The organism is Microcoleus sp. Pol12A5 (assembly GCF_036701435.1).
GTDB lineage: Bacteria > Cyanobacteriota > Cyanobacteriia > Cyanobacteriales > Microcoleaceae > Microcoleus.
The window spans coordinates 1-57,671 of record NZ_JAUBQU010000009.1 but is presented as its reverse complement, the minus strand read 5'-3'; the positions used below and the strand labels follow the sequence as shown (position 1 = coordinate 57,671).

At 45.9% G+C, this 57,671-nt stretch carries 53 protein-coding genes and 2 riboswitches (1 of these 55 running past the window's edge); of the genes, 34 read left to right on the top strand and 19 right to left on the bottom strand.

The genetic code is table 11. From position 1 onward, the window contains the following. Positions 1–58: the end of a hypothetical protein gene (locus QUA45_RS04350; protein WP_333095330.1), read on the top strand. Its footprint begins 551 nt before the window's first position; the window shows 58 of its 609 coding nt (coding positions 552–609); its start codon lies beyond the left edge, outside the window; the stop codon is at positions 56–58. 85 nt (positions 59–143) lie between these two features. Continuing rightward, complete coding sequence (locus QUA45_RS04345) at positions 144–884, top strand: peptidylprolyl isomerase (RefSeq protein WP_333219647.1); 741 nt, start codon at positions 144–146, stop codon at positions 882–884. An 834-nt stretch (positions 885–1,718) separates the two neighbouring features. On the opposite strand, the gene recQ is transcribed toward QUA45_RS04345, so the two are convergent. Continuing rightward, entirely contained in the window at positions 1,719–3,914 is a 2,196-nt protein-coding gene (gene recQ, locus QUA45_RS04340; protein ID WP_333219645.1) for a DNA helicase RecQ, read from the bottom strand. A gap of 97 nt (positions 3,915–4,011) precedes the next feature. Here recQ and QUA45_RS04335 point away from each other — a divergent pair, with 97 nt between their 5' ends. Further along, positions 4,012–4,296: a DUF427 domain-containing protein gene (locus tag QUA45_RS04335; protein WP_333037862.1), complete on the top strand. Its 285-nt coding sequence runs from the start codon at positions 4,012–4,014 to the stop codon at positions 4,294–4,296. 68 nt (positions 4,297–4,364) lie between these two features. On the opposite strand, the gene QUA45_RS04330 is transcribed toward QUA45_RS04335, so the two are convergent. Further along, positions 4,365–5,030, bottom strand: coding sequence for an L-threonylcarbamoyladenylate synthase (locus tag QUA45_RS04330; RefSeq protein ID WP_333095334.1), 666 nt, complete (start codon positions 5,028–5,030; stop codon positions 4,365–4,367). Positions 5,031–5,105: 75 nt separating this feature from the next. Here QUA45_RS04330 and larC point away from each other — a divergent pair, with 75 nt between their 5' ends. Beyond that, a complete protein-coding gene (larC, locus tag QUA45_RS04325; protein ID WP_333095335.1) occupies positions 5,106–6,515 on the top strand; it encodes a nickel pincer cofactor biosynthesis protein LarC in 1,410 nt (469 codons plus the stop codon). A 96-nt stretch (positions 6,516–6,611) separates the two neighbouring features. Here the strand turns inward: larC and QUA45_RS04320 are convergent, their stop codons facing one another. Beyond that, complete coding sequence (locus QUA45_RS04320; RefSeq protein ID WP_333095423.1) at positions 6,612–7,262, bottom strand: ATP-binding cassette domain-containing protein; 651 nt, start codon at positions 7,260–7,262, stop codon at positions 6,612–6,614. Between the two features lie 175 nt (positions 7,263–7,437). On the opposite strand from QUA45_RS04320, the gene QUA45_RS04315 reads away from it, so the two are divergent. Further along, the gene (locus tag QUA45_RS04315) at positions 7,438–8,859 is read left to right on the top strand and encodes a serine/threonine-protein kinase (protein WP_333095337.1); all 1,422 of its coding nucleotides are present in this window, start codon (positions 7,438–7,440) and stop codon (positions 8,857–8,859) included. Between the two features lie 54 nt (positions 8,860–8,913). After that, positions 8,914–10,314: a serine/threonine-protein kinase gene (locus QUA45_RS04310; protein ID WP_333095339.1), complete on the top strand. Its 1,401-nt coding sequence runs from the start codon at positions 8,914–8,916 to the stop codon at positions 10,312–10,314. Between the two features lie 304 nt (positions 10,315–10,618). Here the strand turns inward: QUA45_RS04310 and QUA45_RS04305 are convergent, their stop codons facing one another. Both QUA45_RS04305 and QUA45_RS04300 read right to left on the bottom strand, forming a co-directional pair. Beyond that, positions 10,619–12,970, bottom strand: a complete 2,352-nt coding sequence (locus QUA45_RS04305) for a PhoX family phosphatase (protein WP_333219643.1) — start codon at positions 12,968–12,970, stop codon at positions 10,619–10,621. Positions 12,971–13,168: 198 nt separating this feature from the next. Further along, positions 13,169–13,636 (bottom strand): hypothetical protein, encoded by a 468-nt coding sequence (locus tag QUA45_RS04300; RefSeq protein ID WP_333219641.1) that lies wholly within the window; start codon positions 13,634–13,636, stop codon positions 13,169–13,171. 260 nt (positions 13,637–13,896) lie between these two features. Between QUA45_RS04300 and folK the strand changes: the two genes are divergently transcribed. The 4 genes from folK (at position 13,897) to QUA45_RS04280 (ending at position 17,381) form a co-directional block, all read left to right on the top strand. Beyond that, a complete protein-coding gene (gene folK / locus QUA45_RS04295) occupies positions 13,897–14,385 on the top strand; it encodes a 2-amino-4-hydroxy-6-hydroxymethyldihydropteridine diphosphokinase (RefSeq protein ID WP_333095342.1) in 489 nt (162 codons plus the stop codon). Between the two features lie 179 nt (positions 14,386–14,564). Further along, positions 14,565–15,113 (top strand): NUDIX hydrolase, encoded by a 549-nt coding sequence (locus QUA45_RS04290; protein ID WP_333095344.1) that lies wholly within the window; start codon positions 14,565–14,567, stop codon positions 15,111–15,113. 140 nt (positions 15,114–15,253) lie between these two features. Beyond that, complete coding sequence (locus tag QUA45_RS04285) at positions 15,254–16,705, top strand: FAD-binding domain-containing protein (protein ID WP_333219639.1); 1,452 nt, start codon at positions 15,254–15,256, stop codon at positions 16,703–16,705. Positions 16,706–16,865: 160 nt separating this feature from the next. Then, positions 16,866–17,381, top strand: a complete 516-nt coding sequence (locus QUA45_RS04280) for a Uma2 family endonuclease (RefSeq protein ID WP_333219637.1) — start codon at positions 16,866–16,868, stop codon at positions 17,379–17,381. A gap of 186 nt (positions 17,382–17,567) precedes the next feature. Here QUA45_RS04280 and QUA45_RS04275 read toward each other — a convergent pair whose 3' ends face one another. Next, the gene (locus tag QUA45_RS04275; protein WP_333095347.1) at positions 17,568–18,017 is read right to left on the bottom strand and encodes a hypothetical protein; all 450 of its coding nucleotides are present in this window, start codon (positions 18,015–18,017) and stop codon (positions 17,568–17,570) included. Positions 18,018–18,114: 97 nt separating this feature from the next. Here QUA45_RS04275 and QUA45_RS04270 point away from each other — a divergent pair, with 97 nt between their 5' ends. Genes QUA45_RS04270 through QUA45_RS04260 form a run of 3 tightly spaced genes read left to right on the top strand, consistent with a single transcriptional unit; the run spans position 18,115 to position 20,967 of the window. Then, the gene (locus QUA45_RS04270; RefSeq protein ID WP_333095349.1) at positions 18,115–18,441 is read left to right on the top strand and encodes a hypothetical protein; all 327 of its coding nucleotides are present in this window, start codon (positions 18,115–18,117) and stop codon (positions 18,439–18,441) included. Positions 18,442–18,456: 15 nt separating this feature from the next. Further along, positions 18,457–20,589: a pentapeptide repeat-containing protein gene (locus tag QUA45_RS04265; RefSeq protein WP_333095350.1), complete on the top strand. Its 2,133-nt coding sequence runs from the start codon at positions 18,457–18,459 to the stop codon at positions 20,587–20,589. Positions 20,590–20,646: 57 nt separating this feature from the next. Continuing rightward, complete coding sequence (locus QUA45_RS04260; protein WP_333095351.1) at positions 20,647–20,967, top strand: DUF2834 domain-containing protein; 321 nt, start codon at positions 20,647–20,649, stop codon at positions 20,965–20,967. A 422-nt stretch (positions 20,968–21,389) separates the two neighbouring features. On the opposite strand, the gene QUA45_RS04255 is transcribed toward QUA45_RS04260, so the two are convergent. After that, positions 21,390–22,964, bottom strand: a complete 1,575-nt coding sequence (locus QUA45_RS04255; RefSeq protein WP_333219634.1) for an FAD-dependent oxidoreductase — start codon at positions 22,962–22,964, stop codon at positions 21,390–21,392. Between the two features lie 248 nt (positions 22,965–23,212). Then, complete coding sequence (locus tag QUA45_RS04250) at positions 23,213–23,953, bottom strand: Uma2 family endonuclease (protein ID WP_333219632.1); 741 nt, start codon at positions 23,951–23,953, stop codon at positions 23,213–23,215. A 174-nt stretch (positions 23,954–24,127) separates the two neighbouring features. Further along, a riboswitch (cobalamin riboswitch) is annotated at positions 24,128–24,274 on the top strand. A gap of 61 nt (positions 24,275–24,335) precedes the next feature. Here QUA45_RS04250 and QUA45_RS04245 point away from each other — a divergent pair. The 8 genes from QUA45_RS04245 to QUA45_RS04210 all read left to right on the top strand — a co-directional run bounded on the left by QUA45_RS04245 (position 24,336) and on the right by QUA45_RS04210 (position 31,302). Further along, entirely contained in the window at positions 24,336–25,055 is a 720-nt protein-coding gene (locus QUA45_RS04245; RefSeq protein WP_333219687.1) for an energy-coupling factor ABC transporter permease, read from the top strand. Positions 25,056–25,058: 3 nt separating this feature from the next. Next, entirely contained in the window at positions 25,059–25,391 is a 333-nt protein-coding gene (locus QUA45_RS04240; RefSeq protein ID WP_333219630.1) for an energy-coupling factor ABC transporter substrate-binding protein, read from the top strand. After that, positions 25,388–26,188: a cobalt ECF transporter T component CbiQ gene (gene cbiQ / locus QUA45_RS04235; protein ID WP_333219629.1), complete on the top strand. Its 801-nt coding sequence runs from the start codon at positions 25,388–25,390 to the stop codon at positions 26,186–26,188. The genes QUA45_RS04240 and cbiQ overlap by 4 nt, the downstream gene beginning before the upstream one ends. A gap of 298 nt (positions 26,189–26,486) precedes the next feature. Next, entirely contained in the window at positions 26,487–27,911 is a 1,425-nt protein-coding gene (locus tag QUA45_RS04230) for an ABC transporter substrate-binding protein (RefSeq protein WP_333219627.1), read from the top strand. Positions 27,912–28,128: 217 nt separating this feature from the next. Further along, positions 28,129–28,710, top strand: coding sequence for a Uma2 family endonuclease (locus tag QUA45_RS04225; RefSeq protein WP_333095361.1), 582 nt, complete (start codon positions 28,129–28,131; stop codon positions 28,708–28,710). A gap of 38 nt (positions 28,711–28,748) precedes the next feature. Then, positions 28,749–28,893, top strand: a riboswitch (cobalamin riboswitch). A 156-nt stretch (positions 28,894–29,049) separates the two neighbouring features. Beyond that, a complete protein-coding gene (locus QUA45_RS04220) occupies positions 29,050–29,490 on the top strand; it encodes a hypothetical protein (protein WP_333219625.1) in 441 nt (146 codons plus the stop codon). Between the two features lie 19 nt (positions 29,491–29,509). Then, positions 29,510–30,376 (top strand): methyltransferase domain-containing protein, encoded by an 867-nt coding sequence (locus tag QUA45_RS04215; RefSeq protein WP_333095365.1) that lies wholly within the window; start codon positions 29,510–29,512, stop codon positions 30,374–30,376. 284 nt (positions 30,377–30,660) lie between these two features. Then, the gene (locus tag QUA45_RS04210) at positions 30,661–31,302 is read left to right on the top strand and encodes a restriction endonuclease subunit R (protein WP_333219623.1); all 642 of its coding nucleotides are present in this window, start codon (positions 30,661–30,663) and stop codon (positions 31,300–31,302) included. Between the two features lie 122 nt (positions 31,303–31,424). Here QUA45_RS04210 and QUA45_RS04205 read toward each other — a convergent pair whose 3' ends face one another. The 3 genes from QUA45_RS04205 to QUA45_RS04195 all read right to left on the bottom strand — a co-directional run bounded on the left by QUA45_RS04205 (position 31,425) and on the right by QUA45_RS04195 (position 33,783). After that, entirely contained in the window at positions 31,425–31,760 is a 336-nt protein-coding gene (locus QUA45_RS04205) for a ribulose bisphosphate carboxylase small subunit (protein WP_333150393.1), read from the bottom strand. A gap of 45 nt (positions 31,761–31,805) precedes the next feature. After that, positions 31,806–32,216 (bottom strand): RuBisCO chaperone RbcX, encoded by a 411-nt coding sequence (gene rcbX, locus QUA45_RS04200; RefSeq protein WP_333150391.1) that lies wholly within the window; start codon positions 32,214–32,216, stop codon positions 31,806–31,808. A 136-nt stretch (positions 32,217–32,352) separates the two neighbouring features. Beyond that, the gene (locus tag QUA45_RS04195) at positions 32,353–33,783 is read right to left on the bottom strand and encodes a form I ribulose bisphosphate carboxylase large subunit (protein WP_333045238.1); all 1,431 of its coding nucleotides are present in this window, start codon (positions 33,781–33,783) and stop codon (positions 32,353–32,355) included. Positions 33,784–34,412: 629 nt separating this feature from the next. Between QUA45_RS04195 and QUA45_RS04190 the strand changes: the two genes are divergently transcribed. From QUA45_RS04190 to panB, 5 genes are all read left to right on the top strand, one after another. After that, entirely contained in the window at positions 34,413–36,170 is a 1,758-nt protein-coding gene (locus tag QUA45_RS04190) for a serine/threonine-protein kinase (protein WP_333150389.1), read from the top strand. Between the two features lie 64 nt (positions 36,171–36,234). After that, positions 36,235–36,669, top strand: a complete 435-nt coding sequence (locus QUA45_RS04185; RefSeq protein WP_333150387.1) for a hypothetical protein — start codon at positions 36,235–36,237, stop codon at positions 36,667–36,669. Positions 36,670–36,770: 101 nt separating this feature from the next. Beyond that, the gene (locus QUA45_RS04180; RefSeq protein WP_333219621.1) at positions 36,771–37,607 is read left to right on the top strand and encodes a hypothetical protein; all 837 of its coding nucleotides are present in this window, start codon (positions 36,771–36,773) and stop codon (positions 37,605–37,607) included. A 66-nt stretch (positions 37,608–37,673) separates the two neighbouring features. Continuing rightward, positions 37,674–38,090, top strand: a complete 417-nt coding sequence (locus tag QUA45_RS04175) for a hypothetical protein (protein ID WP_333219619.1) — start codon at positions 37,674–37,676, stop codon at positions 38,088–38,090. A 622-nt stretch (positions 38,091–38,712) separates the two neighbouring features. Further along, on the top strand, positions 38,713–39,489 hold the full coding sequence (gene panB, locus QUA45_RS04170) for a 3-methyl-2-oxobutanoate hydroxymethyltransferase (RefSeq protein ID WP_333096059.1): 777 nt from the start codon (positions 38,713–38,715) through the stop codon (positions 39,487–39,489). Positions 39,490–39,550: 61 nt separating this feature from the next. On the opposite strand, the gene tatA is transcribed toward panB, so the two are convergent. After that, positions 39,551–39,742, bottom strand: coding sequence for a twin-arginine translocase TatA/TatE family subunit (gene tatA / locus QUA45_RS04165; protein ID WP_333096060.1), 192 nt, complete (start codon positions 39,740–39,742; stop codon positions 39,551–39,553). A 128-nt stretch (positions 39,743–39,870) separates the two neighbouring features. Between tatA and QUA45_RS04160 the strand changes: the two genes are divergently transcribed. The 4 genes from QUA45_RS04160 to QUA45_RS04145 all read left to right on the top strand — a co-directional run bounded on the left by QUA45_RS04160 (position 39,871) and on the right by QUA45_RS04145 (position 44,472). Next, entirely contained in the window at positions 39,871–40,608 is a 738-nt protein-coding gene (locus QUA45_RS04160) for a phycocyanobilin:ferredoxin oxidoreductase (RefSeq protein ID WP_333096061.1), read from the top strand. Positions 40,609–40,679: 71 nt separating this feature from the next. Further along, on the top strand, positions 40,680–42,323 hold the full coding sequence (locus QUA45_RS04155) for an HlyD family efflux transporter periplasmic adaptor subunit (protein WP_333096062.1): 1,644 nt from the start codon (positions 40,680–40,682) through the stop codon (positions 42,321–42,323). A gap of 143 nt (positions 42,324–42,466) precedes the next feature. Beyond that, positions 42,467–43,627: an ABC transporter permease DevC gene (gene devC, locus QUA45_RS04150; protein WP_333096063.1), complete on the top strand. Its 1,161-nt coding sequence runs from the start codon at positions 42,467–42,469 to the stop codon at positions 43,625–43,627. Positions 43,628–43,749: 122 nt separating this feature from the next. Beyond that, a complete protein-coding gene (locus QUA45_RS04145) occupies positions 43,750–44,472 on the top strand; it encodes a DevA family ABC transporter ATP-binding protein (RefSeq protein ID WP_333096064.1) in 723 nt (240 codons plus the stop codon). A gap of 17 nt (positions 44,473–44,489) precedes the next feature. Here QUA45_RS04145 and QUA45_RS04140 read toward each other — a convergent pair whose 3' ends face one another. After that, positions 44,490–45,401 (bottom strand): hypothetical protein, encoded by a 912-nt coding sequence (locus tag QUA45_RS04140; protein WP_333096065.1) that lies wholly within the window; start codon positions 45,399–45,401, stop codon positions 44,490–44,492. 413 nt (positions 45,402–45,814) lie between these two features. After that, a complete protein-coding gene (locus tag QUA45_RS04135; protein ID WP_333219617.1) occupies positions 45,815–45,961 on the bottom strand; it encodes a hypothetical protein in 147 nt (48 codons plus the stop codon). Here QUA45_RS04135 and QUA45_RS04130 point away from each other — a divergent pair. Next, a complete protein-coding gene (locus tag QUA45_RS04130; protein ID WP_333219615.1) occupies positions 45,938–47,998 on the top strand; it encodes a DNA polymerase III subunit gamma/tau in 2,061 nt (686 codons plus the stop codon). The two genes, QUA45_RS04135 and QUA45_RS04130, sit on opposite strands and share 24 nt — an antisense overlap. Before the next feature lie 2 nt (positions 47,999–48,000). On the opposite strand, the gene QUA45_RS04125 is transcribed toward QUA45_RS04130, so the two are convergent. The 5 genes from QUA45_RS04125 to QUA45_RS04105 all read right to left on the bottom strand — a co-directional run bounded on the left by QUA45_RS04125 (position 48,001) and on the right by QUA45_RS04105 (position 53,033). After that, the gene (locus QUA45_RS04125) at positions 48,001–48,762 is read right to left on the bottom strand and encodes a GNAT family N-acetyltransferase (RefSeq protein WP_333219613.1); all 762 of its coding nucleotides are present in this window, start codon (positions 48,760–48,762) and stop codon (positions 48,001–48,003) included. 26 nt (positions 48,763–48,788) lie between these two features. Further along, on the bottom strand, positions 48,789–50,132 hold the full coding sequence (clpX, locus tag QUA45_RS04120) for an ATP-dependent protease ATP-binding subunit ClpX (RefSeq protein WP_333096069.1): 1,344 nt from the start codon (positions 50,130–50,132) through the stop codon (positions 48,789–48,791). 9 nt (positions 50,133–50,141) lie between these two features. Further along, the gene (clpP, locus tag QUA45_RS04115) at positions 50,142–50,831 is read right to left on the bottom strand and encodes an ATP-dependent Clp endopeptidase proteolytic subunit ClpP (protein WP_333066788.1); all 690 of its coding nucleotides are present in this window, start codon (positions 50,829–50,831) and stop codon (positions 50,142–50,144) included. 347 nt (positions 50,832–51,178) lie between these two features. Next, complete coding sequence (gene tig, locus QUA45_RS04110; RefSeq protein ID WP_333219611.1) at positions 51,179–52,594, bottom strand: trigger factor; 1,416 nt, start codon at positions 52,592–52,594, stop codon at positions 51,179–51,181. A gap of 181 nt (positions 52,595–52,775) precedes the next feature. After that, on the bottom strand, positions 52,776–53,033 hold the full coding sequence (locus QUA45_RS04105) for a hypothetical protein (RefSeq protein WP_333219609.1): 258 nt from the start codon (positions 53,031–53,033) through the stop codon (positions 52,776–52,778). 118 nt (positions 53,034–53,151) lie between these two features. On the opposite strand from QUA45_RS04105, the gene QUA45_RS04100 reads away from it, so the two are divergent. From QUA45_RS04100 to QUA45_RS04090, 3 genes are all read left to right on the top strand, one after another. Further along, positions 53,152–54,195, top strand: coding sequence for an aspartate-semialdehyde dehydrogenase (locus QUA45_RS04100; RefSeq protein ID WP_333219607.1), 1,044 nt, complete (start codon positions 53,152–53,154; stop codon positions 54,193–54,195). Between the two features lie 106 nt (positions 54,196–54,301). Continuing rightward, on the top strand, positions 54,302–55,225 hold the full coding sequence (dapA, locus tag QUA45_RS04095; protein WP_333219605.1) for a 4-hydroxy-tetrahydrodipicolinate synthase: 924 nt from the start codon (positions 54,302–54,304) through the stop codon (positions 55,223–55,225). A 260-nt stretch (positions 55,226–55,485) separates the two neighbouring features. Then, positions 55,486–57,369, top strand: coding sequence for a ribonuclease J (locus tag QUA45_RS04090; RefSeq protein WP_333096075.1), 1,884 nt, complete (start codon positions 55,486–55,488; stop codon positions 57,367–57,369). Positions 57,370–57,671 lie beyond the last annotated feature (302 nt).

Below are 57,671 nucleotides of genomic sequence, written 5' to 3'. Positions count from 1 at the left end.
GGGTGCAACAACTTTGAGCAATTCTAATTTTATCAGTTTGCCAAATGACATTGTGTAGCCAAGCGTTAACCGTTAACACAAACTACCCCGCAGGAATCGTCGGGGGATGAAGTTAATAAAGTTATATAGGTTGAGAGAGAAACATGAAGGACTTTTACGGACCATTGATTGAAGCAAGTGAAATCATCGCACTACTCAGGCAAGAGATGCAATTAAAAACATTTAGTCAAAAGGTTTTGCAGAAAAAAGTTATTGAGAAAGCAGCCCGGGAACGGGGGTTAACTGTGACTCCCGACGAAATTCAAGCTGTGGGCGACCAACTCCGCCGCGAGAAGCGTTTGGAGAAAGCGGCCGATACGATTGCTTGGCTGGTCGATCAGATGATTTCTGTAGAAGATTTAGAAGCCGGAATTCGCGATCGGCTCCTTGCCCAAAAACTAGCAGAACACTTGTTCAGCAAAGAAGTAGAAAAGATTTTTGTTCAAAACAAATTGCAATTCGATCAAATAATTCTTTATCAAATAGTTGTTGCCAACCCCCAGCTTGCTCAGGAACTATTTTATCAAATTCAAGAAGGAGAAATCAGCTTTTTTGATGCCGCTCACCTTTACGATATTGACGAAAATCGTCGGCATTTATGCGGTTGCGCAGGCAAGGTTTATCGGTGGGGTTTAAAACCAGACATAGCCGTCGCCGTATTTAGTGCTAAACCCGGAGAAGTGATTCGTCAAATTGAAACAGAGCTAGGATATCACTTGTTCCTAGTTGAAAAGTTTCTGCCTGCAGAATTAACCCCTGAACGGTATCAAGAAATATTGCAAAATCTGTTTAACGAATGGCTGGCTAACGAAGTCAATCATTTATTGTACACTTCTAAAGTGTAGAAACTTAATTTCTCACCATCAAAAACCGATATATAACAATTCTAAATGAGGCGTTGCTGAATACAGGTATGAATTCAAGTTTTCGGAATGGCTATAAGCCAAGTAGGGTGGGTTTTGTAACATCAAGCGAAAAGTTGATTCATACGATGAATCAGCAACGCCCAATTCTAAATGACTCGTAAATTTTTGACCCCACCCCAACCCTCCCCTTATCAAGGGGAGGGAGTAAGAAATTCACAAATAATTTAGGATTGCTATATATAATTTTGCCACAACCACATACAATGCTATAATTTAGGGGGCTTCTGGGTGAACAGAGAGACCTAATATCGTATCCAACTGCATCAATGTTATTCATTCCTTGGGGCGGGGCGTGGGTGTAAATAGTCTCATCCGTGTGGATTTAAATATTGCTCCCTCTCACGCACTCTACTACTTAGGTAAAAAGTGGCTTTACAAGGTACTTATAGCTCAATAAGGTTAAGTGAAAAAGGTAATTTATAGCCCTCGCCACTCACTAAAATTGAGACCTGAAGAAAGTCTCGGTGATGGTTTCCGGGTTTTTTAGTACCCTCGCGACTGCGCGAAGCATAGCAAATAATGAGACGATTAGCTAACCCAACCTTACTGACTTATAGCGCTCTTAAAATTACTTTTGAAATTGGAGTTTTGCCAAAGCCATATATGCCAGCTAGCCAAGCCAAATGGAACAAATATATCGCTTCAAAACGCCCCTCTAATATATTATCCCCACAAGCTACTTTTTTATTCTCATTTTTCCTTAGTCCCATCAATTATCTGCGTCCCTCATCGTTCATTTGCATATATCTGCGGTTAAAAACCTACATAATTTTGCCGCCACCAAGCCCGCACAAACTTTATCTCCTCAAACGTATAACGTTCTTCCAAAAAATCATAAATTGCTCTCAGTTTCTCATCCCCCATAACTTCAATTGCGTACACTATCGCCTGCTGGCGTTCCGGTTCCACCAACAAATTTATATCAACTTCCCTGCCCATTTCCATCAATTCTATCAGATGCCCAGAAATAGTATTAGGGCTCATGCCCCGCGCATTAGCTATTCCTTGAACTGTCAAACCTTGTCGGTATAATTCCCAGGTTTGCATCTGCGAATAAGAGGCAACGTTAGCAAGATAGGGAAGATTAGCGACATCAGAAGATGCAGCACCACTTGGCAATCCTTGTTCTTGGCAAAAAGTGCGTATTGCCTCTAAGAAAACTTTGCCGTACTTATCTCGCTTGTTACTACCAACGCCGTAAACTTCCTCGAATTCTCTGAGATTTTGCGGACGTTTTTCTGCCATGTCTCGCAAGCTTTTATCGGCAAAAACTACGTAAGGTGGCACAAATTGTTCGTCAGCAATTTTCTTGCGTAGCGTCCGCAGTACGGTAAATAAACCTTCTACTTCTACTGCCAAAGAACGAACTTTCCCCTGTACTTCCCGCTGGGGTTCAATGGCGATTTCAACTGTGCGCTGACGTTTCATAATTTCCCAACTTTTTTCATTCAGTTTCAAAATGGGAAATCCGTCTGTTTTTTCGTCTAAAAAACCTTGATTTAACAGCGAACGACTCAATTTTTTCCATTCCTCAGCACTTCTATCTTTGCCAATTCCGTAAGTAGAAAGTTGCTGGTGCTGGTATTGCAATATTTTTTGATTTTTTGAACCCCGCAGCACGTCAATAATGTGATTCATGCCGAATTTTTCTTGGCATCTGGCGACGCAAGAAAGAAATTTCATTGCCTCAATTGTCCAATCTTCTACGGGTTTTTGGTTGCAACAGTTATCGCACTGGCCGCAGTTGCCTGGGAATGAATCGCCAAAATAACTTAACTGGATTGTGCGACGGCAATCGGTAGATTCTGCATAGTTGATTACTCGCCGCAACTGTTGGCGGGCAATTCTTTGTTCTTGGGGGTCAGGTTTTTGCTCGATGATGTAGTCGATGGTTTTGACATCGCCGTAGCCGAAAAATAAGCTGCAATGGGCGGGTTCGTTGTCTCGGCCTGCGCGGCCGGATTCTTGATAGTATCCTTCGAGATTCTTGGGCAAGTCGTAGTGAATTACAAACCGCACGTCGGGTTTGTTAATGCCCATACCGAAGGCTACTGTGGCTACCATTACTTGCACGTCGTCGCGAATGAAGCGGGTTTGATTGGTGGCGCGATCGATATCGTTCATCCCGGCATGGTATGGTAAAGCTGCGATGCCGCTTTGTTGCAATTTATAGGCAACTTCGTCAACTTTTTTGCGGCTGAGGCAATAGATAATTCCCGAACCGCCTTTTTTTTGGATAATTTGCAAAACTTCGGCAAAACTGTGTTTGGTTTTGGGGCGAACTTCGTAGTATAAATTGGGGCGGTTGAAGCTGGCGACGTGGATGTATGGATTTCGCAGAGTTAGCTGCTGGATGATGTCTTGGCGGACGCGCTCGGTGGCGGTGGCTGTTAGTGCCATAATGGGAATGTCGGGATATCGATCGCGCACTCGCTGCATTTGCCTGTATTCTGGTCGAAAGTCGTGCCCCCATTCCGAAACGCAGTGGGCTTCGTCGATCGCAAATGCCGAAATTCCTAACTTATTTGCTACTATATCTAAAAATGGTAAAAATCTCTCACCGAGCAAGCGTTCGGGTGCAACATAAAGCAATTTAATCTTACCTTCGAGAATCGCTGTTTCGCGCGATCGGGTTTCCTGACTGCTCAAAGTGCTGTTTAGAAAAGTCGCCCCAATTCCATTATCCTGCAAAGCTTCCACCTGGTCTTGCATCAGAGCAATTAACGGCGAAACAACCACAGTCAATCCCGGTTTCAACAGTGCCGGTAATTGAAAACACAAAGACTTGCCACCGCCCGTCGGCATGACAATCATCATATCCCGTTTTTGTAAAGCAGCTTCGACAATTTCCTGCTGTCCCGGACGGAAAGAGTCATAGCCAAAAAAATGTTTGAGTGCTTGTTCCAGGGACAGCGGCACAGAAGATATTGGCGGATTCGACGCTGGCATTTGCAGTAGTTGGTTGTTGGCTTCTCAACTATTCTATGCCTTTTGAGCACAAATACAGTTACAATAATTGAGAATCTCAAGTTAAGCAGAAAAACTGATGCCGAAAGCAATTTGGAATGGTGCCGTTTTGGCCGAGAGCGACAAGTGCGAAATTGTAGACAACAACTATTATTTCCCGGCCGATGCCATCAACCGTGAGTATTTCAAAGACAGCAGCACTCACACTACTTGCGGTTGGAAAGGTGTTGCTAGTTACTACAATGTCGAAGTTGGCGGACAAGTTAATAAAGATGCTGCGTGGTACTATCCTACTCCCAAAGATGCTGCTAAAAATATTGCGGGATATATTGCTTTTTGGAAAGGAGTTAAGGTAGAGGCTTAAAGCAGTTTTGAAATAAAAAATGGGGCTGGTTGTGGGCGAATTGGGCGCTTAACCTGCCCCTTAAAAATTTAATCTTTTTCCCAAACGGCGACAGCTTCCGAACCCAAACCACGGCGAACAACAATCGGTTCGCTTTGTGTCAAATCGAGAATGGTAGAAACTTGATATCCCGGATCGGAACCGTCATCTACAATGACATCCACTAACTTTGAAAAACAGTCAAAAAGTTCAGCTTTGCCAAAGCTTTCTGCTTTAGATGCAGGGACTGGTGCTGCACCTTCATCATCCGCGGTAATGTGAGCAGATGTTGAAATAATTGGATTTCCCAAGGCTTCCAACAGTGTAAAACAAAGCCGCTGGTCGGGAACGCGAATTCCAGTGGTTTTCCGTTTTGGGTTCATTACCAACCGCGGCACTAACTTGGTAGCTGGCAGCAGAAATGTATAAGGCCCCGGTATTAACCGCTTGATAATTCTGTATGCTTCATCGCTGACAGCAGCATAGTCGGTAATATTTGACAGAGAAGAACACAGGAACGTTAAAGGCTTATCATTGGAGAGTTGCTTGATCTGCCTGACTCGTTCTACCGCAGACTTGGAGTTGAGATCGCAGCCGATCGCGTAAACTGTATCTGTCGGATAAAGCATCACTGCCCCATTTTTCAGAGCTTTTTGAATTTTATCGATCCGGTCTCTCTGGGGTGCAACTGGATGCACTTCGTAAAAAGTTGCCATGTTAATATATTGCAGGCTAAGTGGGCGATCGAAATATCGAGTGAAACAATCAATGCTAAAAATTAATTGTTAACAATGAATAAAATAGCTTATTTTGACTGTCCAACCGGCATTGCTGGCGATATGTGCATTGGAGCTCTCATCCACGCCGGCGTTCCTTTAGAATACCTAATCGAAAAACTCAATTTGCTCGGCATTTCGACAGAGTACCAGTTGCGGACGGAATTAGTCCACCGGAATACTCAACAAGCAACTAAATTTTATGTAGATTTAGCTCAGGATTTGTGCTTAAAACCCAAAAATTCCGCTACCCAACTCGATCCCTCGGAAACCGAATCCCCGACTTTTGACGCCCGCCACCACCATCATCACGGGGAAGAACATTCTCACAGTCAGGGGGAAGCAGATGCAGAAATTAGCCACAGTCATCACCGCAATTTGCCCGAAATTGAGCAAATCATCGTCTCTGCAAAATTGCCTCCGCGCGTGGAAGCTTGGAGTTTAGCCGTATTTCGCAAATTAGCAGAGGCAGAAGGTGCCGTACACGGTATCCCCCCAAGCGAGGTTCACTTTCACGAGGTGGGGGCGACTGATGCAATTATTGATATTGTCGGTACTTGTTTGGGTTTGGATTGGTTGGATATTCAAGAGTTTTACTTTTCGGCGATGCCCACTGGTGGCGGTACGGTGAAGGCGGCCCACGGTAAGTTAGCGGTGCCGACGCCGGCGGTGATGCGGTTGTGGGAAACGCACCGAGTGCCGGTTTATAGCAATGGGATCGATCGCGAATTGTGTACTCCTACGGGAACTGCGATCGCCTGTACTCTCGCCTCTGGTTTCGGGCCGCCACCGTCGATGCAAATTCAGGCGATCGGTTTGGGTGCAGGTTCTCGAATGCTGGCAATTCCTAATATTTTGCGCCTCTGGATTGGGGAGAAGTCAGAAGGAGAGAGGGGGAGAGTGGGAGAGTGGGAGAGTGGGAGAAAGACGGCTACTAATTCCCCATTCCCGATGCCCAATGCCCAATGCCCAATTCCCAATTCCATAGAAACTATTACGGTATTGGAAACGCAAATTGATGATTTGAGTCCGCAGGCGATCGGCTATGTTTTTGATGCTTTGTTTGCCGCCGGAGCTCTGGATGTTTTCACTGCCCCAATTGTGATGAAAAAGTCGCGGCTGGGGGTTTTGTTAACTGCGATTTGTCATCCAGAATTTGATGATGCTTGCGAAGCTGTGATCTTTCGCGAGACTACTACTCTGGGAATTAGGCGATCGACTCAACAGAGAACTATTTTACACCGAGAAATCCAGACAGTTAAAACAGAATACGGCGAAGTCAAGATAAAAGTTGCGAAGTCTGGAAAAACGATTGTTAATGTACAGCCGGAATACGAAGATTGCGCGGAAATTGCCAGACTTAAAAATATTAGCTGGCGGGAAGTTCACCGCTTGGCGCTGCAAAGTTGGTACGATCGAAGTTAGTAAATCACAGGAACTTACATCTTGCACCATTTTTATGAACAGGCAAGATGTCTGTTCCACAAGAATTTAATTCAACCAATAACAAATAACAAATAACTAAAGCCTGCGGCTTGGTAAAATTTGTTGTTGCAATTCCTCGAAAGCGGGCATTTTTGAGCGATCGTCTGTTGAAAACATCGCCCTTATTTGCTCCATAAGCTCGATCGCCAGCGGTACGCCAAGCTGCAATTGCTCCAAAACCTCCCGCTGAGCAAAAACGGTTTCCCGTGTTCCTTCTAAAATTAGTTGTCCTCGATCCATTACAAACACCCAATCAGCCCAGCGGTAGATGAAATCGAGGTCGTGACTTGCTAAAAGGATGGTGGTTCCAGCGCTGTGAATTTGTTGGAGTAAACCGATCAGTTGTCGGGTGTAACGCGGGTCGAGATAGGCGGTAGGTTCATCTAGCAGCAGCAGTTTCGGCTCCAGAACCATGATATCGGCGATGGAAACCCGCTTTTTCTGGCCCAAACTGAGATTGTGCATTGATTCGCGGGCGAGTTCGCTTAGATCGAATTGCTCGATCGCCTGCTGTACCTGTTGAGCAATTGCGGATTCTCTCAAGCCTAAATTGTACAACCCGTAGGAAATATCTTCTTCTACCGTCGAAGCTACTAATTGATGTTCGGGATTTTGAAAGACGAGTCCGATTTTTTGGCGCAGTTGCATCAAAGATTTGCGATCCGCCTTTTTTTGTAAGACTCTTATGTCAGCATTTTCTCAACAGCTTCGCCTACTTTAGCAACGCTTGTGCCATTGCTTGAGTTCATAATAATCATATCATAATAGTCATAATTAATGTTTGTAACAAATCAGCTTTTTTATAGCAACTTTCGTTAATACTGAAATATAGTAAAAGCTATCAATATTTATAGTAAAAAGTATGGTAGAGCGAGTGTTAAAAGAACGTTATGCCATTCAGCAATGCCTGGGCAAAAATGGGGGACGACAAACTTTGCTGGCGCGCGACTTACAAACTCAGGAGTTAGTCGTCATCAAAATCCTTACTTTTAGTGCAGATTTCCAGTGGGACGATTTAAAACTATTTGAACGAGAAGCCACAACCTTACAGTCACTTTCCCATCCGGCAATTCCTCGTTACTTAGACCATTTTGAATTCCAGACACCAAAGACTAAAGGGCTGGCACTGGTACAAAGCTATATTGAAGCGAAATCTTTGGCAGAATGGGTTGAATCGGGACGGAAATTTAACGAACAAGAAATAAAGCTAATCGCTAATAAGTTGCTGGAAATTTTGATATATTTGCAACACCAAAACCCGCCAGTAATTCATCGAGATATTAAACCGAGTAATATTCTGCTAGCCGATCGCTCGCCCCTCAAACAAAAACACTCCGCCCTTAATAAAGGTGGTGGTTTGGGTGAAGTTTACTTAGTAGATTTTGGTTCAGTTCAAACCTTAGCAGCGAGAGAAGGTAGCACCGTTACTGTAGTGGGAACTTACGGATATATGCCGCCAGAACAATTTGGCGGGCGTGCGGTTCCGGCTTCCGATTTGTATGGTTTGGGTGCAACGTTAATTTACTTAGTAATGGGAGTCCATCCAGCCGATTTGCCACAAGAGGATTGGCGCATTAATTTTGAGCCAACAATCGCTGTCAGTTGGGATTTTGTAGACTGGCTGCAATGGATGACTGAACCGGATTTAAACAGCCGCTTAACCACGGCTCATCGGGCGTTACAAGCACTGGAAAAACCGACACAGAGGGGGAGATCGCTCCTGCGAAACCCTAGGGCGAGTAATAATGTAAAACTGAATAAAGACAGAAAGAGTTTGGAAATTGTGATTTCTACTTTTTCTCCTCTCTTTTTAGTTAGTGTCTATTTAGTAATTCCGTTAATTGCATCGTACCACGTGCTTTTAGTAAGTATATCCTGGATTGTTATGGCCTTTACTAAAGGTTCTTTTATAGGTGGAGTATTCACAGCATTCGGAGTTACTTACTTGGGCAGTTTTTGTTTATTTTTACTTTTTCAACCCATAAATTTAGTATTTCTTAGACGTATCGCCACTCGACTACTAATCGATGAGGAACAAATTTATTTTACTTCCAACTTCTGGGGATTTTTGCGTTACAATATTCTGCCACCAAGTCCGAGGCAAGCTATCTCTACATTACGATTCATAAGAGATAAATATACATACTCCACCCTGGGGCGCAATATTCAAATTTGGGCCGGAACGCGGGAATATCAACTTATTACCAGCCATCTCAGCGATGACGAGATTGATTGGATAGCAGGGGTACTCAGCGAATGGTTAAATTTGCCTATTAGTGAATAAAGTAGAGATGGCAAATGAAATTAACAATAACTCTCCTCAAGAGGTTTGCAAAAAATGGCAAGTGAAGTTTTAAAAGAACGTTATGTAATCGAGCAACAGCTAAGTCAAACTGCGGGAAGGCGCACGTTTATGGCGCGCGACTTGCACACAGAAGAGTTAGTAGCGATTAAGTTACTGATTTTTGGAGAAGATGTTCGCTGGGATGACTTGAAACTCTTTGAAAGAGAAGCACAAACTTTACAACTGCTTTCTCATCCGGCAATTCCCCGCTATCTGGATTACTTTGAGGTGGATACACCAACGGGTAAAGGATGCGCCTTGGTACAAAGCTATATCCCAGCCAAATCCTTACAAGAATGGTTAAAAAGCGGGCGAACTTTTAGCAAAGCAGAAGTCAAGCAACTAGCTAAAGCATTACTAGAAATTTTGGACTACCTCCACGGGCAACAGCCACCAGTTATTCACCGAGATATCAAGCCGAGTAATATTTTACTGGCAAATAGAGCGCGCAATAGTGTCGGTGATGTTTATTTAGTTGATTTTGGTTGCGTACAGACACTAGCAGCTAGAAAAGGCGGTACGATTATTACTGTTGTCGGTACTTACGGATATATGCCGCCCGAACAATTTGGCGGGCGGAATGTTCCAGCTTCCGATATTTACAGTTTGGGTGCAACATTAATTTATTTAGTAACGGGCAGGTCTCCAGCCGAGTTATCTCAGGGTAATTTGCAAATTCAATTTGAGTCATTAGTTAATCTCAACCAAGATTTAATCGATTGGCTGAAGTGGATGACACAACCGAGTTTGAACCGCCGCCTTGCATCTGCAAAAGAGGCGCTGGAAGCGCTGGAAAATCCCCGCCCGAAAACAGATATCTCGGCGGCGAGACGAAAACTGATCGGGAGCAGGATTAAACTGAAGAAAGATGGGGAGAAGCTAGAGATTTTGATTCCCCCAAAAAAGTTGGGTTTTTGGAGAGGCTACTGGATACGGACAGGAATGTTGGTTGAGTTGGGGTTAGTTTTATTAATTTTTCTGTTCATAAAAATCATGCTTGAAACCGGGTATATAGTATTTATGTTAGTGGGTGCGCTGTTTTTACTCATCTTTTCAATTGTTTTGCTGTACTCACTTTTTATTACATTTTCGCACCACATTCAAACTTATTTCAAAACAACTAAAATAAAACTAGATAGAAAACACATATCCGTGACTAAGCGATACCCGTGGTGTAAATTTCGTGTAGCTCCATTTGTGCATGAAGATATTAGTCCCAAAATTATGTATATCCGGAAATCCAGGGATTTTAGGTGGCAATATAAATCTTATAAAACTATAAATTTTTCTGATTTAACTGCCCCGGAAATAGAAGTGCTAGCCAATGAAATAAGTGCAACATCACACGGAAAACTTGTTTTTATAGTCGGAGAAAATCAACTCTTAAACAGATAATAAGTAGAGAAAATTACTACTGCAAAATAGTCTATAGCCCTTTCTTTGTGATTCGGGCGATCGAGCCGCCTCCACTAATTTCCAAAAATCATCATGTTCTATTTTACCTATTGCCTATCGCTCCACAGTAATAAGTAAGGTTCGTACTGCTAACTTGAGTCCGCAGCCGGAAAGAGGACTCAAGTCCGCACTACCAAAGGTTTTTATTATAGTAATAGATCGCAAGTGATATAAATAGGATGAAAACTAGGGACAAGATTTCCGTGTCCCTACTGATATTGCGTACAATAAGAAGCCCATCGCTCTAGACAAACTGGCCCGTTGGAGTCGATCGCATCTGACGAATTCCAATCACCGACGGCATCGGCGATCTGCGCGAATCATTCGAGATATTACTCGGCCACAAACTGCCGCGAGAAACACTACGAGTCTGATTAAAAACAGCACCGTTCAAATCCAACATTTCAATTTGCCGACTCAGTACAGTACCATCATCGATCGGGCAATCTTCCCCCGGATGCTGCACCGAAAGCAATAGCGTATCTCCCACAAAAGTCGGCCCCGTCATTTCGCACCGATTCGGGCCGTAAGCAAACGGAATTACTGTTCCTGCATTCGGTCCAGAAGTCGGGATATAAAACAGCCAATTGTTGCCGAAAACTCCAGTAAAATCTGACACATTTCCAGTCTTGTTGTGGTCGATCGCCGTTGGCTTTCCAGCCGCACCGACATCAAAACCGTTATGCGTGCTAGTAGACATATCAGTGACGGCCCAAATGTTACCTTGAGTGTCAAAAGCCAAATTGTCTGCACTAGCAAATCCCGCCCCAGCTACCGAACCCGCTTCTCCACCTTGAGCCAAACGCTGCCAGCGGAACGTCAAACCTGCCCCATCGGGACTGTCTTCAATTATTTTGTAAAGTCCTCCCGACTGCTGAGTGCTATTGAGTTCGGCAGTGTATTTAGCAACAGTAAAAATGCGAGAATCCGGATAACCGTCGCTTCCCGGTGCGCCGTCAGTATAAGCAATAAAAACTTCCTTAGTAGTAGGATTGATTTCCAAATCTTCCGGTCGCGCTGTCGGAGTGCCACCAATCAAATTAGCAGCTAAGAAAGCATCAACTAAAACCGCCCCTTGGCTGCTGTAAAAATTAGCAAGAGTTTTATTGCTATAGCCAGGAAGTGCTATTTCTTCATTGGTTGTATCTACTACAAAAGAACCGCCGTCTTCGGTTTGACCAGCAATCCCGGCGCGTTTGGGCAAGCGAGTATTTGCATCTCTTTGAGCTTTGCCAAAACTTGCTAATTCCGCTTCGCCAACTTTAGAAGGACGCACCGGATTCGTCGGGGCATTAAATGTCAGTGGCAGCCATCTTCCAATACCGTTGCGGTTGTATTGGGCAACGTACAAAACGCCGTCTTCAAACAAGCGGCTGTTGTTTTTATCTGCAGGATTGGTGACAGTACCGTTGCTGACAAATTTCCATGTGTGTCCGCCGCGCCGATCGTCCCCCATGTACACTACTAATCTGCGGCCTGCTTCGGCGCGAATCGCGACGTTTTCGTGGCGGAAGCGGCCTAAAGCCGTGTGTTTGCGGGGGCGGAAACTCGGATCTTGAGGATCGACTTCTACCATCCAGCCGTATTTTTCGCCGACTAAGCCGAATTCCTCGCCCGTAGTGCCCTTGGCGTAGCCCGTTTGGCCGCCGTTGGGTTTAACGTTTTCCTGAACTCCCACGAAGAATAGTTCGCTACCTTGGAAGTTTTCTTCGGCGGAGAGGATTGTGCCCCAAGGGGTTGTGCCGCCGGAACAGTTGTAGGCTGTACCGATGATGCGGTTGCCGAGTCCGTCGCTGTTGACTTCCGCGAAGACTTGGGTGGCTGCAGGGCCCGTACCCGTGAGGTACTCGTTATCCCCTTGTCTGCTTCCCCAAGAGGTGACATCTTTGTATTTGTCGGCACGCTGGCTGTTGATTGCGAGGCCGGAAAGTCCGTGAATGCGTCGGTTGAGTGGATCGCGGGCGATCGCCCCAAAGCGTCCGTTGGCTTGTTTGGTGATGCGGACGATCGAACCGCCGAGATTGTACAGAAATTCGCCGAAGCTATCGCGATTTTTTACGGATAAGTCTTTACCGAGTACGGCGCGATCCGTTGCTGGAAATGATGCCACATCTGCAGGCGCTTCCGGTGCCACTTTCGACATCGGGAAGGATACGTACTCGTGGTTAACCCAGAGATAGCCGTCGTCATTGCTGCCGCGAAGGGGTAGGAAGGCGGTGTAGTCGCAGTTGTAGCCGAAATAGTCGGTTGGATTGGGAAAAACTCCATCGCCCCAGCGGAGAATCACGTAGCGTTCGTATTCCGGCGGCACAACCACATCGTCAACAACGCTGTAACTCGTTAATTTAGTATTCTGCGAGGCCGCGATCACGGTTCCCTGTCCGTTTAAGCCCGTCGGCATAAAGCTGGGCAGTTCTCGATAAATCGGCAGCGGGTGGGGAAGTCTTAACGGAGTGAAAGATAGCGGCCCCATAACAGATTCCGCCGAGGTGGAATTGATGCCGAAGAGTGTTTGAGTTAGTTGAGGGGCAAGCACAGTGGTAGCTGCACTGCTGCCGAAGAAAATTAACAGTTGTCGGCGAGTTATTTTAGACATAAATTCCTTTTCAAACCAACATCCTCAGATGATTCCGTATGAAACTCTATCACTGTTCAATTAAGAGGAGTTAACCTGAAGGTTAATTAACAGTACCTTGTATTTGGGTTAATAACAAGTTAAATATCTTTGTTACTGGTTATTAGTTATTGGATGTTTGTGACAAATACCCTCTACCCGTGTCCAATTATTAATATCTCAATCATCTCGAAAACCCGGATCGTTTTGTCTGGATGTCGCTCGACTGGCTGCAGGTACATTGATCGCTTGCGAAGACCCAGAATTTGCGGGCGAAGTATTGCCGTCTCTGAATCCCAGCAGCAATTGAGCATCGGCAAAATATCTAGTCCACTGTTCGATTCTCGCATCTTTCTGCCAGTCGTGGCGGGATACTCTCGATCGCAAAACAGGAACTCTTTGTCGGCTGCGATCGGCTGTAATGATGACTGTAACTTCTGTTAATGCCGGATTTTCTTGAAACTCCCGGGCGATCGACTCTTTCGCTAAATCTTCCGCCTGCTGCACTAAACTTGCAAAAGATTGACTGCCGTCCGAATCTAGGGTAAGATAGCTTTCCTTACTTTCTGCTAAAGATACTAATATATTTGCAGTAAAAATGACCGTTACCAAAATCCCGGCTGAAAATAAGCGTCGGTGCAAACTCATTATTTTTTAAACTAAATGCTGACACTTGTCAATCATAATCAATAAAAATTAACCTCAAATTAAGCTGTGATTAAAATAATATTTTGTAGAATCAGATTTAACCGACAATAGGGCTTGTAGGCTAGATAACTAAATCTTTCTTTATTCTTGCTTTTTCCCTCTCCCCTCTTCCTTCTTCTCTCTTCCTTCTTCTCTCTTCCATCGGACTGACATCCGTTACATCTTGTACAGTGCTCGTTGCCGAACCTTCTTCCTTTTTTATGAAATCAACCAAATGTGCGATCGCCCTCGGTAGCAACTTAGGCGACTCCCTCGCCACACTCTCTAGGGCGATCGCAACCCTCAACAACACCCCAGGAATAGCCGTAAAATCTCATTCAAGCTGGTATCAAACCGCCCCCGTTGGGCCGCCGCAACCCGATTACATCAACGCCTGTGCCATCCTAGAAGTGGCACTAGAACCCGAACACTTGCTAGCAAAATTATTAGAAATCGAGATAAAATTTAATCGGATTCGCCGAGAAAAATGGGGGCCAAGAACCCTCGACCTAGATTTGCTACTGTATGACGATTTAATCTTAGAAACTCCGACACTGACTTTGCCTCATCCCCGGATGACCGAAAGAGCTTTTGTATTAGTACCTTTAGCAGAAATTGCCCCGGATTGGGTGCATCCGGTGACGAAAAGTACGATCGTCCAACTCCTGCAAACAGCAGACTGTTCCGGAGTGCAAAAATTGCCCTTGTAAAAATTGAGCAAAATTCGCGGATCGTACCAGTAAAAAAAAATGCAACCGTAGGTAAGCTCCAAACAGCGATCGTTATCAGTCATTCCCCATCTAAAATCTAAAATCTAAAATCTAAAATCCTATGAGATCGCCTATGATGTCTTAAATCGCTGCCATCAAACATTATTCGCTTGTCGCTTATGTCGATCGGTCAAGAACTACCCCAACTCCTCAAACAACGCCTATTTTACCAAGGGCGCAAATTTAACTTTGACGTAGCCACCCTCCGTCTTCCCAACGGTTCCGAAGGCGAGTGGGAATGTATTCGTCACCCCGGCGGAGCACTTGCAGTTCCCGTCACCCCCGAAGGTAAACTCGTCTTGGTACGCCAATATCGCTTTGCCACAAAAGGGCGAATTTTAGAATTTCCCGCCGGGACAGTTGAAATCAATGAAAGCCCCGCCGAAACTATCAAACGCGAAATCGAAGAAGAAACCGGATATCGCGCCGGAAAATGGCGGAAATTAGGGCAATTTTTTCTCGCCCCCGGTTATTCCGACGAAATCATTTATGCTTTTTTAGCCCAAGATTTGGAAAAACTGGAAAAGCCGCCCGCACAAGACGATGATGAAGACATTGAAACAGTTTTATTCACCCCGGAAGAATTAGAAAAAGCTATCTTAGCTGGGGAACCCATTGATGCAAAATCAATTTCTAGCTTTTTCTTGGCACGTCCCTTTTTGATGTAAATAGGACTGACGAAAAAACCCGGTTTCTTATAAGAATCGTGCATCAAACCGATAAATCTTAACTTAGAAACCGGGTTTTTGACCCCGCCTGTGTCCAGGACTGTAAAATCTAAAATCTAAAATCTAAAATCTAAAATCGAATGTCCGATCTAATTTTATTTTGGCACCGCCGCGACTTGCGTATTTCTGACAACATCGGACTGGCAGCAGCGCGCCAGCAAAGCCCGAAAGTAGTCGGGATTTTTTGTCTCGACCGCAATATCCTAAATCGCGATGACGTAGCGCCAGCCAGAGTCACGTACATGATCGGCTGCTTGCAAAAACTCTCCTCGGGTTACAGGGAAGCAGGCAGCGAATTACTGATAATTCAAGATGACCCGATTATAGGAATACCGAGATTAGCAACAGCTATAAATGCTCAAGCAGTATTTTGGAGCTGGGATGTAGAACCCTACGCAAAACAGCGCGATCGGTCCGTATCAAACGCCCTCCAACAAGCAGGAATTAAAGTTCAAAATTTCTGGGATCAAGTCCTGCACGCCCCAGATGAAATTCGCAGCGGTACAGGGACTCCCTACACAGTTTATACACCATTTTGGAAAAAATGGAACAGTAAACCCAAACCCCAACCAGTAGAGACACTGCCGATAACTTATCTGGAATTAATGACCGGATTAACGGCAGAAGAACAAGCAACCGCAAACGAAGCAGGTGCAATGGAAACAGTGCCCACTGCCTCTAGTTTGGGATTTATTTGGGAAAACCCATTAGTAATAGAACCCGGAGAAGATGCAGCGCAACAAAAATTAGAAGAATTTTGCGATCGGGCAATTTACGAATATCAAGAACAGCGCAATTTCCCCGCAACTAACGGCACATCCCAACTCAGCGCCGCCCTCAAATTTGGTGCAATTGGCATCCGCACTGTTTGGGAAGCTACCCAGATAGTAATGGACACTTGCCGCAGCGAAGAAGCGTGCACAAGTATCAGGACTTGGCAACAGGAAATAGCGTGGCGGGAATTTTACCAACACGCCATGTATAACTTCCCAGAATTAGCAGACGGCCCCTACCGTCAAGCATTCAAAGACTTTCCTTGGGAGAATGATGAAAAACTTTTTCAAGCTTGGTGTAAAGGCAAAACTGGCTATCCTATTATCGATGCAGCAATGCGGCAGTTAAACCAGACAGGTTGGATGCACAATCGCTGCCGCATGATAGTCGCCAGTTTCCTCACCAAAGATTTAATTATTAACTGGCAGTGGGGCGAAAAATACTTCATGCAAAAATTGATAGATGGCGACCTTTCTGCTAACAACGGCGGCTGGCAGTGGAGCGCATCGAGCGGCATGGACCCGAAACCTTTGCGAATATTCAATCCGGCGAGTCAAGCTCAAAAATTTGACCCAGAAGGCGAATATATTCGGCACTGGGTTCCAGAATTGCGCCGCGTTGATACTAAAATTTTGCTAACAGGAAATATTTCACCTTTAGAACGCCGACTTCTTCATTATCCGTCTCCAATCGTAGATCACAACGAGCAGCAGCGCAAGTTTAAAGAACTTTACAACCAGCAAAAAAACGCAGATTAGAGGGTTATATTTTTGGCGATAGTTACAAGTAAATTAAGTGGAGTGGATCCGTGGACCTCTCCAGTTAAAAGAGTGTATCCGCTATAATAAACTTAAATAAATCGGAGGTTGAAATGGTAAATCTACAATTAAAACAAATCAGTTTACCCCAGGGCAGAGAGTGCTGTTCCATGATGTCAACTGGCAGGAATTAGAAGCAATTTTAGAAGAGTTGGGAGAACATCGTGGCTCTAGAATAGCTTACAGTCAAGGAACTTTGGAGATTAGGATGCCACTACCAGAACATGAATTCAATAAGGAAATCATTGGCGATATGGTGAAAATATTACTCGAAGAACTTGAAATTGATCGAGAATGTTTTGGTTCTACGACTTTTAAGCGAAAAAGTATGTTACAAGGAATTGAACCTGACAACTGCTTTTACATCCAGAATTATGCTCTAATGATTGGTAAAAAGCGGATAGACTTAACGGTCGATCCGCCGCCTGACTTAGCAATTGAAGTCGCTCTAACTTCCAAAACTCAACTCGATGCTTGCGAAGCTCTGGGAGTACCTGAAATATGGCGCTATGAAAATAAGAAGCTTCTGATTAATGTGCTTCAAGATGGGAAATATGTTGAATCGGAAATTAGTGCGATTTTTCCCAATTTGCCAATTATTGAAGCTATTTCTTAATATTGCGAACAAACCCAAACAGTGGGGACGAGTCAAACTCTCAGATTGTTTCGCCAGTGGGTTAAAAACCAAATACAAAATTGATAGGAAATCCCTAGTTAACGCACTTGCTGTTAAAAAGCAGGCTTCTTGACGATCGCAAAAAAGCCATTTTCTCACAGCCAGCCTCCTAATTCCCTTGTATTTTTAATTTCGCTTTTGGGAAATAGAGAGAGAGTAAGGGTGTTGACCTTGAGCTCGATCGCCCACAAAAATAACATAAGTCCCCTTGTCCCCATAACCGGAAAATTCTACATTGCCCGCAGCAGCATTCGCCGGCAGCACGCAGAAACGCCCCCTCGGCCCCTGAATCATCAAACTCGGAGCTCCAGCGGTTTGTACTGCAATCCGCCAGTAAGGCAAATCCTGCGTTACTTCGATGACGTGGTTCGGTCCTTGGGAGACAAAACCGCAGTCGCCACTATTGTTCGGGCCGCCGGAAACTCCAGAAACTCCCAGCGGTTCGGGAAATCCCGGAGCAATTTGTAGCGGTTGGCTCCGAAGGGCACCGGCATCCGCTAAAATCATTGCCAAGGCTAGGGTCACAATCGGGCTAAACCACAGTTTGCCGTGATCGCCCGGATAATTGATCTTCATATTTCCTCACACAATGACATTTGGTTCTAGTTCTTTGACGGTAGGGGATAATGGCGGTTCCAAACACATTAATCTAAAATAACTTCCGAATTTTTTTATGAATCCTCAAAATAACTTCAATTGGCAGCAAGCGTTCGGAGAACTAAAAGCTAAAGTAGAACGATCGCCGCTCATCACACAAAATTCAGACAGCTATCAAGCCGTCGGAACCTTATACAATCAATTACTGCACAAGTTTCAAAGACTCCCCAAACCGGGGCAGGTGGCAGCCTTTGCCGTCGGAGGGATAATTGTCCTGACAGTCTTCAATAGCGTCGTACAGCTAATTTCATCGCTGATGACTCTTGCCGTTCTGGGAGTGCTAATCTACATAGCGTATAAATTGGCAATTTCCCCCCAGTCTTCAAATACTAACGACAAATAATAGGAATTTCTAAATATGGCTAACCCCACCGCGCCCAGCGGGATCAATCAACCCGATCCGTCTTGGCAAACACAATCCAAGCAAATGCCACTGCTGGTTCGCAGGTGCGGCGCTTGGGCAGTCGAAATTTCGTTAATAGCGGCCAGCGCCCTCGTTCCCTTCAGTATCGGGGCATTGGTCAACAAGGAAACTGAAACCGTGCCGCTCAATTCCTCAGTAGCAGCAGCATCCGAAACCGTCGCCCGTACCTTGGGCATACCCGTGCGCGATCGCAGCCCCAGAGTCGCACCCCTAACTAATCTATTCTGGTCAGGGGCGCTGCTGGCACCGGCAGTTTTAGCGGGGTGGCAACTGTTTTTGCTCGCCAGAACCGGTCAAACTATGCCCAAACGCTGGTTCGGGGTCAAAGTTGTCACAGCGTCGGGTACTCCTCCGGGTTTTGGGCCAGTGCTAATTCGCGAAACTTTAGGGCGCTGGGGAGTGCCTCTGGGCGTCGCTTACGGCATTTGGCGCTTGAGCGGTGCGTTTCCAGATTTGCTGATTTTAGGGGGGCTGAGCGGCTTGGCAGTGCTCGCAGACGGGGCGGTTGCGTGGCGTTACAAACGGCAAGCGGGACACGATCGCCTAGCCAATACTTTGGTGGTCAACGCTCGATCGAATCAACTGTCTGACAATCCTGTCAAGAGTCCTGATTGGACTGAGGAAGACGCGCAGATTGCGGCTTTGGTTGTGACTCCACAAAGCGGCCTGAAAACAAATGCCAGTTTGTGGAATTGGATGCGCCAACACCCAGGCACAACTTTAGTAATAGTTACCGTCTGCAGCGCGGGATTGATTTTAACTTTGTTTGTCGGCACTCTCATCTACACTCAAAGTCAAGCAAATATGCGGGATTCCCGGCAGCGGAACGACGAATTATTTGTGGCTTTAGTTAGCAAATTGTCTCCCACATCGGCTAGCGGGGCATCGGGCAGGCGATCGGCTATTTTGGCTTTGGGGGCGGTGGAAGACTCCCGCGCCGTACCGCTGCTAGCGGATTTGCTAGCTCAAGAAGACAACCGCGCCATGCTGGACGCGATCCAGCAAGCTTTAGTCAGTAGCGGGCCGAAAGCTTTGCCTGATTTGCAGCGATTGAATCAGGCCCTCAGCAACGACCTCGATTCCCTGCGGTTTGGCGGCAAGGCCCCGGAACGCGAGTTAGCGGCCGCCCGCCAGCGAACAGTACAAAGGGCGATCGGCAAAATTCTCACAGTGTATAGCAGCCAACTCAACGGCGCGGATCTGAGCCGCACGGATTTAGCTCAAAGTCCTGCCGGCCCGTCTCAGTTTACTTTAGTTTTAAACAAAGTTGACTTGTCAGGAATTAAACTGAAAAATGCCAATTTAACCAATGCCAGCTTGCAGGGAGCTCGCTTTTACGGCACCGGCGAAGACAGGCGTCCTGGTACATTTGACGATTGGATTTCTGACTTGAGCGGCGCTAATTTGGAAGGAGTAAATTTGGTCGGGGCGTCTTTGAACAGTGCTGTAATGAACCGGACTACTTTTGTGCGCGCTGTCATGAACAAAGCTAATTTGTCAAACGGCAATTTGAATGCAGCTAATTTCAGCAGTGCTATTTTAATTGGAGCCAATTTACAGGAAGCACTGTTAAAAAATGCAAGTTTTACCGGGGCAGATATAGGAAGCGCGAATTTGTCGGGAGCGGATTTATCGGGTGCGCGTTTGGGCAAAGTGAAGGCTCAAGGCTCTCAGTTGTCCTTGACAAATTTGTCTAAATCGGAATGGCAAGGTGCTGATTTGTCCGGTGCTGATTTGAGCGGCGCAAACTTACAAAATGCCGATTTGACTTCGACTAAACTCGCCAACGTGAATTTTAAAGATGCTCGGTTGCAAGATGCGAATTTTCGGAATGCGGAGGTGAGTTCGGTTGATTTTAGGGGCGCGAATTTAGCGGGAGCGAATTTTAAAGGCGCTGTGTTTCAGGGGAAAACAGCTTCGGATCAATTTATTCAAAATCCGACTGGTAGTAAATCCGGTAGATTCCTAGGAGTTGATTTTGGGGAGGTTAAGAATTTAGATAAAAGTCAAATTGCTTACATTTGTTTGCAGGGGGGGATTCATCCGAAGTGCCCGCAGAAGAAGTAAGGATTGGTTGTTAGCGAGTAGGCTAATAAAGTTGAGCAAAGAACAGGTAGGGTAATTATGAGCGTTAAGCGAATCATTTATCTCCTCCTAGCAATTCTGGGGCTTGTGCTGCCTTGGTACTATAACTTGCAGTTTTTTAGCAATGCTGGCTTGCTCGACTTTGTAAACGAGAGTTCGGCTAATCTTGCTGCGAAATCTGTAAGTTTAGATTTGTTTATCGCAACTGTAGCAGAAAGCACTTGGATGTACGCTGAGTCAAAACGATTGGATATAAGTTTTGTAGGTCTGTACATAATTCTGGGTTTGCTTGTTTCGTTTTCATGTGCTTTCCCGCTTTTCTTGTTTGGGCGCGAAACCAAGCTGGAAACATCAAGTTAAGTCTCAAGTTGAATAGTTGTTTAACCGGTTAGTGCCGCGCAGCACAATAATTCGGTGCAGGCGATCGAGGTATTATATAATTTCCGGTAAAATCACCGTTATAGGTTTGTAGTGACGACGGAAGTGTTCAGAATTTTATGAGGATTAAAGTCCTCACTACAAACCAACGTGATGGTTGTCGTTCGAGGTAGCATAATACTAATAGCAATTTCACTCATTTTTTGCTAAAAACTTGTGGCTTGATTTTCGTTCCACCTGCCCAATTTACTACTGCATTGTTTATTAAAATTGCTATTATATCGTTTCCGGTTGTATCGGTATTTTTCAAAGGTTCAAACAGTCCGTTGTCGCGAAACCATAATTTTAGTCAACAGTCAACAGCCAACAGTCAACAATCATGAGGACTGCAACCGGAATTTATATTACGCAATAGCATCCGAACTGGCAAGAGTCTCGAATTGCGCCAATAACATTGCCTCACCATTATTTGGAGTTCCAAAAATTTTAGGTAACTGACCTGTTTGGGCGAGAACTTGTCTCACTTCTCGGTTAGATACATCGGCTAGATTTTTGTTATTTAGAATGGCATTAACCGCAGCGATACCCACACCTTGACCAACTGCAGCGTTGAATTCCACAATTCTGCCGACAGAACAAGCAAACCCTTCAAATCCAGAACAGGGACTGACCACTGCCAGGTTAGGAACGTTTTTAATTAATGCGTGGCGGATGCCAATATTAAAGATAGGGTGTTTAAAACTCAGAGTTTTAAACCATCCTAGACCATTGGCTTTATCGCGAATACCCCGGATGCCTCCCCGTACATCAAAATGATAGCTAAATGTTGCCAGTGCCTCATTAGCAGGTACGCCACCTAAGAGCATTTGGGCGCCAGTTAAAGGTTCTACAACTCCCGTCACATTGCCGACGTGTCTGATATAAAGTTCTGAGGCATAAGTAACAGAAGTAGCGCCCAAACTCCTCAGCCAAGTTGTAACAAATAACATCTCTCTTTGCATATTAGCTGTGGGCTTGCTCCCGCTTCTAGCTAAGGCTTCCGCTTCGCTGGCGGTGACGGCAAATAAAAGTGCATTCCACGAAAGTCTATCATTTGGAAGTATGGCTATATTTCCCTCATCTAAAATTGTGCCGCTTTCAGAAAAAGATAGTTTTACTCCTCTAAAGGAGTGGTAAGCTACAGACAGAGCCGGCGAGCGTACATCGATGTAATCGTTACCCGCCCACAGAGTTTTGAGATTTCCTTGGGTGTCGATCATTTCCCGCCGGAGTTCTTCTGCTAGTTTGGCATCCTTGTCGGCTGCGTAAAGCAAAAATTTTTGACTCTCTGCATCGGCCCGGTTTGTGAAGCGTTTTAGATAAATATAATCGAATTCTTTCAGTGCTCTTGCACTGAGTCCTTGGGTTTCAAAAACGAGGGTGACTGGAAGTTCTGAGTTAGGCAGACCCAATGTTTCAAATCCCTTCAGCTTTCTTACACCGGCAGCTTGAGCTAATTCGGCATTGACAGTGGCATCAATAAATTGCTTGCCGGCATAAACTACGCCTTGAGAGGTGGTTATACTGGCAATTTTTTGACCTTCTTTAGTAACTGATTTAATTTCTACTTTGCTGAGGAGATCTGCCCCAGCTTGTACCAGCATTTCTTTCAGCGCTGCACTGGCTTTGCGGGGGTCAAGTGCAATTGCCTTAACGCCGGATTTTTGTAAAAATTCTTTATAGATTGTCGCCGGTGAACCAAAGGTATCTACCTTTAAAGATTGTTGAAGTTCTTCACTAATCTGACTTCTATCTAAATAAGCAAGACCGCCTCTTACCAAATGCCCGCCAATTCCTTCTTGCAAGCTTGCTTTCGACATCAGTAGAATTCGCGGATAACGCTTTGTTCGGCGCAGATATTCTCTGGAGGCAGAGATAACAGCTAGAACTCCTGGAACTTCATCACCAAAACAGATGATATCGTAAGAACGCAGATCCATGACCATTATTTAATAACCTCTGTTGATTTTAATTTTTTGGAGCTGCATCTCAATGTTTGCCGTCAAACTCTCTGTTTTTCCAAACTCTAGCTCGCTGTTTCCTGATTTTTGCGATAAATATTCACACATTCCTGGATGCAGCAACCCGGTTTTTTCCTGAAAATCTTTCGTTGAGGACGATCGATCTCGGTTGCAAAACCCGGTTTCTGAGCGTCTGGAGTCGGTCAGTCTGGTACTCTTGATTGCCATCAGCTCAAATTATCAGGATCTATCCCCAACTCCCGCAATCGCTGAGCTAGTCGATCGGAACGTTCAGCCAATCGATCGGCGCGCTGCGATTCCTGTTGGGCGCGCTGCGATTCCTGTTGAGCGCGCTGCGCTGATTCTTTCACCTGTTCTTCAGGAGTCAGATAACGTTTTCCATCGGCATCATACCAATACAACCACTCCCTTGTCACCCCAGAATAACTTCCCCTTTCACAACCAATACCTAAACCAATTTCAGGCATCCAAACTGGATTTCCTGGCTGTAGTTCATACTTTCCATTAACTAACTTGTGTACTTCTAAACGGGGTTTACGACGGCGGCGGGAAGAATAAATGACGTAATAAAGTACGCCTAAAGCTTGATATTCCTCCAACTTTGTGCTGTATTCCTTGCGATAAGTTGGGGAAACTACTTCCAACACAAAAGTCGGCAAAACATTTTCATCCCACAGCACGTAACTGGGACGCAATTCTTCATCATAAAACCTTTCTACACCTAAACTCAAGAAAGCATCGGGCACAATGGCAGGTTTATCCGGGTGATGATAAATACCCATATCTATGCCAAAAAACCAGTCCATGCGTTCTGCCCAAAGTATGAGCAATATTGCTTTTAACAAGCCTGATATTAATTCTTGCAGTTCGTTATCCACAGGCGTTTCATCTGAGTCTGGTAGTTCATCGGCTGAGGGCCAGTGCCTCGGAAATTTGTAATCTAACATGGCGGCTTTCCTCAAAACTCATTAATATTATACCGTTGATTTGTTGAGCGATAGTATCTATTGAACCAACCGCGAAGACGCGAAGCAAAAGAAGAGAATATGATAGGGAATTTTGACTTAGTTAATCTGAATAAATTTTTGTAAAATATTTGCTGCGACTTACACGATCGACTAAACTATGTCTAACGAGTCGGTTCTAATGGGGAGCAGCCGTTAGAGGAAACGGGGAAAGTTCGGTGCAAGTCCGGCGCTGTCCCGCAACTGTAATGAGAGTCATGTCGCTTTCTGAGTCAGGATGCCCGCCGATGTGTTAATTTACATAGTCTCATCTGCGAGGTTCAGCGTGAAGACCAGAAATCGGAAATTGGTCAGCTTGGGATTGATGGCTGGCTTGAGTTGTTATATTGTCCTGGGTTCGGCAACGCCCGCCGCAGCTATGCACATTTCGGAAGGTTTTTTGCCTGTGCAGTGGGCTGCATTTTGGTGGATGGTGGCGCTGCCTTTTTTTGCAGTAGGTTTGCGATCGATTACTCGGATTACAAAAGAACACCCGGAACTTAAACTATTGCTTGCTTTGGCGGGTGCGTTTACTTTTGTGCTTTCTGCTTTAAAAATTCCCTCGGTAACGGGCAGTTGTTCTCACCCGACGGGTACTGGTTTGGGCGCAATTTTGTTCGGCCCTTCGGTGATGGCTGTATTGGGGGCTTTAGTCCTGCTGTTTCAAACGTTACTGTTAGCGCATGGTGGCTTGACAACGCTGGGAGCGAATATGTTTTCGATGGCGATTGTCGGCCCTTTCGCTGCCTATTTTATCTATCAATTGCTGTTGCGAACTGGTAGCCAGCGGGCGGCAATTTTTTGTGCGGCGGCTTTGGCAGATTTGCTGACTTATGTAACTACTTCGATTCAATTAGCCTTAGCTTTTCCGGCTGCCAGTGGCGGTTTTATGGCTTCGTTTCTCAAGTTTGTTGGCATCTTTGCTATCACTCAAGTACCCCTGGCTATTAGTGAGGGATTGCTGACTCTATTGGTTTGGAATTGGCTGCATTCTTACGGAAAGCCGGAGTTGGAAACTTTGAAATTATTGAGACAGGAGTCATAAACTGTGAATCAAAAGCCTACAAAAAATCACCAATCTACTTCGCGGCAAAATTGGCTGTTGGCTGGCGCTGTGATTGTTCTGGCAGCGTTTCCTCTCGTTTTTGTGCGGGGTGAATATGGCGGTGCCGATGACCAAGCTAAGAAAGCAATTACGGAAATTCAACCGGGTTATAAACCTTGGTTCAATCATTTGTTTGAGCCGGCTAGCAGCGAAATTTCCAGTCTATTGTTTGCGTCTCAAGCGGCGATGGGGGCTGGCGTAGTTGGGTACGTCATTGGGTTGTATAAAGGCCGATCGCAATCTCGGCAGCAGTCTGATAATAAATCGTCGGAATGAACCATCAGATCGATAGTCTGGCTTATACAAATCGCTTGCGGGGGTTGCCGCCATCTCACAAGTTATCCTTTGCGATCGCCCTTTTAATTCTGTCTCTCGTTTCTGGGGCGATCGTCCAATTGTCGATCGCCCTTTGGTTGGCCGTCTGGATCGTGGTCTATGCGGGTATTCCGGGAAAACTCTATTTGCGGTTGCTGTCGCTACCGTTGATGTTTTTGCTGACAAGTTTGCCTGCTTTGGCGCTAGGTGCGGTTGCGGGCGATCGTATCCCTGCAATTGGGTGGGATATTTGGCAAGGTTGGGGCATTAGCATTAGCACTTTTTATCTGTATGTGAGTCGCACCGGCATATACCAAGTGAGCTTGCTATTTGCCCGCGCCTTCGCATCGACAAGCTGTATGTATTTCATCCTCTTGACGGTTCCATTTACCGAAATTTTGCACATTCTCAGACAATTACGCTGTCCAGAGTTGGTCACAGAACTGCTATTACTAATGTATCGGTTTATTTTTAGCTTATTGGCGATCGCCGATGAACTTTGGATTGCTCAAAACTCGCGTTGTGGCTACCGCACTTGGAAGCTGGGAATGCACAGTTTAGGTATTTTAATCGGGCAATTGCTTCAGCGAACTTTGGAAAACTACCGTCAAGTATCGCTGAGTTTAGCGTCGCGCGGCTTTAATGGAGAATTGCGCGTTTGGAATTCTTACCCTTATAAACCTTCGCGAAGATATACATTTGAAGCTTTGTTTGGTTGCACGGTTTTAAGTTTGTTAAGTGTCGTATTTCACCGCTAAATTTATTGTTGGGACTTAGCATGGGGGCCCAGAAACCGGGTTTTTTACGAAAATACTTCGTTAGAGAATCGCAGATTCAGTAGAAAACCCGGTTTCCGATCGCCGGTGCGTCCAGGAATATTGTTGATAGTTCTCGTATTCTCGTTAGTTTAGAGGGCCGGATTTGAATAAGGGCGATCGCACTTCCTGCAACAGCTATTACAAATATGACTTTTATGAACTTAATTAATGAATTATATGAATTGACATGAACAGTAGTTGAATCAATAATTACAGTATCAAAATACATAAAAAAGTCATGTATCAAGATACTAACAAAAGAAACAGCCCGCCGCCCATTGTTTTTATTATTGCCATCGGCTTAATTGGGTTGGGCGCATACAAGTTCCTTCCCGGTTTATTGAATGCCAAAAATTCAAATACACCTCCATCGAAATCGACATCTACATCTACATCGGCCCCCATCGCATCGGGAGCGATCGCCAACCGTATCAGTTTAGGAAATCAGATATTGGTGACATCCCAAACAACACCTGACAAACAAGCAGGAGTTCAAGCTTTTGCTGAGGGAAATTACCAAGCTGCCACCCAATATTTTCAGAAATCGCTGCAACAAAATCGCAACGACCCAGAAACCATTATCTATTTGAATAATGCCCGATCCAGCACGGGTTCTTCCTTGAAAATTGCTGTCAGCGTCCCCATTGGTAGCAACCCCAATGTCGCCCAAGAAATCCTTCGAGGTGTTGCCCAAGCTCAGGATGAAATCAATACTAGCGGTGGCATCAATGGCGCAAAACTGCAAGTAGAAATTGTCAACGATGACAACAGTCCAGAAGTGGTCAGAGAATCTGCAAAAACATTGACCCAAGATCCGACTATACTAGCAGTAATTGGACACAATGCTAGCAACGCATCTCTCGAAGCTGCTCCGATATATCAGCAAGAACAACTGGTAATGGTGACACCGACGAGCTTTGCCAATAATCTCTCAGGATTTGGCAGCTACATATTTCGCACAGTCCCCAATATTAGCGTAATGGCAGCTCCCTTAGCCGAATATGTAGTTAAAACAGAACGCCAAACTAATATTGCGGTTTGTTATGACTCCCAAGCACCGGATAACATATCCTTTAAAGATGAATTTGTGGCATCTCTTACTGCTGCTGGAGGCAAATTAGTTCCCACTGTTTGCGACTTTTCATTACCCTCTTTTAATCCCGACAATGCCCTGGCAGATGCTGTCAGCAAAGGTGCACAAGGATTGATGGTAGCACCCCACATCGATCGCATTGACCGTGCGATTTCTCTGGCTCGCAGCAATCGAGGCAAATTGCGACTCTACGGCAGCACTACGCTCTACACCTTTCAAACTTTAAAAGACGGACAAAAAGACGTTAACGGGCTTGTTTTGCCCGTTCCCTGGCATCCTGAAACTAATCCCGGTAGCCGTTTCCCAGAAAATGCCCGCCAGCGTTGGGGAGGCATTGTGAATTGGCGAACAGCAACGAGTTTTGATGCGACTCAAGCTGTCATCGCTGGCTTGCGGCAAAGCAATACGCGGGAAGGGTTGCAACAAGCACTCAGAAATGCGAGTTTTTCGGCAGCAGGATCGAGCGAGGATGTGAAGTTTTTGCCCACGGGCGATCGGGCTGGTAAGCCGATTTTAGTACAAGTTAAACAAGGAGGAAGCACTGGCTATAACTTTGTCCCGCTGCGGTAACTTTGTTAAGTGCGATCGCACTCACATCTTGCACATTCTCAATCAGTCTTTCAGGGGCGGGCTCTCCTGCCCAAACCCTACTCCCCCCAATAAAATTCCCTCTTTGTGGAACAGGCATCTTGCCTGTTTCTTAGCATGATTAAAATCTAATTTTCTGTTGAATTAGCCAAATTTTTAATATAAAATGAAATGAGTAGATGAAAGGAGAGCGTTGTGTATGATGATCGCGCCAGTTGAAACCAAAACCTACACGGCTGAGGAATATCTAGAATTGGAAATCAATTCTCAGGAGCGGCATGAATTCATCAATGGGGAGATTGCTCTGATGGCTGGCGGCACACCGGCTCACAATGAAATTACCACTAATTTAGTTGTTGCGCTGAAACTGGCATTAAAAGGGAAACCATATCGGACTTTTAGTTCGGATCAGCGGCTTTGGGTTCCGCAGCTTAATAATTATACTTACCCGGATGTGATGGTGGTAGCGCGCCCGATAGAGCTGCAATCTGGACGGACGGATACAATTACTAATCCGCTGCTCATTGCTGAGGTGCTATCTAAAGATACTAAAGCTTATGACCGCGATGAAAAGTTTGCTGCTTATCGCACTATTCCTAGTTTTCAGGAATATTTATTAATCAATCAATATCGGCTACAGGTGGAGCAATATTCTAAAACTGATGCGAATAAGTGGATTTTTTCGGAATATAGCTGTATGGGCGATCGGCTGACATTAACCTCTATTCCTGCGGAAATTTCGCTGGCAGATTTGTATGAAAATATTGACTTTGGTGAATAGGCGGACGGTTTTTTGTCAAATGTTCCAAATAGTGGTAATATTCCCGTATATCGATCGGCTCTGATGGAGAACAGCCATCAGACGTAAGGGGGAAAGTTCGGTGCGAATCCGGCGCTGTCCCGCAACTGTAATGAGATCATTGCATCTCTGAGTCAGGATGCCCGCCGATTTGTTTACCTGTTGTTTTTCATCTGCGAGGTATGGATGATGGTGAGTTTATTATTTTTAAAATTATTGGGTTGGGGTTTTTTAACAGCAGATATCAGCAGATAAACACAGATGAACGCTGATGTAATTCGATCTGTGTTCTGAAACGTATATTATTTTAAGGGAAAAGAAATGCGAATCGAAGATAGTGTTTGGCAGGGTAGTTTTGGCTACTGGCAAAACTTGTTTATTCACCAGAATATTTTGCCCATCGGACATACTGCTTGGAATGGCTTTTTGCATGAAGGACGAGGCTTGGTTGCTTGCAAAATCAATACTCCCATTAACGGCTATGTGAATTGGAGCGTAGATACTATCAAGTACGAGCTGCAATTTATTTCGCAATTGCACGCAACTGCTTATTTGCAACAACTAGAACTAGAGGAAAACGCTGTTTCAAATCTGCTCCAAATCATTGATAACTACGAACCCAAGGCAGCAATTATATTTTTGTCGATCGCCAACGGTCAGATTGATATCAATTTGTTGCAAAAGTTGGCAATTTCTCCTGTTGAGTGCTATGAACAAGTATGCAAGCGCTGGGAAGAATTTCAACTCTGCCCTACATCCTAAAACTTACTAAATTTTCCGAATGCCGCAGCCAAAATCAATCGAAATTTCCAAGGTAACTCGCTACCAAAATGCAGCGCTTAATTACTATTTGGGCCTGACAGATTCGCCCTACCTTCACTACGGCTATTGGGAAACCCTACCTGTGCCCGCTGACGAACTAACGATCGCACGATTGCGCCTAGCTCAGCAAGCTTATACTGTAAAACTGTTGGATGCAATCCCCAAAGGCACTCATACTATACTGGATGTGGGCTGCGGGATTGGCGGAAATGCGGCTTATTTGCTCGATCGAGGTTTTGCAGTCGAAGGGCTCGCACCCGATCCGTTTCAACAGCAGCGCTTTCTTAAGTGTACGGGCGATCGGGCAATCTTCCACCTCACGAGGTTTGAAGACTTCAAAGCAACCCATTTCTACGATCTTATTCTCTTTAGCGAAAGTAGCCAGTATATGTCGGCTGTTGATATTGCTAACGGTGCCGCCAAAATCCTCAATCAGGGCGGTTACGTTTTGCTGGCCGATATGCTGCGATCTAATGCTAATTATAAAGAGGGAATGTTCTCTAATTGTCATGTTGTTACGGAACTTCATGCAGCATTAAAGCAGGCTGGATTCACTTTAGTAAAAACTGAGGATATTTCCGCCCATATTTTGCCAACAATCGATTTGTATGTCGATACTTTCCGCAGGTATGGACTGAATACGATGATCTATGTTGCAGATTTAATTGCGATAACAGTTCCGCCCGTCCACAAATTCCTGCGCTGGATATTTCGCCGCTGGTTCAAGAAGTTGGTGGTTGAAGGATTGGAAGCGGGCCAACTTTTTGAGAAACATCTCTGTTATGAAATGCAACTTTGGCAGTTGTCAAAATCTGATCGAGGCTGACACAAATATAGCAATCCTAAATCATTTGTGAATTTTTTACTTCCTCCCCTTGATAAGGGGAGGGTTGGGGTGGGGTAAAAAGTTGACGACTCCTGCAAGGATTGCTATACAATGGAAATCGGTAATCGGTAATTGGAGGCATAGCCTCCGGGTATTTATTCTCAGGCAGAGCCTGGGAACAAGGCTATAGCAAAACCATTTGATTTGTAAACAATGGATTCAATCATCACAAACGTTTCAGGTTGTTCTACATTCACGACTCAAATAGACTTGCTATATCAAACATGACAACAACTATTAACGCCAAAAATATAACGCTCGGTGAAGTAAGTCAATTTTTGAAATTCCAAGAGCAGCTTAATAATGACACGTACATAAATTTTTTATCCTTAGAATCCTTAACAGAGATAGAACAGTTAGAAATCGCCCAAATCCGCAACGATTTTCGCGAATACCTCTCAGTGGAAAGAGTCTCTGAAGGACTGGTACAAGCTTTAACTACGTTTCCCTTAATGCGATTGGCTGGGTTCTACCGCCGCCCAATCAAGATGAGTCTAGAACAAGACATTGCTAACATAACTATAGAAGATGAAGACACAACGATTACAGGCAGATTTGACATTTTAGCAATCAATAAAGAGAAACAAATTGCCGCTGATATACCATTTTGGATTTTAGTAATAGAATCTAAAAATAGTCTAATTGCTCCCCGCGCTGGTTTGCCCCAATTTCTAAGTTACGCCTCTAAAAGTTTAGAATATCAAGAGTCTGTTTGGGCGCTGGCGACTAGCGGAGAGTTTTATCAGTTCGTCAATATCCGCAGAGGAAATCCCCCAACCTATCAGCTAATGCGATTTTTGACTTTGATGGAACCCGAACCTTCAGTTTTGTTGCTGCAAGTTTTAAAAGCTATTTGTAAGCTATAGCAGAAGGAAGAAGAAGGACTAAAGTCGTTAGTACAAACATAAAAAAAGAGGCAGAGAAAATTCTCCGCCTCCAATCTGCAATGACTGCTAACCTAAAAGTTAGATTAGCCAGCCAATACTTTTTAGTAGCCTCTGGTGTTAGGCTTGTGCACGATGAAGCTCAGCACTTGGCACTGCTTCACGTTGTCAAAACCCATGACGCGGATGTAGCAAGTAGGATTATCTTGACGGCAAGCTTGAACTTCTGTCATGATTTCATGGACGCTGCGAGCACCAAACAAAGGCAACTTCCACATAGTCCAGTAGCGCATTTCAGCAGCAGAGGTTTCGTTGAATTCTACGCCGGGAATGTAGCCTTGATCGAGGATGTACTGGAGTTGCTTGGCAATTTGCGCGTCTGTCAGCGGCGGCAAATAGGACAGAGTTTCGTAACGACGCTCTTTAGGTAAAGTCTTCATTTTTTGTATCTCTAAGGTGTGTGTTCGATCGACAAGTGCGATCGATTAACTCGACAAATTATCCAGATTCGGTTCAGAATCTATTGATGTTTCAGGATGACTGCTAGAAACAGACCAATTAAGTTGCGTAGTTCGCTCTAAATGCTGGCGTCTGTGTTCCATATTCGCCTGTTGAATGCCAGTACAAACCATTTCTGGCAAAAATTCCGTCACATCGTGAGCCAGATACTCTCGCACAGTCATGATCCGAAAGCCTAAATCTTGATTTTCCAAAAGCAACTCTTGAATATAAGCTTCTCCATCTTGGATTTTGCCCTTAGTGGAAAAGTCGTTCAACCAGATTGCCAGAGGAGGATTGGTTTCGCTCAACTGAGCGACCACCATCCGCACGGATTGATAGGTTAGGTAACTTGCCAGCACCTTAGCGGTGTCTTTCGCAACTTGTTTGAGATCCATTTTGACCCCAGCCCCCTCAAATTTTAGATTTTGGATTTTAGATTTTGGATGCAAACTTACTTGTAAATCTTCTTCAAAGATAAAGACTTCCCAGCAAGTTTGCGACCTAAAACCTAAAATCTCAAACCAAAAATCCTTAAAGGGTATCCATTGCCTCGAACTCAAACTTGATTTCTTTCCAGAGTTCGCAAGCAACAGCGAGTTCAGGAGACCATTTGCAAGCTTCGCGGATCACGTCGCCGCCTTCGCGCATCAAGTTGCGGCCTTCGTTACGAGCTTGGACGCAAGCTTCCAAAGCAACGCGGTTAGCAGTTGCACCAGGTGCGTTGCCCCAAGGGTGGCCCAAGGTGCCGCCGCCGAACTGCAAGCAGGAGTCGTCGCCGAAGATTTCCACCAAAGCCGGCATGTGCCAGATGTGGATACCACCAGAAGCAACCGGCATGACACCGGGCATGGAGGCCCAATCTTGGGTGAAGTAAATACCGCGGCTGCGGTCTTCTTCGATGTGGTCTTCGCGCATCAAGTCTACGAAGCCCATCGTGATGCCTTTTTCGCCTTCGAGTTTACCCACAACTGTACCGGAGTGCAGGTGGTCACCACCGGACATCCGCAAGCACTTGGCAAGCACGCGGAAGTGGATACCGTGGTTTTTCTGACGGTCGATAACGGCGTGCATGGCGCGGTGAATGTGCAGCAAAATACCGTTGCGGCGGCACCATTTAGCCAAGGTGGTGTTTGCAGTGAAACCACCGGTCAGGTAGTCGTGCATGATGATTGGGGTTTTGATTTCCTTAGCGAACTCAGCCCGCTCCATCATTTCTTCGCAGGTAGGGGCAGTTACGTTGAGGTAGTGACCCTTGACTTCGCCGGTTTCTGCTTGGGCTTTTTCAATAGCTTCTTGAACGAACAAGAAACGATCGCGCCAGCGCATGAACGGTTGCGAGTTGATGTTTTCGTCGTCTTTTGTGAAGTCCAAACCGCCGCGCAGAACTTCGTAAACGGCACGGCCGTAGTTCTTAGCAGACAGACCCAATTTAGGCTTAATTGTACAACCCAGCAAAGGACGGCCGTACTTGTTCAATTTGTCCCGCTCAACGGTAATACCGTGAGGAGGGCCTTGGAAGGTTTTCAGGTAAGCAATGGGAATCCGCAAGTCTTCCAACCGCAGAGCGCGCAGAGCTTTGAAACCGAACACGTTACCGACCAAAGAGGTCAGCAAGTTGGTGACGGAACCTTCTTCAAACAAATCCAAAGGATAGGCAATGAAGCAGATGTATTGGTTGTCTTCACCAGGAACTGGCTCGATGTCGTAGCAGCGACCTTTGTAGCGGTCGAGGTCGGTCAGGAGGTCAGTCCAAACAGTCGTCCATGTACCTGTAGAAGATTCAGCAGCCACAGCAGCGCCTGCTTCTTCTGGGGGAACTCCCGGCTGCGGTGTGACGCGGAAGGCAGCCAAAATATCTGTATCTTTCGGCGTGTAGTCCGGCGTGTAATACGTTAGTTTATAGTCTTGAACTCCGGCTTTATACCCAGCCTTTGATTGAGTTTGGGTTTGCGCGTAAGCCATATCTCGCTTCCTAGTATTCGCTTAATTTTTTTGCCCGATCGCAGGCTGTTAAAAATATATCAACAAAGTGTCACTCTCAAATTTTAATATTCTTTTAATCATCATAAGTATTATTTATTTTGCTTTACATTAGGCAAATATTTGTAACATATCTTATGAAAAGCCAGCGGCGAAGGATGCAGGAGGAAAGGCTGGGGATCGCAGAGTGGGGAGGAATTTCGAGCGAGCGAAAGATATTGTGCAGCGAGCCGAACAGCGGATCAATACGGTTTATGTAAAGAATTTAATACTTAAAAATCAGAATTGGTAATGGGTAATGGATCAGGGCTAAGTAGTTAGAAATACCTAAAGTTGTGGTTGGTAGTTGAGATCGATCTCAACAGCAATCCAGTATGCAATCTAAAATCCAAAATCCACAATCTAAAATCTAAAATCCCGTGACTTCCAGACCCTCAACTCAAAAATCGACAGCATACCACATAATATGGACAGGACTTGTGCAGCAAGAGCAAGCTCGTTTCTCAAACCAAATCCGTCGTTACAGCCATTTAACCTCGCTGAAAACCGGGTTTCGGTGTTAGCTGCGCGTAAGTCTACTATGGATATTTAGCCCCATTTTTACTCTGGTTGTGCCTCACCCCCCTTCAAAAGCCGTCCACTGCATCAATCCAGATTGCCCAAGGCCCTACCCTCAGACTTGGGGCAACAATTTTTGTCATAGTTGCGGGGCTCCGCTGCGGCTAAAAAATCGCTACGTGCCTCTAGAAAGCCTCGGTTCCGGGGGCTTTGCAGCAATTTTCACAGTCTGGGACACAGAAACTGAAACCGAGCGCGTCCTGAAAGTGTTGCTCGAAACTTCCGCGAAAGCGCTGAAACTGTTCGAGCAAGAAGCTTGGGTTTTAGCACTTTTGCGGCACCCTGGCGTCCCTAGAGTCGAGCCTGACGGTTATTTTCACGTCCAAACACAAAATTTTGCAGGCGGGGATGGAAATCCTGCGGCGAAGCGACTGCCTTGTTTGGTAATGGAAAAGATTCACGGCAAAACTTTAGAAGAGGTTCTCGACGAGCACCCTCAAGGATGTCCGCAGGAATGGGTGTTTAGTTGGCTGAGTCAAGCTGTGGAAATTTTAGAGGAGTTGCACAGGTGTCAGATTATTCACCGCGACATTAAACCCTCAAATTTGATGCTGCGAGACCCGGAATCGCCCCAAGTTTTGCTAAGCAAGGGTTTGGGCGGACTGCAATTGGTGGCGATCGACTTTGGGGGAGTTAAACAGATGGGCGGTGTCGAATCCGTGGGGAAAGATTCTCGGAGTTCGACGCGGTTGATTTCGCCCGGGTACAGTCCGCCGGAACAAATTGTGGGAGGCGGTGTCGTGCCGGCGACGGATTTTTATGCGCTGGGGCGGACTTGCATTCACTTGCTGACGGGGAAGTATCCGGCGGAAATTGAAGATCCGATGACGGGAGAGTTGCGGTGGCGTCACATTGTATCGGTGAGCCCGCCTTTTGCGAATTTGTTGGACGATATGGTGCGATCGAATGTACAGCAGCGTCCGGCGACTGCGGGCGAGGTTCGGGCGCGTTTGCAGGAGATTTATGCTAGGAGTAAGGGCAAAATCGCCATAGCCCCAATGGGTCAAGCTATTTTAGAATTCTGTCGGCAAATAGTGGTGGCAGGGGCGCAAAAAACGGCAAGTTTGACGGTTTTGCTGTTCGGCGCGATCGCTCAAATCGTGGTAGCTTCTCTGGATACCGGCTGGGAAATGGTGCTCGGTGCCGTTGGTGGAAGTGCGGGGGCGATCGGCGGTTTGGTTTTGGCCTATGCTTCGCCTATTGGCCCGGAAATTGCCCGTTTTCTGAATGAAGGTTTGCAGCAATTAATTCCTAATATGACTTTCGCTGTCGGGCCCGAAGTGCTGCTGTTTGGGTTGGCGGGGTTCGGAACTGCGATCGGTTTGACGGATGCGGGGAGTTTTCGCCAGCAAAAACAGTATTGGCTGTCTGGATTGATGGGAGCTCAGGGTTATTTGTTGGCGGGTTTGTGCTGGATGGAAGCAACAGCTTCTAGTGGTGTGCAGGGGGTTATTTTGGGAGCTTTTGCGATCGCCTCTTTGACTGTGGGAATGGGTTTGCGGAGCCATCAATTAGTTCACGCTTTGGTAGTGGCTGTTTTCTCTACGGGAATGTTTCTGTTGCTGAATGCTTGGAACATTTTTCCGGGGAGTTTCTTTGGGATTTTGTCACTGTCTAACGTTACCTTCGGCTGGCTGCAAGTTTGGGGTTCAATTGTGTTTTTTGGTTTGTTGGGAAGTGCGATCGGGCTTTGTTTGGGAGTGAGTCATTATTTAGTTGTGCCCGTGCTCAGGTGGTTGGGCTGGCGCTAGGAATTAACACCAAATCACTATGCTAATCGAGTCGTTATCAATTAAGTCTGTCTCAAGATTTTCAATGGTTGGTGCTCTGGCGATCGCCCTTGTCCTCAGCAGCCCCAATCTAGCCAAAGCCGAATCGCGAGAACAAGCCGTCGATCGATTGACCGATTTCTTATTCTACAGGGTTAATCCTCAGTTAAACAATCGCAAACTCCAACCGGGCGATCGCGAATATAGCAATCAATGGCGGAGATTGCGCGAAGCGATCGATCCGCGAGTCAAGTCGGTACAAGAAGTCTGCTTTAGGTCCGCCCCAGGAGATACAGGATGGGAATTCACGACAATTAACGGCGAAACCTACGAACAAACCTACGATTTACTTGCAGATACAATTTTTTACAGTCGCCATCCTCAACGAACCGGACAGCAAATTCCCAAAAGCGATCGGATCGGCATTAGTGAATGGTCAGCAATTCGACGCGAAATGTATATTTCCAATTGTGGACTGTGAGACTCGATCTCCTTACACCGCAGCATCGATCGAATATAACTCCTATAGTAGAGGTCATCTCTACACAACTCTGTAAAAAGAAAGGTTTTAAACCAAAGAGTATGAAAAGTTGGATATGCGATCGCAATCTTGTTACAACCAGAATTATTGCACCCTTGATGGGACTAATCGCCATTGGACATACAAGTTTGGCGGATGCTGCCCCGCAGCCACAATTTCCCAGCATAAATAGTGCAAACATCGATACAACAAGTAAAAAAAATTACCTGAATAATCCCGAAGAAAATTTAACAATCGAGGTTTTAAATAAAAAAGTTCAAGTCAGCCTTGAAAATTCTGTAAATGCCCCTGGAAAAATACCTCTTCAACAAGGTATGCCATACGAAGAGGCGCGTCAAATCCTAATTCAACAACGGTGGCAGCCCAGCTTACAGGGTCAACCCAACCTCAGAGATCGTTCGGTTAAAGAGCTATTTGATTTGGGATATAAAGAAATTAAGGATTGTTCTGGTACAGGAGAGGGGCCTTGTCGTTTTGAGTTTATCAATCAACAAGGAGAACTGCTAGTTATAGTCGCTACGACAAGAGGTTCGGAAAATACAAAACGTTTTGTGAGGAATTGGTGGATTGAGAAAAAGACAGATAGCAATCAACAAAACTCGTCATCAAACATAATTCAAGAAGGTCGTTATTGGTTGGGAGGTACGGATCAGGGTTTAGAGGTCAAGGGAAAACAATATCGATATTATGACGAGTCTAATATCGAGCGACCGTGGCAACCTTTCTCTGAGTTAAAATATATCAAAAAAGGCGTTGTGTTTGATGGTAAAAATTATTGGTGTTTATCTACTCTCGCACCTCAAACAGGAGTAAGTTATTGTTCTAGAGATGGATGGCAACAAAAGATTGATCGCCAGCTATATCGGGGAAATTCATAATTTTTATTGGGTTTAATCGTGCTAACTAAATCACTTTCAATTAAGTCAAAATCGAAGTTTTTAGGGGTGTGTGCATTAGCTATATTCCTTGTACTCGGTGGTTCCAATCTAGATAGTGCTACAGCGCGCGATTATGAATCACGCACTCAAGCTGTGGATAGGTTTACGGATTGGTTTTTTTATAGAGTGAATCCTCAATTAGGAGGTCGCAAATTGCGAGCGGACGATTCTTCCGTCTACATCCGCGAATGGAATGCTATTCGCAATACAGTCGATCGAGAAATGATTGCTACACCAGGAGATTGCGTCGGTGATGCTTTCTGGGACTTCGATTATCGTTCTCACGGGCGATCGCTCGATCGGATTGCAGATACAATTTGGGATATCCGCGATCCATCGGGTGACAAAACTCGTGCAGATGTTTCTCAACAAGAATGGCAGAAGCTTCGTAATTCAATAATTAGAGAGCATTTTTGCTATTAATTTGCAACTTTTTTCACCCCAAATTAAAGAATAAAGCACAACCGCGACCTCAGTTACAAATATTATTAAAACACAGATATAACATGTAAGCTGTTCGACATTCAAACTGCACTATTTGTGAGCCTGACCCCATACTGCAAAAGGTTGAGGCAATAAATTTAAATGACTAACAGCTTACCATTAATTGTACTATTATCGCTCAGTTAAGTTTAACATTAGTCGGTGAAATTCCCGGAAAGACACCAATGGGAACAAGAAAATTTATTCGGTTCAAAAATGTTGGCTTTGCCGTAGCTGGACGAGAAGGCAGGTAGGATTGTGTTGTAAAACGTCCCGCAGAAGAAGAACCTTGAATCAACTTAATTATCCAGGAAGATTTGGGTTGAGAAGGGGACTTGAAAAATCAGGGGTTGATTGTTTGGCCTGCTGAGGGAATGCAAAGTTATATTAGCGTATACAATTTATATAATTTTCTCATCTTACTCTTAGTCCCCCTCTCCTGGAACTAAAGTTTGACTCTTAAGCGATTTCAATAGCAAAATGATAAATAATATAACCTGCGATCGCCCGGATTTGATATCATAAGTAATAGCAGGAGATAATATTATATTTTTGCACTAAAATGTCAGTCACGACTCATCAATTAATTCAGTGGAAACAACAACGGCGACCAATTGTCGCGCTGACAGCTTATGATTATGCGATCGCCCAACTGGTAGATCGAGCAGGCGTAGATATCATCCTAGTCGGCGATTCCTTCGCAATGACAGTCTTAGGCTACGAAACAACCTTGCCCCTCACCCTAAATGAAATGCTGCACCACGCTAAAGCAGTGCACCGTGGAGTTAAACAAGCATTAATTGTGGTCGATTTGCCGTTTTTGACTTACCAAGAAAGTCCTCAGCAAGCCCTGCACTCGGCGGGGAGAGTTTTGAAAGAAACAGGCGCTCAAGGTGTAAAATTAGAAGGTGGATATCCAGCAATGGCGGTCACAGTTTCGCAGCTAACTTCCGCCGGAATTCCGGTGATGGGACACGTCGGCTTAACTCCGCAGTCGGTACACCAACTCGGCTACAAAAAACAAGGAAAAACAGCCGAAGCAGCCGATCGCATCATAGCAGAGTCGATCGCGCTTCAAGAAGCAGGTGCCTTTGCGATCGTCTTAGAACACATTCCCGCCGACTTAGCCGCTCAAATTACCCAAAAATTAACTATTCCCACCATTGGTATCGGCGCCGGGCCGCACTGCGACGGTCAAGTTTTAGTTACTTCCGATTTATTGGGACTTTCCGAAAAACAACCACCTTTTGCGAAAGCTTACGCCAATTTGCGAGAAACAATTACCCAAGCTGTGAAAGATTATTCCCTTGAAGTTAGAGAAGGCAAATTTCCCGAATAGGTTGTTAGTGAGGGCTTCAACCCTTAAAAAGGAGGAATAAAATCCTCACTACAAACCTAATTTACACTTTCGGCTGGCCCTCTTCCTCTTTATCCTTCTCAACAGGTTCAGCCTCAGATTGACCAACCCCTTCCTTAAAACTCCGCAGCGTTTTGCCCAACGCATTTCCTAACTCAGGAATCTTCTTGGGGCCGAAAATTAGTATGGCCACCACCGCAATAATGCCCATTTCGGGCAATCCCAGACCAAACATACAAAATCTCCTCTAAAACTTGCTCGATCGTAAGTCAATCTACTGATATTGTTAAAGTATCTACCTTTTTTCCTGCATCCTGCAACAGTAGAATCAAGTTTTATTAAGCTATCCCCCGATAAATAGGAATGTTAGAAATATCCCAGCCTTCCCTCCGCGAACAACAGCACTACCTCATCCGCAATTTAGCAGACCGGATGGAAGCAGTATGGCACCGTTATCTAGACCTGGAACCCTACCACCTGCCCGCTGAGTTGGGATACGTAGAAGGGCGCTTGGAAGGAGAAAAACTGATCATTGAAAACCGCTGCTATCAAACGCCCCAGTTCCGCAAAATACACCTCGAACTCGCTAAAGTCGGGCCGGTACTTGACATACTGCACTGCGTGATGTTTCCCAGACCGAATTATGCTTTGCCGATGTTCGGTACGGATATAGTAGCAGGCAAAGGCCAAGTTAGCGCCGCGATCGCAGACCTTTCTCCCCTCAATCGAGATCGAACTTTGTCGGAAACCTACCGAACCCAACTGGAAATTTTGCCGGTCAACCAATTTTCTTGTCCCCGCCAAATTCCCGAATGGGGGGATATTTTCTCAGAATTTTGTCTGTTTGTGCGGCCAGAGTCGATGGAAGAAGAAAACAGATTTTTGGACATAGTTGAATCCTACGTGGAAATTCACTGCAAACAGGCAGTCGCCTCTGAACCAGTATCTGCCACCGAAGAATCGAAAATTCTCGACGCTCATATTTACTACTGTAGCCAGCAGCAGCAAAACGACAAAACCCGCCGCGTACTCGAAAAAGCTTTCGGTCAAGATTGGGCCGAACATTACATGACCGAGGTGCTTTTTGATTTCCCTAAATAGCTGAAATTTGTTTACAATACTTAATAGTAGGTGGGCAAAACTTAATTAGGAAATCACCTACTTTATAAGTAATGGTAAAGGAATCACGGTTCAAGGATAAATCATTTTTAAAACCCCCAGGACGAGGAGTCATCGGTTTAGCGATCGCGGCAACTCTCATTACCACAGGAGTTGGTTTTTGGCAAGTATCTCAACTTAGAAAAGCCGAAGAGTTAAAGGCTGCGGCTGCAACGGCTGCTGCAACTTCCGTCGCCACCCGCACCAGCGTTACCGCTTTGGGTAGGTTGACTCCGCAGGGGGAAGTTATCAAATTGTCGGCCCCTTCGGCGTCGGAGGGAGCAAGAATTGAACAGTTGCAGGTGGAAGAGGGAGATCGAGTCAGTCAAGGACAAATCATAGCAGTTCTCGATACGCGCGATCGGCTCCAAGCAATCCTCCAACAAGCCGACAAAGAAGTCAAAGTCAAACAAGCAGAATTAGTGAAAATTCAAGCAGGCGCAAAAACAGGCGTTGTCGGCGCTCAAAAAGCCGAAGTTGCCAAGTTTGAAGCACAAGTGCAAAGGGAAACCGAAGGCGAAGCAGCCAATATCGCCCGCTTAGAAGCTCAACTGCGAAGAGAAACCGAAGCCGAACAAGCTAACGTCGCCAAATTCGAGGCACAACTTCAAAGAGAAACCGAAGCCGAACAAGCTAATCTTGCCAAATTGGAGGCACAACTCGAAAGAGAAACAGAGGTGCAGCAATCCAAATTGGCTAGGCTAGAAGCTCAATTGCGTGGGGAAATTGCCTCTCAAAACGCTACAGTCGATCGGCTAAAAGCCGAATTAACCAACGCCGAAGCCGAGGAACAACGCAACAAAGAACTTTCCGAAACAGGCGCAATTTCTGCTTCCGCCTACGACACCAAGCGCTTAGCAGCAGAGACGGCTCGCCAGAGAGTCAAAGAAGCTCAAGCTGTATTAGAAAAAACAGTGCAAACACTGCAAGAGCAAATAGTCGAAACTAAAGCCACAATCAAACAAACAGTAGAAACAGGCAAGCAGGAAATCAATCAATCCCGAGCCAATCTCCGACGCAAGTTAGAAACAGGTAGGCAGGAAATTAACCAAGCCAGAGCCACCTTAAATCAAAAGATAGAAACCGGTAGAGAACAAATCAATCAAGCCGAAGCAATACTAAAACAAAAAGCAGAAACTGGCCAAGAACAAATCAATCAAGCCAAAGCAAATTTAGACCAAATTGCCGAAGTACGTCCCGAAGACGTGCAAGCCGCCCAAGCCGCCGTCGAAAGTGCGATCGCCACCAAACAAAAAGCTCAAGTAGACTTAAACTTAAGTTACATCAAAGCACCCGTATCCGGCTACATCCTCAAAGTGCACAGCCGACAAGGAGAACGTGTCAACACTCAAGAGGGCATCGTAGAACTAGGCAGCACCGACCAAATGTACGCCGTAGCAGAAGTTTACGAAACCGACATCGCCAAAGTGCGAAACGGTCAGCGCGCAACAGTCACCAGCCCGGTTTTTACAGGCACTGTGGAAGGAACAGTCGATCGCATCGGCAAACAAGTCGGCAAAAAAGATGTCCTCAATACAGACCCCGCAGCCGACACCGATGCGAGAGTTATCGAAGTAAGAATTCGCCTCAATCCAGAATCTAGCAAGAAAGTTGCAACCCTAACAAACTTGCAGGTAGAAGTAAAAATAGACATCTAAAATGGGTAATTTGTAATTTGTCACAGGAGCGCTCGATCTTGTTACTCATTACTCGTTCTTCCCTCTTACTCCTTCCTTATTCCCTTTTCCTTATTCTTCCTCCTTCCTTCTTCCCTCTTCCTTCTTCCTTATTCCTTGATTGTATGGCAAAAATACCACTAGCTTGGGCACAATTAACCCGCGAAAGAATGCGTTTAGTAATCGCGCTAGCAGGCATTGGATTTGCCGACTTACTGATGTTTATGCAGTTTGGATTTAGAGACGCGCTATTTGAAAGCTCCATCACCTTTCACTCGAAGTTAAAAGGGGATATTTTTATCACCAGCACTCAATCTACGGCTTTAATAGCCATGAAAAGTTTTCCCCAGCGTCGCTTGTATCAAGCTTTGAGTTTTGACGGCGTTACAGAAATCAGCCCGGTATATTTAGGCTTTGGATTGTGGAAAAACCCCGATCCCAACCAGCGAAATACTCGCCAATTGATGGTCATCGGTTTTGACCCCGCTCATCCCATCTTTGATCTGCCTGAAATCCAAAATAATTTGGACAAAATCAAAATTTCGGATGTGGTTTTATTTGACCAAGCTTCCCGGCCGGAGTTTGGGCCGATAGCAGAATATTTTAAACAGGGAAAAGTTGTTGAAAGTGAAGTTGACAATCGCCGCGTTAGGGTAGATGGTTTATTTACTATAGGGGCTTCTTTCGGTGCCGACGGAAATCTTGTCACCAGTGATTTGAACTTTATGCGAATTTTTTCGACCCGGAGAACAAGAGGTTTAATCGATATAGGTATTGTTCACTTGCAGCCGGGAACAGATGTTAAGGTGGTTGTTGATAAAATGAGGGCAACTTTGCCGAAAGATGTGAGAATTTCTACTAAAGAAGAGTTTGTAAATTTTGAAAAGAAATATTGGCAGGAAAGTACCTCAATCGGATTTGTTTTCACTCTCGGCGCGGCAATGGGCTTTATCGTTGGGATAGTGATTGTTTATCAAATTCTTTATACTGATGTTACCGATCATTTACCCGAATACGCTACGCTGAAGGCGATGGGATATAAGGATATTTACTTTTTGGGTGTGGTGTTTCAAGAGGCTTTGATTTTGGCAATTCTTGGCTATTTGCCAGGGTTTGGAGTTTCTTTGGTGCTGTACAATTTAGGGAGAAATGCTACGAGTTTGCCAATGTATATGACTTTGGCGAAAGCTATGACTGTTTTTATTATGACAGTTGTCATGTGTTCTGTGTCGGGGGCGATCGCAGTTAGGAAGTTGCAGGCGGCTGACCCGGCGGATATTTTTTAAGGAAGGAAGAAGGAAGTTCGGCAACGAGCACTGTACAAGATGTAACGGATGTAACGGATGTCAGGAAGAAGGAAGAAGGAAATACCAATTACCAATTACGAATTAACAGCTACAAATTACCAATGAATACTTTACCAGTAGTCTCAATTAAAAATCTCAATCATTCCTTCGGCGAAGGACAACTTCGCAAACAGACATTATTTGACATCAACCTCGAAATTTATCCCGGCGAAATCGTGCTGATGACTGGGCCTTCTGGGTCTGGTAAAACAACATTGTTAACCTTGATTGGAGCTTTGCGATCGATCCAAGAAGGTAGTTTGAAAATTCTCGACCAAGAATTGCGGGGAACGCCGAAAAATAAATTAGTTAAAGTCCGGCGCGACATCGGCTATATTTTCCAAGCTCACAATTTGCTCAAATGCTTGACAGCTAGGCAAAATGTGCAAATGTCTTTAGAACTGCACAGTCATCTTTCTCCCCGAGAAACTAATGATAGAATAGAGGGAATGCTGCAAGCTGTAGGCTTGGGAGAAAGAATAGATTATTACCCAGACAGTCTTTCTGGCGGCCAGAAACAAAGAGTTGCGATCGCCCGGGCATTAGTCAGCCAGCCAAAATTAGTTTTAGCAGACGAACCCACAGCAGCACTAGATAGTAAATCAGGTCGAGATGTGGTAGAAATTATGCGAGGTTTGGCAAAAGAACAGCACTGCACTATTTTGCTTGTAACCCACGACAACCGCATTTTAGACATAGCCGATCGCATTATTCACATGGAAGACGGCTACCTCGCCCAAGATACATCAACAACGGCGGCAATCGGCGTTCTTTCGGGAAAATAATATTAATCCACCTCAACTTATTTCCTCGAACCTGGACGCTTTCCTCCTACCTTGGCAGGACTTTTTGTTGCACCTTTGGCTGTAGTTTTAGAACTACTTTTGCCACTTTTTTGACCCTTAGCTCCTACCAATTGGCTATCATTGGCATTGGTAGGCCGGCCGGCAGGCGTTCTCGTAGTCCTAAAGGTAACATTCACCCCTTCATTCGACTGTTCCAGCACCAACATCGGCGTCGGCTTGGCTTTTTGATCCCACTCAATATGAACGATGCGACCTTGAATTGTTGGCTGCCAACTGTCGTGATCGTCTGAAGGACTCAGATAAGTTTCCAAACAGTCAATAATTTGATTAATTGTCGCTGATGTTGCCTGAGTCGGCAGTTTCATCAACTTAATTTGAATCCGAAACAGCACGCGTTTTTCTATTTTTATTGCCGGATCGCCAGTTTCGTATTCGATATCAAACATCGAATCCACTTGCCTGCCGCTGCCCGCATTCCCATTTTTATCTCCCACTGCCCCCTGAGTCGGACGCAGGGCAATACTAATTTTTTCTTTAACTTTTACCTTGATCTGGTTCACAATGGCAAAGTGAAAGACTTCTTCCGCCATCCGCATTCTCAGGTAGTCTAAATTAAAGTCTCGCGAGTGGATAAGGTCGGGATTCTTTTCCATCTTTAACATGGTTTCCAGAGCCATTTTGTATTTTTTCTGGAGTTCTCGATTTCTAAACTCCTCAAATTTGAGCTTTTTACTCAAATCGTCGAGTTTTAGCTTGGTAAACACCGCTAAACCGATAAGCAATAACAACAGTAATCCCGACCCTCCCATTAAGAGTTGGTCTGAGGACGGATCTCCGGGTTTAGCCTTTTTAGGTTTGGGAGAGGCTACTGCCAACCTTGGTTCTACAAGGATTATTTGGGTTGACATGGGCTTTTAAAGGGTAAAATTTGACGCTATATTTATACAGGACTCCAGAGTAGAGCTGGTAGTGCAACTGGATCAACCAACATTGACATCATTCCACCATCATCTTGGTACAACTGGATTTCTGCAACTGGAGCACGCACCCTCTAATTAATACTTTATCTTTAACTGCAAGCAGGTTTCCGAAATATCGGAAAATCGCGCGCTGGCACTGGCCAATAGAAATGGTGAATTGTCTGTAATATATTATACCTATACAGCTAAAAAAATGTTTGTTCGGCGGTCTCCGTTTCTAGCAAAATAAAAAGAAATACACATAAATTAATAGTAACTCTGGGAGCCAGCAGCGGAAAACATCAAGGAGAACAGCCGATCGCCCGGACGATCGAGGGGCGGACGTTGGAGAGTGATAATTCCTACTGTTGGCTGACTCCCGCCGTGCCAGCCCACCGGGCGGCTTGCTGTGAAAGTCGAGCTGCGGTGCGATCGAACAACGTCTCCTTAGCTAAGATTACAGCTAATACCACCAATATTCGATCGTGACCTACGAACCCCTGCACCACAAATATCGCCCTCAGACATTTGCCGAATTAGTCGGTCAAGAGGCGATCGCCCAAACCCTCACCAGCGCCATCCTACAAGAGCGCATAGCACCAGCATATCTATTCACCGGCCCCAGAGGCACCGGTAAAACCTCCAGTGCCAGAATTTTCGCCAAATCCCTCAACTGTATTTCTACGGTTTCCCCCACCCCGACACCCTGTGGCAAATGCAACGTTTGCCAAGAAATTGCCCGAGGTTCGACACTAGATGTCATCGAAATTGACGCCGCCAGCAACACGGGAGTAGATAACATTCGGGATTTAATCGAAAGATCTCAGTTTGCTCCCGTACAATGCCGCTATAAAGTATATGTAATCGACGAAGTTCATATGCTCAGTACCCAGGCATTTAATGCCTTATTAAAAACATTAGAAGAGCCGCCCGATCGCGTTGTATTCGTTCTCGCAACAACCGATCCACAAAGAGTATTACCAACTATTATTTCTCGTTGCCAAAAGTTTGACTTTCGTCGCATCCCCCTCGATGCAATGATTGCTCACTTGCACAAAATTGCTAAATTAGAAAATATCAATATTGCCAGTGATGCAGTACAAATGGTTGCTCAACTTGCCCAAGGAGGTCTGCGAGATGCCGAAAGTTTGCTCGACCAACTAAGCTTATTTCAGGGTGAAGTAACAGTCGAAAAAGTTTGGGATTTAGTCGGCGCAGTCCCCGAAAATGACTTAATGGATTTGCTGCAAGCTATTGATACAGATAACGCTACAGCACTAATAGACATGACCCGCCACCTCATGGATCGCGGTCGGGAACCGTTAATCGTGCTGCAAAGCCTCGCGAGCTTTTACCGAGATTTGCTAATAGCCAAAGCTGCCCCGAAACGGTCAGATTTAGTAGCTTTAACATCTGCAACTTGGGAAAAACTGCGGGATTTTGCCCGCAATTGGGAGGCGGAGTTAATTTTGGCAGGCCAGAAACATTTGCAAAACCACGAAGTGCAAATTAAAAACACTACTCAGCCGCGTTTGTGGCTGGAAGTAACGCTGTTGGGATTGTTGCCATCAGCAATTAGAACTCAGTCACAAGCAACAGCGGAACCAGCGAAAAATATTGCTCCATCACAAATTCACCCCCCCCAACCCCCCCTTGCTAAGGGGGAGAGTCAGATATCTAATATTGAACAATCTTCAGTTTCCAATTCGCAAAATTCTCCGCCTCACTCGCCGCCTGTGGCTAATCGAACAGAAAGCCCACCTCCTGCGCCGATTACCGCACATGTACCAACTGCTGAAACGACTCAAGCAAATTATTATTCACCCACTAATTCAGCCGATGAAATCGATTTAAATCGAGTGTGGGAACAGGTACTTGAGCGTGTGCGGCCGCATGGAACTCAATCGCTGCTTCGCCAACATGGACAGCTAGTAATTTTTAGCAATAATACTGCTCATGTGAAAATTAGTTCGCAGCCGTTGCTCAATATGGTTAAAGACAAAGTAGCTAATATTGAAGAAGCTTTTTTGCAAATTTTTAACCGTCGAGTAACAGTAAAAGTGGGCTTGACAAATCCCGCTGAAAGTAATAGTTCTCGCGCCAAGGATGTGCCTAGTTCTAACGGACGTGTTGGCGAAAATCCCAGGAATTCTCATCCTGCGGATGATGCGGGCCAAAAGGTGCAGAACTCGGCGGCTTCTGAGATTACAGATGATTTTTTGGGCAAGGGTAGAGAAGAACAAAAACACCCGCTAGCGGCTGAAAATACCGCCGTTAATGTGCCGACAACTTCCGAATCGCGATCGCCCACAAACGGCTCTACCGACTCTCAAAATGACTTTAACGCTCAGGCTGTAGCGGTGCGTGATGACGCGGGAGATGTCGCAAATTCGGCTAGGAAGTTGGCTGATATGTTTGACGGGGAAGTAGTCGATTTGTCGGAAGACTTGGAGATTTGGGAATCGGAAACTTTTAGATTGGAATCTGAACCGGATTTTTCCGAGTTATCTTCTGAGTTAGGTGAGGATGATTTTATAGATTGGTAAATCTATGCTTGCGGCAGCGAAATGTTGCACATTTCGCCGGTCGCACAAAATCCAGCGCGGGTGTAAACTCGGAATTCCTCCTCGTGTCCCGCCATCAAAAACGCCACCGCAACACCCGCGTCGAAAGCTTCTCGCAGCAGCCGGGCCGTCAAAGCCCCTGCTATGCCCCGCCGGCGAAAAGGGACGCGCACGCCGATACCGGCGACTTCTGTCGTCTGATTTGCCGGCGCAGTACACATTCCAGCCCCCGCAGGTTGGCCCGTTGCTGCTACGCGAGCGAGTACGGCCAGGCCACCTGCGGCCAGAGTTTTCCGAAGACTGTCAACGTCTTCAGGGGTTGGTGCAGCCTCTGTGAAAGCCTCGTGTTGCGCCGCGGCTGTACCGAGGATCTCGGCCTCGGAAACTGGCAAAATTAGTTGGATGCCTGGGGGGACGGGAAGCAATTTCTCGGAACCCGGAGTGCAAGTCATCAGCGGCAGGCGTCCCTCAACGGTGAAACCGGCCGATAATATCAGCGTTTCTTCGACAGCAGGGGCTAGTTTCGCGACATACTCCAAACGCGGCTTTCGCCCGCGCACAGAGTACGCAGCGATTAGGGCCTTGACATCGGCGAGGGAGGGTGCGGCGCCGTCGTCGGGAATCGCATAGTTCAGATAAGGGTTGGTGCTGTGGCGGCTGAAGGTAGCGAGGAACGGCCCGATCCGCTCGGTGTCGCGCTGCTGGCTCGCAGCAAAGCGCAGGTATGATTGAATGCGAGATTGCATAAGTGGCTGTGCTGAAAACCTTGCTTTTAAGCTGACTCTGGCTTGGGCAGCGAAGACGGAAGTACCAACAGCTCGGCGGTCGATCGCTTCTCGACCATTTCCTTAGTAATCGTACACCGGGCAACATCCTTGCGCGACGGCAACTCGTACATCACATCCAACATCAATTCTTCGACAATTCCCCGCAGCGCCCGCGCTCCTGTTTTGCGGCGGTATGCTTCCTGGGCGATCGCCCGAATCGCCTCTGGCTTAAAGTCCAACTGCACGTTATCCATCTTCAGCAGCTTTTGATACTGCTTAACCAAAGCATTGCGGGGCTCCGTCAAAATCGCCATCAGCGTTTCCTCATCCAGCGGTTCTAACACCGCCGCCACCGGTACCCGCCCGATAAACTCGGGAATCATCCCAAACTTCACCAAATCATCCGGTTCCAGTTGCTTGAGTACATCAGCAGCCCGCTTTTCCTTCGGCTGAGCCTCTCCGGGCTGAATAAAGCCCATTGACTTTTTACCCGTTCTCTGCTCTATCACTTTTTCCAGACCGACAAAAGCACCGCCGCAGATAAACATGATATTGCTAGTATCAATTTGGATGCAGTCTTGATAGGGATGCTTGCGGCCGCCTTGGGGAGGTACATTGGCGATCGTCCCCTCCAGCATTTTCAACAGCGCCTGCTGCACGCCTTCCCCCGACACATCCCGCGTAATCGAAGGATTTTCGCTCTTGCGGGCTATTTTGTCAATTTCATCAATATAAATAATTCCGCGCTGCGCCTCTTCCACGTCCATATCTGCCACTTGCAGCAGCCGCAGCAAAATATTTTCCACATCTTCCCCGACATAGCCTGCTTCCGTCAGCGTCGTCGCGTCAGCCACCGCAAACGGCACGTCCAGCATATCCGCCAACGTCTGAGCCAGCAGAGTTTTTCCGCAGCCGGTCGGCCCGATTAACAAAATATTCGATTTTTGCAGTTCTACTTCTTCCGGCGGGTGTTTGCCGCTATTTTTTGCATGGATAAAGCTCAGGCGCTTGTAGTGGTTGTAAACTGCCACCGAGAGCACCTTTTTCGCCTCATCTTGCCCGATCGCATTTTCGTCGAGGTAATTTTTAATTTCCCTCGGCTTGGGAATTTGGCTCATCGACATACTTTTGCCCGAGGTACCGCGGCGCTTTGGCGTCGTTTCCTGCTTCGGAGCCGTCGCTGCTGCCGGAACTGCACTCGAATCAAACAACTCCTCATCTAAAATTTCATTGCACAAGTCAACGCATTCGTCGCAGATATACACCCCTGGCCCTGCGATCAACTTGCGTACTTGCTCTTGAGACTTGCCACAAAACGAACATTTTAGATGGGAGTCGTACTTAGACATAACAGCCTCTTAATTCAGTGCAGTGACATTCTCTCCCGCCGCCGGAAGGTTTTCTTTAGCGATAACTCGATCGACCAAACCGTAATTTTTGGCTTCCTCGGCTGACATAAAAAAGTCGCGCTCTGTATCAGCCTCTAATTTCTCGATCGGTTGACCTGTGTGGTGCGCTAGCAGTTGATTCAGCTTACGCTTATGATAAAGGATTTCTTTGGCTTGAATCTCAATATCAACTGCTTGACCTTGAGCGCCTCCAAGCGGCTGGTGGATCATAATTCGGGAACTCGGAAGAGACATCCGCTTACCGTGAGCTCCTGCTGTCAGCAGAAAAGCGCCCATACTCGCTGCCAAACCGTAACAAATCGTCACCACATCGGGGCGGATTTGCTGCATTGTGTCATAAATTGCCATGCCGGCCGTCACCGAGCCGCCGGGGGAATTTATGTACATTTGGATATCTTTTTCTGGGTCTTCGGCATCCAGATACAATAGCTGAGCCACTATCGAGTCAGCAACTTCGTCGGTTACGGGAGTTCCTAAAAACACAATTCGCTCCCGCAGCAAGCGCGAGTAAATGTCAAAAGCCCGCTCGCCCATCCCCGACTGTTCTAGTACCATCGGCACTACATTGCTGGGGCTAGAACTGACATCAAAATCGTTATAGCTTGTAATTAGGTAATTGGAAGATTGAGATACAACCATAAGACACCAGTCAAGGATTCTAGACAATTTGCTGCTGCTGATGAAAGCTTTAAATTAAGCCGCCAGCTTTTAACTATTATGCCTCTTCTGAACGGATATCGGGGGAATGGGGAGTTTTGAGTTTTGAAATTGCTTTCTGCGCTGGGCGCAACGCTGGAGTGACTTGCAAGGCTCGCGGGGTGAATGAGTTAAAACACTTACTGGTACATCATCCCTACTTCTAGTAGACACCCCGAGGTTTTAGTAAGGATCGGGCGCACCCGGAGCTTGTAGTTAAGGCTCGGGTGCGCCGTTCAAATCACGGTTGATTTCATGCCCCCAATTAGGACATTTGAACACATTAAGTTCTATTCTTCGCCTACGACTTCCACTTCGACGCTCGTGGCTGCTTCTGCTGAATCTCCAGCGTCTGATTCTTCTGATTCTGCTGCTGCGGGAGTCAGAGAGCCTTCAGGTACGAGTTCGATTGTCCCTTTTTCTTCCAACCATTTCAGGGTTTTTTGTTTGAGCAAGTCTTCCCTTACAAATTCCTGCAACCTTTGGGGGTCAAAATCTCCTTTGGGAAACTGCTTTCTGATTTTTGCCACTTCTGCTGCTACTTCTGTGTCTTCCACAGATAAAGATTCCAGCTTAGCTACTTCTGCCAGAGCTAGAGTCTGCTTGAGCCGCTCGATTGCTTCCGGGCGCGAGCGTTCCCGCATCGGGCCCATATTTTCTTCCGTAAACAGTTGGTTGATATCTATGCCGTAATTTTTCAATTGGACGGCTTGTTGATTCAACAAATAATCGATTTCGCGATCGACCATTGTTTCGGGAATTTCCACGTCTATTAGCTGCACGAGGGCTGCTGATATAGCTTTTTCCTTATTAGCTGATGTCTTGTTTTCTTGGTCTGCTTTAAACCTAGTTTCGAGAGATTCGCGCAGTTCTGCTAAAGTTTCAAACTCACTGACTTCTTGGGCGAAGTCATCGTCCAACTCCGGCAATTCTTTTTCCTTAAGTTCTTTGAGGGTAATCGTAAAGACTGCCGGTTTTCCCGCTAATTCTTCACTGCTATATTCATCGGGGAACTGCACGGAAACTTCTCTAGTTTCTCCCGGATTCATCCCGATCATACCTTGGATAAAGCCCGGTACAAACTGATTTTCCGATAATTCTACTTGGAAGTCTTCTGCTTCGCCACCGGGAATTTCTGCGGGAGTTTCGCCTTCGGGTGCTTCCGCAAATCTACCGGAGAAATCAACCAAAGCCACGTCTCCCAACTGAGCCGGCCTGCCTTCTACAGGGATTAAAGTAGCTTTGTCCGATCGATATTTTGCCAGTACCTCATCTACCTGAGCCTCATCATACTTAGCTTCTTCTGCTTGAAGCTGCAAACCTGTGTACTGACCCATTTTCACTTCGGGTTGTACATCAACCTTCGCCGAAAAAATCAGAGGCTGTTCTGGATCGAACTTAGCTAGTAACTCTTCAAATTCTGTGCGCAGTTCAAAACTGCCAATTGCCGCAATTTTTTCTTGTTCGAGGGCTTTTTGCAGGGAATCATTAATCAAATTTTCCAAAGCCGTCGCTTTCAAGCGAGTCTGGCCTAGGCGCTGTAGCAAAACTTGACGGGGAACTTTGCCTTTGCGGAACCCAGGAATATTAACCTCGCGAGCAAATTGTTTAATTACTTGCTCGTAAGCTTGTTTTGACTTTTCTGACGGTACTTCGATTTCCAGACCAATTTGGCTAGCTGGAAGTTTTTCCTGGGTTACTTTCATCGGCTTTTTTGATATTTAACAATAGTGTAATAAAATACATACAAATCTGACTTTGCCTGCATTTTAATTTTGTACGCTTTGACTCGTAACGGCACAACTACAAACACCTCTACCGGATGAGACTGTAAGTCCTGACCGGCTACTTTTTGGGCTTTTGCCAAATAGTTTTAGTGTGAGGATACTAGCTTTTGCTGCTAGGAAAGTGGAGGTTAAGTCCACTAATCGCCGATGCACCATAGCATATATTGCCCTCAGATGTCAATGTCTTGGGCATCCCGTCAAAGTTAACGGATGCGCCTGCTGCCAGAACGATGCGGATTGGCGCGGGGCGATCCTCTTCGAGGGCTTCGCTAACGGCAAAAGATGCTAAACTAGAAGTGGGTACGATCGCACGGCTCAATCGGGAAGTTCGATCGCCTGTTTCCGTTAACTGCACCATTGCTATCCTCTCATGCTCCCGATCTGGCATAACATTAATTAAGTTTGATATTGAGAATTGCAGTTATTTAAATTTTTGATTTCGATCGTTGAAACTATAATTTCTGGAGGAAACTAATTTGTCTCAATCCTATCGAGTTGCCATTTTAGGAGCTACCGGCGCTGTCGGTGCCGAGTTGCTAGAACTATTGCACAGCCGGAGTTTTCCGATTTCTAACTTGAAGCTGCTGGCTTCGGAACGTTCAGCAGGCACAACTTTGTCTTTTGGGAGTGAGATGCTGCCGGTCGAAGCAGTTGCGGCGCGATCGTTTGATAATGTAGATCTGGTGCTCGCCTCGGCCGGCGGCTCTACTTCTAAGTTGTGGGCTCCGCAAGCGGTGGCAGCCGGAGCAGTGGTTATTGACAATTCTAGCGCTTTCCGCATGGATGCGACCGTACCGCTAGTGGTTCCAGAAGTCAATCCCCAAGCGGCAGCAGCTCACCGAGGTATAATTGCTAATCCCAACTGCACGACTATTTTGATGGCAGTTGCGGTTTGGCCACTTCACAAAGTTATGCCGGTCAAGCGCATAGTTGTAGCCACTTACCAGTCTGCCAGCGGAGCGGGGGCGAGGGCAATGGAGGAAATGAAAGCTCAAGCAAGAGCAATTTTGCAGGGGGAAACGCCCAAAACAGATATATTTCCCTACCCTTTAGCATTTAATTTGTTTCCGCACAACACCCCGATTAATGATTTGGGGTATTGTGAAGAAGAGATGAAAATGGTAAACGAAACTCGGAAGATATTTGGCACGGACGAGATTAAAATTACGGCAACTTGTGTGCGGGTTCCCGTACTGCGGGCTCATTCGGAAGCGATTAATCTAGAGTTTGCAGAGCCTTTTAGCGCGATCGAGGCGAGGGAAATCTTAAAGCAGGCAAGCGGGGTTAAGCTGGTAGAAGACTGGCAAGCTAATTATTTCCCGATGCCCGCAGAAGCCAGCGGTAAGGATGAGGTGTTAGTTGGCAGGATTCGTCAAGATATTTCTCACCCCTGCGGGTTGGAGATGTGGCTATCGGGCGATCAAATCCGCAAAGGGGCGGCTTTAAATGCGGTGCAGATAGCTGAGTTGCTGGTAGAAAAAAATTTGTTGCGAACCCAAGTGGCGGTGGCTTCTAATTAGGGGAACCCTCGTAACTTGAAAATTGAAATTGGGGATTTTAGATAAACCTTTCATCTGAAATCAAAAATTTAAAATCAAAAATCAACAGTCTAAAATCGGAGAAAGTGTGGTAAAGTTTGGACGGGTTCTGACTGCAATGATTACGCCGTTTAAGGAAGACGGCAGCGTCAACTATGCGGTAGCAGAACAATTGGCAGTTCATTTAGCCGATCGCGGTACAGATAGCTTGGTAGTGTGCGGAACTACTGGCGAGTCTCCCACTATGACCTGGGATGAAGAATACGAATTATTTCAGGTAGTACAAAAGGCGGTGGTCGGTAAGGCGTTAGTAATCGCAGGAGCGGGGTCTAATTCTACTTCAGAAGCAGTCGCAGCTACGAAAAAAGCAGCTAAACTCGGGTTAGATGGCTGTTTGCAGGTGGTTCCTTATTACAACAAACCGCCGCAAGAAGGTTTATACAATCATTTTCAGGCGATCGCGCAATCTGCTCCAGAATTGCCTATAATGTTATATAACATCCCCGGTCGCACTGGTCAGAATATGTTGCCGGAGACGGTGGCTCGATTGGCCCAAATCCCCAACATTGTGGCCGTAAAAGAAGCAAGTGGCAACTTGGATCAAGCAAGTCAAATTCGGTGCTTGACATCCCCTGAATTTGCCATCTATTCTGGAGATGATTCCCTAACTTTGCCAATGTTGGCGGTAGGAGGATCTGGTGTAGTTAGCGTAGCCAGCCATCTGGTAGGAGAGCAACTGCAACAGATGATCAAAGCTTTCGAGGCCGGTCAAGTTCAAGTCGCTACCCAGATTCACTTGCAACTTTTTGACCTGTTTAAAGCTCTTTTTCTCACCACAAATCCCATTCCCGTCAAGACAGCTCTCAAACTTCAAGGCTGGGATGTAGGCTCCACCCGTCCGCCGCTGTGCGATCCGCCCGTTGAGGTAACTCAAAAGTTAAAGGACGTACTGAGTCAGCTAGCAGCAGTATCAGCTAGAAAGACGAGCGGCAACGAGTTTTCAGACAACTGAATATTGGTTGTTATCAGTCATTAGTTCTGAGTCATCAGTCATTAGTAATTAACTGTTAGTAAGTAGCTAACCGTCAAGGATTAAAGACTGAAAATAGAAGAATGAAGGCCAAAGACAACTGACTGTACGGGATAGTAAAACCCGCCAGGGATTTTTCCATAAATATTTGGAAAAATATTCCCCTACCAACGAACAGTAGACGAAAGACGAAAGACCAAAGACCACAGACCAATAACAAAAATAACTAACAAAGGATACGCATGATCAAAAATACAACTGCATCTGCTCTAAAAGTTATTCCCCTCGGCGGGCTGCACGAAATCGGTAAAAACACTTGTGTGTTCGAGTACGGCGACGAAATAATTCTTTTAGATGCCGGTTTAGCGTTCCCGACAGATGGAATGCACGGGGTAAATATTGTCCTTCCCGACATGACTTACCTGCGGGAAAACAGCCACAAAATTAAAGGTATGATCGTGACTCACGGTCACGAAGACCACATAGGCGGTATCCCTTATCACCTCAAACAATTTGAAATTCCCGTCATCTACGGCCCTCGTTTGGCGATGGCTTTGTTAGCGGGAAAACTCGAAGAAGCCGGAGTGTCTCACCGCACTGAATTGAGAACGGTTCGACCCAGGGATACTGTCAGAATTGGCAAGAATTTCTTAGTAGAATACATTCGCAACACTCACTCGATGGCAGACAGTTTTACTGTGGCAATTCACACTCCAGTGGGAATTGTGATCCACACCGGAGACTTTAAAATTGACCACACTCCTGTAGACGGCGAGCATTTTGATTTGCAAAAGCTGGCCGAGTACGGCGAGAAAGGCGTGCTGTGCTTGATCAGTGATTCTACTAACTCGGAAGTTCCCGGTTTTACTGCTTCGGAACGTTCTGTTGCTCCGAATTTAGACAGAATTATCGCTCAAGCACCGGGACGGGTGATGGTGACAACGTTTGCTTCCTCGGTACACCGATTGCAAATTGTTTTGGACTTGGCTAAGAAAAACAATCGCTATGTCGGAGTAGTTGGCCGGTCGATGCTTAACGTCATCGCTCACTGCCGCAATCTCGGCTACATCAAATGCGAAGATAGTATTTTCAAACCGCTGAAAGAAATCCGCAATTTGGCTGAAGATAAGGTACTGATTTTAACTACAGGTTCCCAAGGCGAACCGATGGCGGCGATGACTCGCATTGCTAACGGCGAACATCACGAACTGAAAATCAGGAAGGGCGATACAGTCATTTTCTCAGCTAATCCGATTCCGGGAAATACGATCGCAGTGGTAAACACGATCGATAAACTGATGATGCTGGGAGCACACGTGGTTTACGGCCGCGACAAAGGCATTCACGTTTCCGGCCACGGCTGTCAAGAAGACCAAAAGTTAATGATTAACATGACTCGTCCCAAGTTCTTCTTGCCGGTTCACGGGGAACACCGGATGCTGATCCAGCACTCCAAGACGGCTCAAAGCATGGGCATTCCCGCTAGCAATATGGTGATTATTGACAACGGCGATGTCGTAGAATTAACTGAAAATTCGATACGGGTGGCCGGTCAAGTGCCTTCAGGAATTGAATTAGTAGATGCTTCTCGATCGGGCGTTGTCAAAGCCAGCGTCCTCAAGGAACGTCAGCAGTTGGCCGGAGATGGCGTTGTAACTGTAGCGGCGGCTTTGAATTGGGAAGGCAAATTAGTTGCAAAACCAGAAGTCCACTTGAAAGGTGTAGTGACATCAGCCGATCGTGCGGAGGTGATCAAATTAATCACTCAAACCATTGAAACAGTTTTGAGCGATCGCTGGTCAGAATTTGTCAAACCCGCCACTGCTGACTCGCAAGTTGACATTGACTGGGTAGGAGTGCAAACCCAAATAGAAAAAGCAATTCAGCGGGTGATGCGCCGGGAACTTCAAAGCAATCCGCTGCTGGTATTCCTGATGCAAATTCCAGAAGAAGCAGTGCGATCGGAAAAAGTAGCAGCATCTCCCGGTTCCCTGGAAGCACCTAAGCTATTATCCTCCCCATCCTCGGCATCGCCATCATCGGCATCATCCCCATCCTTGCCATCTCCTGCCAATCAGGTGACGGGCCGGCGCCGTCCCCGGACTGCTGCAAGGGCAGCTTCTTAGGGCGATAATTCTCGGACGCACTGCGAACCAAGAAAGGAGTTTTAGGTTTTGTAGTTGCGCTTGGACGCCCAAGCGCAACTACAAGCCTAGATTGGATTTCATAAATACATTTCCTCATACCAATTTACTATGAAGCTGCATTTAATATAACGCTAAGGACATAGTTCCAACAAGAAAGACATCAGCCTCATTTAGCTGGGGGGGGTGACAAGGATGGCTAGGAGCTAGATTGAATCTGACTTATAGCCCTCATCCCCTGTTGGTAAAAATAGCGCTTTTGAGGAGTTAATGTCATTAACTCT

Excerpts from the sequence above, each read along its gene's own strand:
- QUA45_RS04310 (WP_333095339.1), top strand. The coding sequence starts at position 8,914 with ATGGCAAGTGAAGTTTTAAAAGAACGTTATGTAATCGAGCAACAGCTA.
- tig (WP_333219611.1), bottom strand. The coding sequence starts at position 52,594 with ATGAAAGTAACCCAGGAAAAACTTCCAGCTAGCCAAATTGGTCTGGAA.
- QUA45_RS04180 (WP_333219621.1), top strand. The coding sequence starts at position 36,771 with ATGAAAAGTTGGATATGCGATCGCAATCTTGTTACAACCAGAATTATT.
- QUA45_RS04205 (WP_333150393.1), bottom strand. The coding sequence starts at position 31,760 with ATGAAGACTTTACCTAAAGAGCGTCGTTACGAAACTCTGTCCTATTTG.
- QUA45_RS04125 (WP_333219613.1), bottom strand. The coding sequence starts at position 48,762 with ATGCAATCTCGCATTCAATCATACCTGCGCTTTGCTGCGAGCCAGCAG.
- devC (WP_333096063.1), top strand. The coding sequence starts at position 42,467 with ATGGCAAAAATACCACTAGCTTGGGCACAATTAACCCGCGAAAGAATG.
- QUA45_RS04230 (WP_333219627.1), top strand. The coding sequence starts at position 26,487 with ATGTATCAAGATACTAACAAAAGAAACAGCCCGCCGCCCATTGTTTTT.
- tatA (WP_333096060.1), bottom strand. The coding sequence starts at position 39,742 with ATGTTTGGTCTGGGATTGCCCGAAATGGGCATTATTGCGGTGGTGGCC.
- QUA45_RS04260 (WP_333095351.1), top strand. The coding sequence starts at position 20,647 with ATGAGCGTTAAGCGAATCATTTATCTCCTCCTAGCAATTCTGGGGCTT.
- QUA45_RS04145 (WP_333096064.1), top strand. The coding sequence starts at position 43,750 with ATGAATACTTTACCAGTAGTCTCAATTAAAAATCTCAATCATTCCTTC.
- QUA45_RS04270 (WP_333095349.1), top strand. The coding sequence starts at position 18,115 with ATGAATCCTCAAAATAACTTCAATTGGCAGCAAGCGTTCGGAGAACTA.
- QUA45_RS04225 (WP_333095361.1), top strand. The coding sequence starts at position 28,129 with ATGATGATCGCGCCAGTTGAAACCAAAACCTACACGGCTGAGGAATAT.
- QUA45_RS04160 (WP_333096061.1), top strand. The coding sequence starts at position 39,871 with ATGTTAGAAATATCCCAGCCTTCCCTCCGCGAACAACAGCACTACCTC.
- clpP (WP_333066788.1), bottom strand. The coding sequence starts at position 50,831 with ATGGTTGTATCTCAATCTTCCAATTACCTAATTACAAGCTATAACGAT.
- QUA45_RS04140 (WP_333096065.1), bottom strand. The coding sequence starts at position 45,401 with ATGTCAACCCAAATAATCCTTGTAGAACCAAGGTTGGCAGTAGCCTCT.
- QUA45_RS04345 (WP_333219647.1), top strand. The coding sequence starts at position 144 with ATGAAGGACTTTTACGGACCATTGATTGAAGCAAGTGAAATCATCGCA.
- QUA45_RS04250 (WP_333219632.1), bottom strand. The coding sequence starts at position 23,953 with ATGTTAGATTACAAATTTCCGAGGCACTGGCCCTCAGCCGATGAACTA.
- rcbX (WP_333150391.1), bottom strand. The coding sequence starts at position 32,216 with ATGGATCTCAAACAAGTTGCGAAAGACACCGCTAAGGTGCTGGCAAGT.
- QUA45_RS04185 (WP_333150387.1), top strand. The coding sequence starts at position 36,235 with ATGGTTGGTGCTCTGGCGATCGCCCTTGTCCTCAGCAGCCCCAATCTA.
- QUA45_RS04265 (WP_333095350.1), top strand. The coding sequence starts at position 18,457 with ATGGCTAACCCCACCGCGCCCAGCGGGATCAATCAACCCGATCCGTCT.
- QUA45_RS04155 (WP_333096062.1), top strand. The coding sequence starts at position 40,680 with ATGGTAAAGGAATCACGGTTCAAGGATAAATCATTTTTAAAACCCCCA.
- QUA45_RS04195 (WP_333045238.1), bottom strand. The coding sequence starts at position 33,783 with ATGGCTTACGCGCAAACCCAAACTCAATCAAAGGCTGGGTATAAAGCC.
- QUA45_RS04300 (WP_333219641.1), bottom strand. The coding sequence starts at position 13,636 with ATGAGTTTGCACCGACGCTTATTTTCAGCCGGGATTTTGGTAACGGTC.
- QUA45_RS04215 (WP_333095365.1), top strand. The coding sequence starts at position 29,510 with ATGCCGCAGCCAAAATCAATCGAAATTTCCAAGGTAACTCGCTACCAA.
- QUA45_RS04255 (WP_333219634.1), bottom strand. The coding sequence starts at position 22,964 with ATGGATCTGCGTTCTTACGATATCATCTGTTTTGGTGATGAAGTTCCA.
- QUA45_RS04220 (WP_333219625.1), top strand. The coding sequence starts at position 29,050 with ATGCGAATCGAAGATAGTGTTTGGCAGGGTAGTTTTGGCTACTGGCAA.
- QUA45_RS04090 (WP_333096075.1), top strand. The coding sequence starts at position 55,486 with ATGATCAAAAATACAACTGCATCTGCTCTAAAAGTTATTCCCCTCGGC.
- panB (WP_333096059.1), top strand. The coding sequence starts at position 38,713 with ATGTCAGTCACGACTCATCAATTAATTCAGTGGAAACAACAACGGCGA.
- QUA45_RS04315 (WP_333095337.1), top strand. The coding sequence starts at position 7,438 with ATGGTAGAGCGAGTGTTAAAAGAACGTTATGCCATTCAGCAATGCCTG.
- QUA45_RS04105 (WP_333219609.1), bottom strand. The coding sequence starts at position 53,033 with ATGGTGCAGTTAACGGAAACAGGCGATCGAACTTCCCGATTGAGCCGT.
- larC (WP_333095335.1), top strand. The coding sequence starts at position 5,106 with ATGAATAAAATAGCTTATTTTGACTGTCCAACCGGCATTGCTGGCGAT.
- QUA45_RS04290 (WP_333095344.1), top strand. The coding sequence starts at position 14,565 with ATGTCGATCGGTCAAGAACTACCCCAACTCCTCAAACAACGCCTATTT.
- recQ (WP_333219645.1), bottom strand. The coding sequence starts at position 3,914 with ATGCCAGCGTCGAATCCGCCAATATCTTCTGTGCCGCTGTCCCTGGAA.
- QUA45_RS04245 (WP_333219687.1), top strand. The coding sequence starts at position 24,336 with ATGGCTGGCTTGAGTTGTTATATTGTCCTGGGTTCGGCAACGCCCGCC.
- folK (WP_333095342.1), top strand. The coding sequence starts at position 13,897 with ATGAAATCAACCAAATGTGCGATCGCCCTCGGTAGCAACTTAGGCGAC.
- QUA45_RS04330 (WP_333095334.1), bottom strand. The coding sequence starts at position 5,030 with ATGGCAACTTTTTACGAAGTGCATCCAGTTGCACCCCAGAGAGACCGG.
- QUA45_RS04335 (WP_333037862.1), top strand. The coding sequence starts at position 4,012 with ATGCCGAAAGCAATTTGGAATGGTGCCGTTTTGGCCGAGAGCGACAAG.
- QUA45_RS04275 (WP_333095347.1), bottom strand. The coding sequence starts at position 18,017 with ATGAAGATCAATTATCCGGGCGATCACGGCAAACTGTGGTTTAGCCCG.
- QUA45_RS04210 (WP_333219623.1), top strand. The coding sequence starts at position 30,661 with ATGACAACAACTATTAACGCCAAAAATATAACGCTCGGTGAAGTAAGT.
- cbiQ (WP_333219629.1), top strand. The coding sequence starts at position 25,388 with ATGAACCATCAGATCGATAGTCTGGCTTATACAAATCGCTTGCGGGGG.
- QUA45_RS04285 (WP_333219639.1), top strand. The coding sequence starts at position 15,254 with ATGTCCGATCTAATTTTATTTTGGCACCGCCGCGACTTGCGTATTTCT.
- clpX (WP_333096069.1), bottom strand. The coding sequence starts at position 50,132 with ATGTCTAAGTACGACTCCCATCTAAAATGTTCGTTTTGTGGCAAGTCT.
- QUA45_RS04305 (WP_333219643.1), bottom strand. The coding sequence starts at position 12,970 with ATGTCTAAAATAACTCGCCGACAACTGTTAATTTTCTTCGGCAGCAGT.